This window comes from Mesorhizobium sp. P2_C4, from assembly GCF_056404575.1.
In genome coordinates, this window is sequence record NZ_JBFUDT010000009.1 from 55,807 (window position 1) to 111,615 (window position 55,809).

A 55,809-nucleotide genomic window follows, 5' to 3' on the forward strand; every position below is an offset into this window, starting at 1 on the left:
CATGCCGATGACGCGGGCGCCGGCGACATAGTCGCGCTCGCGGATCGACAGCACTTCGGCGCGCGCGACCCGCGCCGGTCCGGTCCAGGCACCGAGCGCAATGGCCACGACGACGACGCTGAGCGACGGGCCGACGACGCTGACGAAGGCCAGCGCCAGCAGGAAGCTCGGCACGGTCTGAAAAGCGTCGGCGATGCGCATCAGCACCTCGTCGACGAGACCGCCGGCAAAGCCGGCCAGCGTGCCGACAACAGCGCCGACGGCCAACGCTGCGGCTGCCGCTGCAAGGCCGACCGCCAGCGAGGTGCGGGCGCCGTGGAAAAGCTCGGCCAGCACGTCGCGGCCGAGCCGGTCGGTGCCGAGCGGCAGCGACCAGTCCTGGAACGGCGGCAGCAGCGCCGGCCCGGCAATGGCTTGCGGGTCGCCGGGAAAGAACAGCGACGCCGACAGCGCCATGGCGAACAGCGCCGCCAGGATGATCGCACCGGCGACGGCTTCCGGGGCGCGCAGAAAGCGGCGGAGCGGGCTCACGCTTCGGCCTCGCTGGCGCCGACGCGCGGATCGAGGACGGCGTAGGCGATGTCGACGAGAAGATTGATGACGATGACCAGCACAGCGCTGACGAGAATAATGCCGAGCAGCAGTGGGGTGTCGCGCGCGGCCACCGCTTCCTGCGCCAGCCGGCCAAGACCGGGCACGGCAAAGACGCTTTCGATGACGACGCTGCCGCCCAGCATCTGCGCCGACTGCAGGCCGAGCATGGTGACCAGCGGCAACAGCGCGTTGCGGGCGACGTGGGCGAGCACGATACGGCGGCGCGACAGCCCCTTGGCCCGGGCGGCCAGGACAAAATCCTGCCGCCAGACTTCGGCCATGCCGGCGCGCATCATGCGCAGGTAGAGCGCCAGATAGATGAAGCCGAGCGCCGACACCGGCAGGACGAGGTGACCGGTGATATCGGCGGCGCGGGCAAGCCCGGTCTTGCTCGACGCGATGCTCTCGATGCCACCGATCGGAAACCAGCGCAGGTCGACGGCAAAGACGACGATGAGCACCAGTCCGAGCCAGAAGCCCGGCACGGCATAGAGCGCCAGCGAACCGATCGACAGGAAGCGATCGCGAAAACTGCCAGGCCTGGCGCCGGCATAGATGCCGAGCACCGAGCCCAGACCGAAGGACAGCGCGGTGGCGCTGCCCATGAGAAGCAGCGTGTTGGGCAGGCGTTCGAGGATGATTTCGCGGATCGGCCTGGAGAAAGCGACGGACTGGCCGAGGTCGAGATGCAGCAGCGCCCAGAGATAGTTTGCCAGCCGCGTCAGCTCCGACTGATCAAGGCCCCAGCGATGGCGAAGCAGTTCGATCATGCCGGCATCGCCTCCGGTCGAGACGATGTAAGCGTCGACCGCGTCACCGGGGGCCAATTCGAGCAGCAGGAAGGTGCCGATGATGACGATCGCCAGCACAAAGACGCTGCCGACGAGACGACGGCGGAGGAGGGTGAGGGCGCGGGTCATGGCTTAAAGACGCCGGTGGCAGGCGTATGAGGTCGCGTTCTACGGCGCCCCCCTTTGTCCTGCCGGACATCTCCCCCACGAGGGGGGAGATTGGCAGTTTCAGCGCGGCGCTCCATTCTGCGCCGTTGGCGATTTGCGAAGGCGACAATGACAGCCGATCTCCCCCCTCGTGGGGGAGATGTCCGGCAGGACAGAGGGGGGCGCGAAGGAACGCTCATTGCCGAAACTGAGCACCCCGACAATTCAGCCGCAAGTCGGGATATCTCGTTTAGCCCGCCAAATACGTGTCCGCCCAGTTCGAGACCGCCCAGCGCGGGTTGTCGGCAATATTCCCCACCGTGTCCTTGGCGACGCTGATGAAACTCCATTCGGCGACGTTGATCAGCGGCAGGTCGGCGGCCACCTTCTTCTGGAACTCCTTGTAGAGCTCTGTGCGGGCCGATGTGTCGAGCGTCTCGGAGGCCTTGGCGATGAGGGCGTCGAGTTCGTCGTTCTTGTAGCCGCCCTGGTTTGAGAAGGGCACGCCGTCGGGAATGCCGCTTTGCACCAGGATGGTGGTGGAGATCGCCGGGTCGCCGCGAAACACCGGCGGGCCGACTGCGAGATCGAAAGCATGATCGGTGTAGACGGCCTTGATGTGCGCGGGCGAGTCGTTGTTGACCAGCTGCGCATCGATGCCGATGGCGGCCAGCGCCTGGCGCAAATAGTCGCCGAACTGCTTGGTCTCGTTGAAATAAGGCGCCGGCAGGAGCTTCAGCGAAAAACGGTTGCCGTCGGCGCCTTTCTTGTAGCCGGCCTCGTCGAGCAGCGCGTTGGCCTTGGCGACGTCGAAGGCATAGGTCGGCACGTCGGCGGTGTAGAACTGCGGATCGTTCTTCGGTACCGGGCCGGTGGCGGTGGCGGCATAGCCGAGGAACACGGTCTTGACGACGAAATCCTTGTCGATGGCGTGCGCAATCGCCTGGCGCACTTTCACGTCGGCGAGTTCCTTGCGGCGATGGTTGATCTCGACGACGAGCTGGTAGGTCAGGCCTTCGTAACCCTTGGTGATCACCTTGAGACCGGGCACCTTGGAGATGCGGTCGAGGTCGGCCAAGGGTACCGCGGAAAAGGCGGCGAGCTGGATTTCTCCGGCTTCGAGCGCGCTTGCCGCCGAGGTGCGGTCGGGCAGCACCTGGTAGATGATTTCGTCGAGATAGGGCTCGTCCTTGCCCCAGTAGTCGGGGTTCCTGGCCAGCCGGTAATATTCGCCGGCCTTGTATTCGGCGAATTTGAACGGGCCGGTACCCACCGGCGCATTGTTGGCCGGGTTGGTGGCGATGTCGCCGGTCTCGTAAATATGCTTCGGCACCACGCTCGACAGCGCCGGCAGGGCGTTGCGGATCAGCTGGAACGGCGTCGGCTTGGCGAATTTGAACACCGCGGTCAGCTCGTCCGGTGTGTCGACGGCGGCCAGATCCTTGAACACGGTGCGGCCGAGATTCTGCAGTGGCTTCCAGATCTGCAGCGCCGAGAAGGCGACGTCAGCGGAGGTGAAGGGTTTGCCGTCATGCCATTTGACGCCGTCGCGCAATTTGAAGGTCACCGACAGGCCGTCGGCAGCACCTTCCCAGCTGAGCGCCAGCCGCGGTTCGAGCCCGTCCTTGCCGTCGAACGAGGCCTCGGCCAGCGTTTCGACGATCTTGCTGGAGATGAAGAAGACGCCGTTGGAGGCGACAATTGCCGGGTTGAGGTTGCGGGGCTCGGAATCGGCGGCAAGCACCAGCCGTCCGCCCTTTTTCGGCGTCTGCGCCCAGCCGATATCAGGCATGGCGGTGGAGGCCAGCAGCAAGGCTGATCCGGCAAGCATCGTGCGTCTGGAAATGGTGAAATCTGACATGATCGAACTCCGTCCTCTCCGCGACCCGGCCGGGTGCGCCAATATCCCTTGGACGCTCGCGAGCATCCATGCGGCCGAGATTATGGGCCATGCCGAGGGTTTCGCCAGAGACGGAATTGGCGCATCTTCATGTGGCTTTGAAAATTCCATCCGCTGGACCAGTTTTCGGCGGGCGGCTCAATGCGCCCGATCTGGTAAGACCAGATTTGGCTAGAAGCAGCTGGCGGCGCTGACGGTTTAAGCTTTCGAGCCCTCACAACCCGTTTCTGGCTGGACCAGACCAGGCAAGATGGTGCAGATTTAGCTGACAGCCAGAAGATCAAGACCAAAATGGCCGGCGATCCGACCGACCGGCTGGCGAATTCAGGGAGAGAGAGATGAACGTCGCCCCGGGCAAGACTGCCGTCAGCAACATCCCGTTCGACCACGCCAGGGTCGACCGGCTGATGGAGGAGGCGGGCATCGATGTGCTGCTCGCGACGTCCAAGCACAACACGCAGTATCTGCTTGGCGGCTACAAGTTCATCTTCTTTGCCGCCATGGATGCGATCGGCCATAGCCGCTATCTGCCCGTTGTCGTCTACGAGAAGGGTGGGCTGGATCACGCCGCCTATATCGGTAACCGCATGGAAGGCGCGGAGCACCAGAACAACCCGTTCTGGACGCCGACGCTGCATGCCGCCTGCTGGGGCACGCTGGACGCTGCCAATCTGGCCGTCGAGCATCTGACGAAGATCGGCAAAGCAGGCGCCCGCATCGGCATCGAGCCGGGCTTTTTGCCGTCGGATGCCTACACGCTGATCCGCAAGGCGCTTCCGGACGCCAAGCTGATCGACGCCACGGCGATGCTGGAGAGCATGCGCGCCATCAAGACCGACGCGGAACTGGAGAAGCTGCGCACAGCCTCCGAACTGATCACCGATTCCATGCTGGCGACGATTGGCTGGGCGCGAGAAGGCACGACCAAGAGCGAGATCATCGAGCAACTCCGGCGCGAAGAAACCAATCGCGGCGCGCATTTCGAATACTGCCTGCTGACGCTGGGCGCCAGCCACAACCGCGCCGCCTCACCACAAGCCTGGAAAAAGGGCGAGGTGCTGTCGATCGATTCCGGCGGCAATTATCACGGCTATATTGGCGACCTCTGTCGCATGGGCATTCTGGGCGAACCGGATGCTGAACTGGGGGATCTTCTTGCCGAGGTCGAGATGGTGCAGCAGGCGGCCTTCTCCAAGGTCAGAGCAGGCACACTGGGCGGCGATATGATTTCTTATGCCGAGGGCGTCCTGAAGGCGTCGAAGGTCGCGCCCTATACCGATTTCTTCGCCCACGGCATGGGGCTGATCACGCATGAGGCGCCGTTCCTGATGACCAACCACCCCGTGACCTATGAAGGCACCTATGCGGCAAAACCGCTGGAGAAAAACATGGTGCTGTCGGTGGAGACAACCATGCTTCACCCGACGCGCGGCTTCATCAAGCTGGAGGACACGCTGGCGGTCACCGAGACCGGCTATGTGATGTTCGGGGATCGCGGGCGGGGATGGAATAGGGGTGGGATTTGACAAAAGCGAAAGTAGGCGCTGCCCCTCATCCGCCTGCCGGCACCTTCTCCCCGTAGAACGGGGAGAAGAAGGCAGCTTCGGCGATTGGCGAAAGCGGCGATGACAGCATCCTTCTCCCCGTCGCTATACGGGGAGAAATGTCCGGCAGGACAATGAGGGGCAGCGCTATCCTTCCAAGGTTCACTCCCCCTTAGGCAGCAACCTGAAATCCGGCAACTCCCGCAGCACCAGTTCAGGCCCTGCCGGCGAATAGACGACGAAAAGCTGCATCGGTCCATCGCTGGTGTTCAGCGTCGAGTGAAAGCGGCTTTCCGGCACATAGATGGTGCAGCCCGGACCGACCTTGGCTACCACCGGATTGCCCTTGTCGTCCTCGACCATCTGCTCGCCATGGCCCGAGATGACGAAGATGATCTCTTCGGCGCCTGGATGATTGTGGCGCGTGTGGCCTTTGCCGGAGGGCAGGTCGACGACCCCTCCAGAAAAGCGCTCCGCACCGTTCACTTCAGGCGCGACGGTCAGCGCCAGCCGGCCCCAGTCAAAGCCGAAAGCGCTGACATCCCTAGGGTAGACAAACACCTTGCTCTTGTCGGTCATCTCTCATCCCTTCTTTTTCTTTGCACTCGTTTTGCCGCCAAGCGTGACGGCCTTGAAATCGGCCGTCTGCCTGGCGATTGCGGCTTCCGCCGGCAGGCGCTCCATCGAACTCGCGCCATAGAAACCATGCAGGCCCTTGCAGCGGTCGAGAATGTAGCGGGCGTCGTCCGGCATCGAGATCGGCCCGCCATGGCAAAGCAGGATGACATCCTTGCGCACCGAGCGCGCGGCATTGGCGATGGCGTCGATTTCCTGCACGCAGTCGTCGAGCGACTTGGCCGACGTCGCGCCGATCGAGCCGCCGGTGGTCACGCCCATATGGGCGACGACGATGTCGGCGCCGGCCTTGGTCATGGCGCGCGCCTCTTCGGGGTTGAACACATAGGGCGTGGTCAACAGGTCGAGCTTGTGCGCCTCGGCGATCATATCGACCTCGAGCCCGAAGCCCATGCCGGTCTCCTCGAAGCTTTGCCGCATCTGGCCGTCGAACAGGCCAATGGTGGGAAAGTTCTGCACGCCGGAAAAGCCCATTGTCTTCAGCTCGGCCAGAAGCAGCGGCATGATGACGAAGGGATCGGTGCCGTTGACGCCGGCCAGCACCGGCGTCTTCTTGACCACCGGCAGCACCTCATAGGCCATCTCCTTGACGATCTCGTTGGCGTTGCCATAGGCAAGCAGGCCGGCGGCCGAGCCGCGCCCGGCCATGCGGTAGCGGCCGGAATTGTAGATGATGATGAGGTCGATGCCGCCGGCTTCCTCGGCCTTGGCCGACAGGCCGGTGCCGGCGCCGCCGCCGACGATCGGCACGCCGTCGGCCATCATCTTGCGGAACTTTTCCAGGATTTTCTTGCGTGGTATGGCGGCCATGTCTTCGTGTCTCACTTTCCGGCGATGTCGAGAAAAGCCGCCGTTGCGGCCTTGGCGAATTCGGGTTCGTTGATGTGCAGCGGCAAGCGCGTGACGCGGCGGGTGGCGTTCGGCTTGATCGTGCGCTCGATGGCGTCGAACAGGGTGGCGTCGGCTTCCGGGTCGAAGAAGGCGCCGCCTTCGATGTCGAGCGCCGAGACGCCTTTTTCGGGGATGAGAAAGCGGATGGGACCGTCGCAAAGGCTCAGTTTCGTGCCGATCCATTCGCCGATGGCTCGGCTCTCCTCGGCGGTTGTGCGCATCAGCGTCACGTTCGGATTGTGCTCGTAGAACAGGCGGCCGCGATATTTCTCCGGAATGGTCGGCGGCGCCCAGAAATTGACCATGTCGAGCGCGCCGACCGAGCCGACATAGGGAAGCCCGGTGCGCGCGATGGCGCCGAAGCGGTCTTCGGTCGCCGGCAGCACGCCGCCGAACAGGAGGTCGCAGACCTCCGTGGTGGTGATGTCGATGACGCCCGAGAGCAGGCCGCTGTCGGCCAGCTTTTCCATCGAGCGGCCGCCGGTGCCGGTGGCGTGGAAGACCATGCAGTCATAGGTCGAGCGCAGCTGATCGGCGATGGCCGTCACGCAAGGCGTGGTGACGCCGAACATGGTGAGGCCGATCGATGGCTTGCCGTCGGGCGGCGGCGCCGGTTTCGCCGCCATGCCCGATATCGCCTGGGCGGCATTGTGCAGCACGACGCGCGACAGCCGGTTCAGCCCGGCCATGTCGGTCACCGCTGGCATCATGACGATGTCGGAGACATCGACATAGGGTGCGGTGTCGCCGGAGGCGAGTGTCGAGATCATGATCTTGGGCAGGCCGAGCGGCAAAGCGCGCATGCCTGCTGTGATGATCGAGGTGCCGCCGCCACCGCCAAGGCCGATCATGCCAGCAATGTCGGTGCGCGACTGCGCGAAGCGGGCGAAGGCGATGCCCATGGCCGCGACCGCGGTGCCGCGGTCATCGATATCCAGCACGGCGCCGCGGCCAGCGGGATGATGGCCAGCGACTTCGCTGGCCGCAATGTCGACCGGCACGGTCGCGCCGCGCGTGCCGACATCGACCCGGACGACAGCAGCGCCGGCAGCAACAATCGCGTCGGCCAGGAAGGCGAGTTCTTCGCCCTTGGTGTCGGCGGTGCCCACCACATAGATGCGCTTCATCGCGTTTCCCCGGTCACTGCGGCCGACGTTTGTCGTCGGCTTCTGCCAGCCGTCGGCAAGCGAAGGCCATTGCAAATTTTTGAGACGCGCGTATCGTATTGACATGGATGTCTCACGTCAACAAGCCGCAGTGAACGACGAGGCTGACCAGGTCGCCGAGCGTGGACCTCGTGCGCGCACAAAGCGGCTGATGCTGGAGACGGCAACGAGGCTGATGCAGGCTGGCGTCACCCCCTCGGTCAGCGAGGTTGCGGAGGCCGCGCAGGTTTCCCGCGCCACCGCCTATCGGTATTTTCCGAGCCAGGCAGCTTTGGTGCAGGCGGTGGTCGACGAGGGGCTGGGACCGATCCTTACCTGGCAGTCGAACTCAACCGATCCCGAGCGCCGGGTGGCCGAATTGTTCGACACCGCCATGCCGCGCATCGAGGCTTTCGAGGCGACGTTCAAAGCGGCGCTGAAGCTGTCGCTCGACCAGTGGGCGCGCCGGCAAGCAGGCACGCTGGGCGGCGAGCCGGCCTTTACCCGCGGCCATCGCGTCGACCTGCTGAAGGACGCGATTGCACCGCTCAAGGGCCACATGCCGCCGCGCGAGTTCAAGCGCCTGGCGCAGGCGCTGTCGATGATTTTCGGTGTCGAGGTGCTCATCGTGCTGAAGGACATATGGGGGCTGGACAGCCGCAAGATGCGGTCGGTGGCACAATGGGCGGCCGGTGCGCTGGTGCGCGCCGCCGTGGCGGAATCAGTGACCGAAGGAGAAGTGATCGCGCCGGCGGCAGCCGCGAAATAGCGTCAATCTGGTTCGACCAGATTTGAAGGTCGGCGATTTCAGTAATTTTGGGGATTGGCGTTTTGCGAACGGGATGAAGGTGGAGAACTGCCAAAAATGAAGGAAATACGAACATATAGCGGACGTTTTCAGCTTATTTTGGTGACGGCGAATTTCAAGAAAGCGCTTGACGGGCATCTTAAATTGGTAATACCAGATTAGGAAAGAAAAGGCGGATCGAGAATGACAGCCGCAGTCCATTTCGGCAGGGCGAGGAGGATCATACGGATGGCGCGTGTTCCGTCCGCACGAGGTGGCGCATCGTGACGCAGACGTCGCCTCGCGCCAGTGCTGGCAAGGGGATTGCGCTGCGCCTCGATGGGCTCAGCAAGGCCTATGGATCCGTGCGCGCCATCAACGACCTGAGCTTCGCCGTCGACGAAGGCCGCTTCTTCGTACTCTTCGGGCCGAGCTCGGTTGGCAAGACGACGACGCTGCGCACTATCGCCGGCCTCGTCCAGGCCGACTCCGGCACGCTTGAGATCGGCGGCCGCGACATGACCCATGAGCCGATCGCCGGCCGCGGCATCTCGATGGTCTTCCAGTCTTTCGCGCTTTACCCCCACCTCACGGTCTATGACAATCTCGCCTATCCGCTGCGCGAGGAGAAAGCCGCGCGCGCCGAGATCGACAAGCGGGTGAAAGAGACCGCCGAGATCCTGAAGCTGACACACCGCCTGAAGGCCAAGCCGGCAACCCTGTCCGGCGGAGAGCAGCAGCGCGTCGCGCTCGGCCGCTCCCTGATCCGCCGGCCAAAGATTCTTCTCCTCGATGAGCCGCTCACCAATCTCGACGCCAAGCTTCGGCACGAGACGCGCGCCGAGCTGAAGCGGCTGCACCGCCAGTTCGGTATGACCGTGATCTATGCCACGCCCGACGAGCTCGAGGCTCTCTCGATGGGCGAGGTGATCGCCGTCATGCGCGATGGCGGCATCGTCCAGATAGGCACGCCGGACGAGCTTTACGAGCAGCCGATCCATACCTATGTCGCCAGCAAGATCGGCTCGCCGCACATGAATCTGTTCACGGCCTCGGTGCGCGCCGACACCAGGTCTTTCGACACGCCACTCGGGACTCTGGTTCCGGCGACGGCGCCAAAGACTGCCGATGCCGGCGAGGCCGCGCTGATCGGCATTCGCCCGAGCGACATTCGGCTCGCCGCCAAGGGCGAAGCCGGGGTTGCCTCGAAGGTGCATCTGGTCGAACCGCTCGGCGACATCACGATCGTCTCCGTCGTGGCCGGCGGCGAGATGTTGCGCATGGTGCTGCCGGAAGCGATCGCCGCCAGCATCAGGACCGGCGATTCGGCATCGATCGCCATCGATAACAGGAAAATCCACGTCTTCCGCGCCGCGAGTGGCCAGGCAATGACCTGACGCGAACGGCGAGAAGCAATCCGGTTAACAAAGGGAGGAAACGCGAATGACGGCGATGACCAAAGTGAAAAGGCTAGCGACAGCCGCAAGCTTCGCTGCCACGCTACTGGTGGGAGGCGTGACCTATGCCTCTGCCGAAGAAGTGACGTTGACGATGGCGGTGCCGGATTGGCCCCCGACCCGCATTATGAAGAAGTTCTTCGACGAGCAGTACAAGCCCAAGTCTGGCAATGCCGTGAAGCTCGATGTCGACTTCATTCCGTGGCCGGATTTCTACACCCGCGTCAACGCCTCGTTGACCTCGGGCGAAAAGAAGTACAACTTCATCGTGTCGGACTCGCAATGGCTGGGCGCCTTCGTCGAAGGCGGCTACTTCCGCAAGATCAACGATCTCATCGATGCCGACCCGGAACTCAAGGCGACGATGGAGTCGATGCATCCCGCCGTGCTCAACGCCTACTCGACCTATCCCAACAGCACGCCGAACTACTACGGCTTCCCGCAGTTCCCGGACGTGCTGGTCACCTACGGCCGCAAGGACGTGCTCTGCAACGACGACGAGCAGGCCGCCTTCAAGGCGAAGTACAATGAGAAGCTGCCCTGCACCGGCGAAGAAATCGACGCCATGGACTGGAACACGTTCGAGCATGTTGGCGAATTCTTCCAGCGCAAGAAGGGCGACAAGCTCGCCGGCCAGGTGCTGGATGACGATTTCTACGGCATCGCCTATCAGGCAGGCAAAGGCTACGACTTCTCGACGAGCTCGGTCCACTCGTTCGTCTGGCAGCATGGCGGCGGCATCTGGGATGAAACCAAGGCCCCGACCGGACATGCCGAAGGCGTCGTAAACTCCCCGAAGTCCATCGAGGGCATGGAGCATTTCCTCAAATTGCTGAAGTTCATGCCGCCGGTGGTCAAGACCGGCACCATGGACATCTTCGTCTCGGACCAGTTGTTCCGTGAAGGCAAGGTGGCCATGAACATCGACTGGATCGGTCTCGGCGAAGCCTCGCTAGATCCCAAGACGTCGAAGGTTGCCGACAAGCTGGTGTTCGGAATGGCGCCAGGCCTGCGCGGCCCCGACGGCAAGGTGAATCGTACGTCACAGATCGGCGGACAGCCTTTCGTTCTCACCACCTGGACGACGCCTGAGCAAATCAAGGAAGCGGTGGGCTTCGTGAAGTGGTGGCTCTCGCCTGATATCCAGCACCAGTTCGCGGCCGGCGGCGGCCAGTCCGCGATCAAGTCGGTCTACAGTGATCCGAAGTATGTGACCTATCGTCCGTGGGACCGCGCCTGGGCGAACTCGCTCGACTGGCAGAAGGACATGTGGCACGTGCCGCAGTTCTTCGAACTGCTCACCCAGCAGCAGGACCAGTACGACCTGGCCATCACTGGCAAGCAGGACGCCAAGACCACCATGGATAACATCGCCAAGTTCCAGGAGGACCTCCTGAAGAACGATGGCCTTATCCAGTAACCTTCCGACATAGCTGCGGGGAGCGGCCAAAGCCGCTCCCCGTCATTGCCACTTCAGGCGCTCCATATTTCGGACTCCCATGACCGCTGTTTCAAGCACGCTGCTGACACCGCGCCTTACCGCGGTTGTTGCCCACAACTGGAAACTCGCCATCGCTGTCGCTGTCGTCGTGTCGGCCATATCAATGGCGGGCTTGCCTGCGGCTGTCTCCTTCTGGGTGGTGGGCGCTGCGGCGGCGTTGGTCGCGGCCGCATTTACCGTCAACGCATATCGCCGCCACTACTTCGGCGCCTTGCTGGTCGCTCCGGCAATCGCCGTTCTGTTTGTGATGAATATCTTCCCCTTGCTGTGGTCGCTGGGCCTTTCGTTCTTCGCCTACCAGGCAAACCAGCAGACGATCCGCTTCGTCGGACTCGGGAACTACGTCCGTATCCTTACCAACGATCTCGCTGCTCACGCGACTTGGGGCGCGCTGATCAATACCGCCATGTTCGTCGTGTTCACCGTCTCCGCGCAGATGATCGTCGGCTTTCTGCTGGCCATCCTGTTCGCCAAGCAATTTCCGCTGCGCAAGTATTTGTTGATCCTGGTGCTGACACCGATGATGCTTTCGGTTGTCGCCTCTGGCGTGTTCTTCACCTACTACTATGACCCGACATTCGGGATTCTCAGCTACGTCATCAATTCCATCTCCGGCAACCAGTTCATCCTGATGAGCAACAAAGTCGGTGCCGTGGCGGGAATCGTTTTCGCCGACGCATGGATGTGGTCGCCCTTTGTCATGCTCCTTGTGCTGGCGGGCCTCGTCTCGGTGCCGAAATACCTTTACGAGGCCGCTGCCATCGACCGTATTTCCAGCTGGCGGCAATTCTGGATGATCACCTTCCCCTACATCCGCGGCCTTCTGATGTTGGCCCTTCTCTTTCGCACCATCGAGGCATTCAAGCTGGCGGATCTCGTCATCCTCCTCACCAAGGGCGGCAACGACACACTGACGATCTCCTATCACTTGATCCGCATCGCCAACGAGCAGAACAAGACGAGTGAGGGCGCCGCGATCTCCTATCTGATGCTGTTCATGGTGATCGTTCTCACCAACCTCTACCTGTACCTCGCAAACCGCCGTACGCAGGGAGCCTAACCCGTGACCGAATCGATATTGGGAAAGCTCGGCTTCCGCAGGGCCAGCGGAGTAGACGAGGCCGGCTGGGGGCGGACGCTCGCCGTTGCCGTCGTCGCCTTTATCTATTTTCTGCCGGTGCTGTTCATCATATTCACCGCCTTCAAACCGCAGGGCGACGCGCTCCTGGTGCCTCCGACGCTGTCGCCCACGTCGCTGTTCGGCTTGATTCCGGACCATTTTGTGTTCAAGCCCACGCTCGAAAATTTTGGGTCCGTCTTTTCCCGCTCGATGACGTCGGGCGGTGCCCCGGAAGCGACAGGATTCGACCGTTATTTCTTCAACTCGATCTTCATCGCCTCGGCGTCGGTGCTGCTGGCGCTGGTCATCGGCACCCTGGCGGCCTTCGGCTTCTCGCGCTATCCGCTGAAAGGCAATGACACTTACCTGTTCATCATCCTGACCACGCGCATGCTGCCGGCGATTGTGGTGATCATTCCGGTGATCCTGATGTTCCGCGTAGTGGGCCTGTCGGGCTCGTATCTCGGCATCATCATGCTCTACACCGCCTTCAACCTGGCCTTCACCATCTGGATGATGAAGAGCTTCTTCGATGAATTGTCGCCAGACGTCGAGGATGCCGCCCGCCTCGACGGATCGTCCGGAATGCGGGTGTTCTTCAAGATTTGCCTGCCCCAGGTCATTGCCGGGCTCGCCGCCACGTTCGTGTTCGGCCTGATCCTCACCTGGAACGAGTTCCTCTTCGCCCTGTTGCTCTCGGGGCCCGACACGAGGACGGTCCCGGTCGCCATGAACCAGGCCGTGTCGTCGGGTGGACGCGGCACCGACTGGACTTTGCTTGCCGCCATCGAAACCCTGTTCCTCGTCCCAGTCTTCCTGGTCACCTTCTTCTTGCAAAACCATCTGTTGCGCGGCGTTACCTTCGGCACGGTGAAGCGCTGAGATGTCAACCATCGAACTCCGCAAAGTCACCAAGCGCTTCGGCTCCTTCACCGCGGTCAAGGACGTTGACCTGTCGGTGGCTGCCGGTGAGGTCGTCTGCCTTCTCGGCCCGTCCGGCTGTGGCAAGACGACGACCTTGCGCGTCATCGCCGGGCTGGAAAGCGTCACTGACGGCGAGGTCGTCGTCGCCGGCAAGGTGATGAACAACCTGCCGCCCGAAAAGCGCGACATCGCCATGGTGTTCCAGTTCTACGCGCTCTACCCGTCGGCATCGATCGCCGAGAACATCGCCTTTCCCCTCTATCATGACGGCATTTCCGGGGCTGAGCGGACTGCCCGCGTCAACCGCGTCGCCGCGATCCTCCGCTTGGAGCACGTTCTCGACCGGCTGCCGAACCAGATATCCGAGGGCGAAAAGCAGCGCGCCGCCATGGCCCGCGCCATCGTCCGCGACCCCAATTGCTTCCTCTTCGACGAGCCCTTGTCGCGTCTCGATGTCGAACTGCGCCAGACCATGCGTGGCCAGATCAAGGAAGTGCTGCAGGGCCTCTCCAAAGCGACCGTGATCGTGACCCATGACCAGCTCGAAGCGCTCACCATGGCCAACCGCATCGCCATCATGAAGGACGGCCTGATCGAGCAAGTCGGCTCACCGCACGAGGTATTTGCCAAGCCCGCCAATGCTTTCGTGGCGAGCTTCATCGGCACGCCGCAGATGAATCTTCTTGGGGCCGACCTCAAGACCTTCGCCGATGGCACGGCTGACATGACCGTGGCCGGCATTAGTCTGGCGATCCGCACGGACGCGGCGGTCGCGCGCCTGCAGCCCGGCAAGGTGACGATCGGTGTCCGCCCCCGCGCCTTCACCGCGACCGATACGGGGGACCGTGGCACCATCTCCGCCCGGGCCGAGCTCATCGAGCCCATGGGCGCCGAAACCCTTATTCATGCCCGCACGGCGGCAGGCGCCGACATCCGCGTCGTGGTGACGAGAGGCCAGCGGGTCAAGGTCGGCGAGGTGCTGAATCTACGCCCCGATCCCAGGCAAACCCATGTCTTCGATGGCGCCGGAAAGGCGGTGCGGTCATGAGCGACCGTTCTTCCGGCATGAGCCGCGCCGGCGCGTTCCGCCTCGAGGTCTTCATCATTGGCCTCGGCGTCATGGCGCTGGTGCTGATCTTCCAACCCTTTTCCATCGGCCTGTACGCGGTCGGCAGCGGTCTCGTGGTGCTTGCCGGACTCATCAACAACCTGCTGCCGTTGGCCCAGCCGGGCGTCAAGGTGCGCAGTGTGGTGACCGTAGCGCTGGTCGTGGCGCTGGTCTTCTGTATTGTGCTGCTGGTTTCGATCACGGCGGCGCATCTCTACGGCGTCTTCTTCCTCAATCCACCGGACCCCAACACTCTCGCCGGCAAGGCGCAGCTCGCCACGCCGCCTTTCTACAAGCAGGCTTTCGTGTGGGAAATCGCCGCCGCGGCGGTGATTCTCGCGCTGGTCGTCACCGCTCTCAACAAGACAGCGCGATGATTAGCAGCTGACGCTATCCGGCAGGTCGCGTCCGCGACGGTCGGTGTGCGTCGCCCTCTCAACCCTCACGCCGTCATCCTCCGGCTTGACCGGAGGATCCGACGCCGAGATCAGGGACCGCGTCGACCGTGCCGCACCCCCTTAATACGTTCAAGGCGTCCGGAGTCCGACACCGAAATGCAGTCAGTTCGTGACCACCTCGAAATGATCCTCGCCCGCCTTGTTGCTCGTGCGGGCGAAGAACGCGTGTTCACCAAGCTCTATTCGGAAGCCGCACGCGAAGCGGCGGATGCCGCCGATGCGCGGCGCAAGGTTGGCGTGACGCTTGGACCGCTCGACGGAACAATTGTCTCGATCAAGGATCTGTTCGATGTCGCCGGCGAGCCAACCACGGCCGGCTCGCTGATGCTGAGGAACGCCGCGCCCGCCTTGCGCGACGCGGCGATCGTCAGCCGACTGCGGCAGGCCGGGGTGGTGATCCTCGGCAAGACCAACATGACCGAATTCGCCTTCACCGCGATCGGCGACAACCAGCATTACGACACGCCCGGCAATGCGATCGATGCCAGCCGGATTCCGGGCGGGTCGTCATCCGGCGCCGGGGCTTCGGTCGGCGAGGGGACGAGCGAGATCTCCATCGGTTCCGATACCGGCGGTTCCGTGCGCATCCCGGCCTCGCTGAACGGTGTCGTCGGCTTCAAGCCGACGGCGCGGCGGGTGCCGCTCACCGGCGCCTATCCACTGTCTGCTACGCTGGATTCGATCGGGCCACTCGCGCGCAGTGTTGCCGAATGCGCGCTTGCCGACGCGATCATGGCGGGCGAGGAACCTTCGCCGCTGCAGACAATCTCGCTCGCCGGGCTGCGCATTGGCGTCCCGCGCGGTGTGCTACTCGAAGACACCGAGCCGGAGGTCGCGGCAGGCTTCGAGCGATGCATTCGCGCGCTGGACCAAAGCGGCGCTCGTGTCGTCGACCTGCCGATCGACGATCTGATTGCCGAGATGCGGGCAGCGACCAAACGCGCCTCGATCGCGTCGATGGAAGGCGCGGAGGTCCATGCGAACTGGCTGTCCGTAGGTGCATCGGTGCCGGTGGACCCGCATGTCAGCGGGCCACTTTCCCGGGCGCTCGCCATTCCTGCATCGGTCTATATCAGGACCATCCGCCGTCGTGGCGAACTCGCTGCCGCCATGACCGGGCGCCTAGCGTCGATCGATGTGCTCGCTGTGCCGACCGTACCGATCGTCGCGCCGTTGATCGCCACAATGGCCAGCGACGAAGCGCTGCGCAGCAAGGCGGAAGGCCTGCTGTTGCGCAACACACAGGTCGCCAACCAGTTCGACCTGTGCGCCATCTCGCTGCCGATGCCTGAGATGAAATTGCCGGCCGGGTTGATGCTGGTGGCGCGCAATGGCCATGACCATCACCTGCTGCGAATCGCGGCCGAAGTCGAGCGGCTGCTTGGCCGCTGACCGGCGTATCAGCGCGATGAGCAGTGCTTGCGTTCGCTGTCCCTGGCGGTGCGTTCGATGCCGGTCACGACCAATGTCGGCAGGCTGTACTGCTTGCCGTTGAAGCTCCGTGGCCGGCTCTCGATCGTACCCGCGACAACCAGCTTGCCGGCATAGAGCTTGTCCGCGAGGTCGAGCGCCTTGTCCTGCTGCGGCAAGCCGTCGATATCGACCCACACGCCCTTGACGACCATGCCGGTGGCGAGGTCGAGCGCGCTGGTCGAAGGGCAAGGCGCCACCACGCAACGCAGGCCGTTGTCGCAGGGCACATAGCCGTTCTGCCCATCGGCATGAGCCTGCGCCGTTGCGATGCAGACACTGACGGCCATGAGGATTGATGCGACGATCTTCGACATGGCGCCAAGGTCGCTGGCGAATTCGAGAAAATTGAGGCGCGTTCAGGTGTCGATTGGAAACCGCCGCCGGTAGTGCTCGACCACTTCGGGATTGCGCAGATTGACCGGCAGTTTGTTGGCCAGCACCAGCAAGGTTTCACCGGCGGCACCCACCCCCATGCGCATCATCGATTCCTCGGTAATGCCGGCCATGTGCGGAGTGATGATGACATTGTCGAAGCCGAAATAGGGATGCCCTGGAGGCAGCGGCTGCGTCGCAAAGACATCGAGCGCCGCGCCGCCGATGCGGCCCTGTTGCAAGGCCTCAATCAGCGCATCGTCATCGATGACAGGGCCGCGCGAGACGTTGATCAGCAGCGCATGCGGTTTCATGCGGGCGATGCGCTCGCGGCTGATCAGGCCGCGCGTCTCCGGCGTCAACGGGCAGCATAAAACGATGATGTCGCTCTGCTCGACCAGCGCGTCGATCGACAGGAAGCCGACCCTTTCGGGCGCCGGCTGCAGGCTGCGCGTCGTCGCCACCACATTGAGGTCGAAGCCGTGCGCGGCGATATAGCCGACTGCCTGACCGACGGCACCAAGGCCGACAATGCCGATGGTCTTGCCGGCGAGTTCGCTGTTGGAATTGGCGTGCTCGCGGCCGGCGAGCCAGCCCTTTGCGCGCAGATCGCGGTCGACCATGCGGAAGCGGCGGGAAAGTGCCAGCGCCGCGAACATCACGTGCTCGGCGACCGAGCGCGCATTGACCGCCGGCACGTTGGCCACCAGCACGCCGGCGGCGGTTGCAGCTTCTATCGGGATCATGTCGAGCCCGGCGCCGTGGCGGATGGCCGCCCTCAGCTTCGTCGCAGTTTCGAAAAGGGCCGGCGGCAAGTGCGCGCGGACGATGACGATATCGGCGTCTTTCGCCTCGGCGGCCAGCGTGGCTGCATCGACATTGGAGGCGATGACGAGTTCGCCGGCGCCAGTCAGCATGGCAGCGGCGCGCGGATGCAACGTGTGCGTCGACAGGATTTTCGGCATGGGGTTCCTGTTTGTTTTGGCCGCAATTCCCTTTGGGAAAGCGCTACGCGCTTTTCCCGGAAAACCGTTTCACACTTTTCCTGGAATTGCTCTAGGCCTTTTCGAGCGCCGGGCTTTGCGGCACGGACTCACGGCCTTCGATCAGGCCCTTCCAATAGCTCTCAGCACCTTGCAGATGGGCACTCATCAGCGCCTGGGCGAGATTGCCGTCGCGGCGCAGCAGCGCCTCGAAAATCTGGATGTGCTCGGCATGCGAGCGCACTGAGCGCTCGGGGTCGTTGAAATAGATCGGCAAACGCAGCTCGCCCATCATGTAGTAGACGCTGCAGACATTGTGGAAAACGCTGTTCTTGGTCGCGCGCACGATCTCGAGATGAAACTCGCGGTCTTCCTTGGCCAGGCCTTCGCCGGCGGCAATGCGATCCTCCGAGGCCTTCAGGATCTCGCGCAGCCGCTCGAAATTCTCCTCGGTGGCGCGCGAACAGGCAAGTTCGGCCGCCTTGATCTCGTGAATCTTACGCAGCTCAACGGTCTCGTAGATCTGGATCGGGTCAAGCGGCAGGCCGGCGCGGGCGAAAAGCGCCATGGCTTCCACGCTGGCCTGCTTGGTGTCGATGTAGATGCCGGATTTAGCACGGCGCTCGACGATGCGCATGGCTTCGAGAATGGCCAGCGCCTCGCGGATCTGGCCGCGGCTGACGCCAAAGTGCTCCGCCAGTTCGCGCTCCGACGGCGTACGGCCTGTCTCCTTGTCCGAATGGGAGAAGAGATAGGCGGCGAGTTCGGCGAGAAGGTTCTTTTCTTTCATCGTCAACTACGTTGCGCGTGCGCCTCCAGAAACCGCTCCGAAACGGTGAATCCCAGTCCAGGTTTCTCGGGGATCGCTATCATACCGTCCTTTGCTTCGACAGTCTCTTCGATAAGATCATGGATCATCGGGTTGGCGCCCAGCGAATATTCGACGGTAAAGCTCGCCGGCGAAGCGGCGCAGACATGCAGCCCGGCAAAGAAGCAAGGCGCGCCTGCCCATAGATGCGGCGCGAAGCGCAGATTGAAGGCGCTGGCGATGGTGCCGATCTTCATCGCTTCGCTGATGCCGCCGCAAAAGGCGGGATCCGGCTGGAAGATGTCGGCGGATTTCAGCACCGCGAGATCGCGGAAAGCATAGCGCGTCGCCTCGCTTTCGCCGGTGGCGATCGGGATCGAACCGCAGGCGCGGACTTCGGCCATGCCCGATTTGTCGTCGGCTATGACTGGCTCCTCGAACCAGGCGAGATCGAGGTCGCCGGCGAGATGGATGAAGCGCTTGGCTTCGGCCACCGTGTAGGTGCCATGCGCATCGACCATCAGGTCGACATCTGGACCAAGTGCTGCTCTCGCCGCACGCACGCGGGCTGCGGAAATGTGCGGGGCGCCATCCATGGCGCCGATCCGCATCTTCAGCGCCTTGAAGCCGCCCTTGGCGATGTAGGATTTCAGTTGCTCGCCGATGGTATCGGCGGCGGCCCAGCCGCCGGACGCGTAGGCCTGCATGCGGTCAAGCTTGCGGCCGCCGAGCAGCCGCCAGACCGGAACCCCGAGCGATTTGCCCAGGATGTCCCAGAGCGCGATGTCGACGGCGCTGATGGCGGCAACGCTCATGCCGCGGCGCGCCAGTTGCGGCATGGCGTGACCGACGCGCGCCGCACTGTCGTGGCGCACGCCATTGTAGAGCATCTCCCAGATGACGCCGATGTCGGCGGGATCGCGGCCGATCAATTGCGGGCCGACTTCGTGGTTGAGCATATGAACGAGGGCGCCGTAGCTGCCGGCGCTGCCGGCGGCATTCTTGCCTTCGCCCCAGCCGACCAGCCCATCATCGGTCTCGATGCGCAGGATGGCGGCGTCGAACGTCGCCACCTGGCCGAAGTCGCTGCGGTGCTGCTTCGCGGCTTCGATCGGTATGCGGACCCACCAGGCCTGGACGTTTCTGATGCGCATGTTCATCCCCGGCCTTGCCGCCGGTCGGGGCGGAAAGGCTCATTCCCAAACGGATCGACTACTTGATCAGCGGCAGCAGCGTTTCGGCGTTGATGCGCATCTGGTCGGTGTAGAACTTTTCCGTCAGCACGCTGGAGCCGTGGTCCTGAATGAACTTGAGCTGCTCCGGCGAGATGTCGACCGGATTGCGTTCGACCATGTCGGGATAGGGCGCGGCCGGCGTGCGGTCGACCGGGGCAACGAATTCGTTGGTCAGCGCGCCGTCATAGCCAACCTCTTTCAGCGTGGCGATGATCTTCTTCCAGTCGATCTGGCCGAGGCCGGCGGCGAAGCGGTTGTTGTCGGCGACATGGAAGTCGAAGAGGCGCTTTCCGACCTGGCGGATGGCGTCATAGACGTTAAATTCTTCCATGTGGATGTGATAGGCGTCGAGGCAGACACCGCATTCCGGGCTGACCGCATCGGCCAACGCCAGCGCCTGGGCGCCGCGGTTGAACAGATAGGTCTCGAAGCGGTTGAGCGGCTCGACCGCAATCTTGACGCCGACCTTCTTGGCGTGGGTGAAGCATTCCCGGGTGGCATCGACCACCCACTTCCACTCCTCTTCCTCGGTGCCGTCCGGCACCACCTTGCCGACGGTCGCGGGAACCAGCGTGATGATTTCGCCGTCGAGTTCGCTGACCATGGTCAGCACGTCCTTGACGTACTGCACCGAGCGCTCGCGCTGGCCCTGGTTCTTGGCGGCGAGGTTGCGCTCTCCCAGCATCAGCGTCACCGCACCCCAGCAGCGGATGCCGTGCTCCTTCAGCAGCGCGCGCGTCTCCTTGGTCTTGTATTGCTCGGGTTCGCCGGAAATCTCGATCGACTCATAGCCGAATTTTTTGATCCGCTTGAGTGTCGTTTCCAACGGCTCCGCCCGCATCCAGTTGTGCGTCGAAAGATGCATGGTCTGTCCTTCCCAGATTCGCCTGTATCAGTTCGCCTGCGACGCATCCCACCGGAGCGTGCCGCCAGTTTCCTCCCCAAGGCGCTCCAGTCATTTTTCTCAAACTGGTTCGACCAATTGGGCCTGAATGGAGGTCTACAGCAATTTCCCGCGGACGGCAAGAAGCGCTATCCTGCTCTCTCACCTGCGACCTACCATGTTGATTATATTGAAATATGTAAGCGGATACTGGTTCCGCAAATGGCTGCGATCTTGCATCAAACAGCTTGACCAGAATTTGGCATTTGGTAATACCAGAATAGCAATGCGCAAGCGCGTGGTGCGAAAAGACCAAAGAGGCTGGCCCTGCTTTCAATCGGCGCTATGCTTGGTCGTGGAAAAATAGGGAGAGGATGCCGATGCCGACGACAATGAAGGGCCCTGGGCTGTTTCTGGCGCAGTTCGCGGGCGACGCCGCGCCGTTCAATTCGCTGGCCTCGATCACCAAATGGGCAGCCGGACTCGGCTACAAGGGCGTGCAGATCCCGAGCTGGGATGCTCGGCTGTTCGATCTCAAGAAAGCGGCGTCTTCCAAGGCCTATTGCGACGAGGTGAAAGGCATCTGCGCTGATGCCGGCGTCGAGATCACCGAACTGTCGACGCATCTGCAGGGACAGCTGGTGGCGGTGCATCCAGCCTATGACGCGCAGTTCGACGGCTTTGCGCCGCCCGAGGTGCACAACAACCCGAAAGCCAGGCAGAAATGGGCGGTCGAGCAGATGAAGTCCGGCGCCAAGGCGTCGAAGAATCTCGGCCTCAAGGCATCGGTGTCGTTTTGTGGAGCGTTAGCCTTTCCTTACCTTTACCCGTGGCCGCAGCGCCCGGCGGGATTGATCGAGGAGGCTTTTGCCGAGCTCGGCAAGCGCTGGAAGCCGATCCTCGATGTCTATGAGGACAATGGCGTCGACATCGGCTACGAGATCCATCCCGGCGAGGATGTGTTCGACGGGATAACCTTCGAGATGTTCCTCGATGCGGTCGGCGGCCACAAACGCTGCAACATCAACTACGACCCGTCGCACTTCCTGCTGCAGCAGCTCGACTATCTCGAGTTCATCGACATCTATCACGAGCGGATCAAGGCATTCCACGTCAAGGACGCCGAGTTCAATCCGACGGGACGGCAAGGCGTCTATTCCGGCTACCAGAGCTGGACCAACCGGGCCGGGCGTTTCCGCTCGCTCGGCGACGGGCAGGTGGATTTCAGCGGCATCTTCTCCAAGCTCACCCAGTATGGCTACGATTCCTGGGCGGTGCTGGAATGGGAATGCTGCCTGAAGCATCCGGAAGATGGTGCCGCCGAGGGTGCGCCTTTCATCGAGCACCACATCATCCGGGTGACGGAAAAAGCTTTTGACGATTTCGCCGGCGGCACGACCGACAAGAAGCTGCTGCGCGCCATGATGGGAATCTAACCGGCTTCGCCGGCAGCGGCATCCGCCAAAAAGCAGAACGCACAAGACGAGGGAGACAAGCATGGTCGGCGCATCGAAATCGGAAACGGGAGGCGGCGGCCCGATCCGCTACGGCATGGTCGGCGGCGGCCAGGGCGCCTTCATCGGCGCGGTGCACCGGATCGCGGCGCGCCTGGATAATGACTTCGTGCTGGTCGCTGGCGCTCTGTCGGCGAATCCCGAGCGCGCCAAGGCCTCGGCTGCCGAACTCGGGCTCGATCCCGCCCGCAGCTATGGCTCCTACGCCGAAATGGCCAAGGCCGAGGCCAAGCGTCCCGACGGCATCGAAGCGGTGGCCATCGTCACGCCAAACAATGTGCACGTGCCGGCGGCCAAGGCTTTCCTCGAAGCCGGCATTCACGTCATCTGCGACAAGCCGCTGGCAACGACGCTTGCCGAAGCGAAGAAGCTGGCGGCAGTGGTCGAAAAGACCGGCAAGGTGTTCGTGCTGACGCACAATTACACCGCCTATCCGATGATCCGCCAGGCGCGCGAGATGGTGGCCAAGGGCGTGCTCGGCGACATCCGCATCGTGCAGTCGGAATATCCGCAGGACTGGCTGACCGAGGATCTTGCCGCCACCGGCCAGAAGCAGGCGGCCTGGCGCTCCGACCCCAAGCAGGCGGGCGCCGGCGGCGCGCTGGGCGACATCGGCACGCACGCCTACAATCTCGCGCGCTTCGTCTCCGGTCTGGAACTCGATTCCCTGTCGGCCGATCTCGACGCCTTCGTGCCGGGGCGGCAGCTCGACGACAATGTCAACGTCATGCTGCGCTTCAAACCGGTCGGCAAGATGCACCCGGCCAAGGGCATGATCTGGGCCAGCCAGGTGGCACCCGGCCATGAAAACGGGTTGAAGCTGCGCATCTACGGCTCCAAGGGCGGGCTGGAATGGGTGCAGGCCGACCCGAACTATCTCTGGTACACGCCGTTCGGCCAGCCGAAGCAATTGCTCACCCGCAATGGCGCCGGCGCGCTGCCGGTCGCCGGCCGCGTCAGCCGCGTTCCGTCCGGCCATCCTGAAGGCTATCTCGAAGGTTTCGCCAACATCTACCAGGAGGCCGCGCGCGCGATCCGCGCGGCGCGCAAGAAGGGTGGCAAGCCGGGCAAGGATGTCGTCTTCCCGACCATCCAGGACGGCGTCGAAGGCATGGCCTTCATCGAAGCCTGCGTAAAGTCGTCGAAGAAGAATGGGGCGTGGACGAAGCTGTAAGGGGTGTCGATATTCAGGTGATGCCGGCCTGCGAATGGCAGGTTCCTGCGCTTCCGGTGCTCACGTACTTTAAGTACGCTCCGCTCCGGTTCTCGGCCCCCGCCATCCTCGGCTCGGCCTGACCTGAATCTCGATACCCCTTGTCGCGAAATTCTAGTGGGAGGGGGCGTCGATGAAAATCGGCATGTGCATGTTTTTGTGGACGACGTCCGTGTCGAAGAAACACGAGCCGTTGCTGCGTGACATCAAGGCGACCGGGTTTGACGGCGTCGAGATACCGATTTTCGCCGGCACGCCGGACGACTACAGCAAGCTCGGCGAGCTGCTCGACCGCATCGGGCTGGAGCGTACGGCCGTTTCAGCCATGGGCGATCCGGCGATGAACCTGATCTCGGCTGACGCTTCGACCCGCAAGGCCGGCATCGACTATATGAAATGGGCGATCGACTGTGCCCGGGCGCTCGGCGCCAACAAATTGAGTGGTCCGCTGCATTCGACGCTCGGCGCCTTTTCCGGCAGCGGGCCGACGGCGGCCGAGAAAAAGCGCTCGGTCGCTTCGCAACGCGCCATCGGCGACCATGCCGGAAAGAAGAACGTCACCATCGGGCTGGAGGCGCTCAACCGCTTCGAATGCTACCTCCTCAACACGATGGCTGACCTGTCGGAGCATATCGACGCCATCGACCGGCCGCACATCAAGGCGATGTACGACACCTTCCACGCCAACATCGAGGAGGCCGACCCGATCGGCGCCTATACGAAGCACCGCCGGAATGTGGTGCATATCCATATCTCGGAGAATGATCGCGGCGTGCCGGGGCGGGGCAATATCCCGTGGAAAGAGACATTTTCGGCCATCCGCAAGAGTGGCTATGACGACTGGCTGACGATCGAGGCGTTCGGGCGTTCGTTGAAGGATCTGGCGGCGGCGACCAAGGTGTGGAGGGATTTCTCGGAGAGTCCGGAGGCGGTTTATCGCGACGGGTATAAGCATATCCGGAACGGGTGGAAGAAGGCGGCTTAGGGCCACCCTCCCTTCGTCATCCACGGGCGGAGCGGGAGCGTAGCGGACGCGGAGACCCGAGGATCCATGCCGCGACATTCGAGCGCCGCGGCGGTGCAGCCAAGGGATGCAAATGGGGCCTCTTTTTGCACCGAAGCATCTAGCACAGACGTCCCGGCATGGATCCTCGGGTCTGCGCCGCGTCGCTTCGCTCCTTGCTTCGCCCGTGGATGACGAAGGCGCGGTGGCCGCCGTCACTTGATCGCCGGCACTGGTGGCTTCGGCTTGGCTACCCCTGCTCGGCCTGGATCCTGTTGTAGTCGTGGATCGTCCGGCTCAACCTCCGCCGCAGGAAGTTGGAAATGTTGTCGAAGACGAAGACGACGAGCAGGATCAACAGCACCATGTAGAAGACATTGGCCCAGTTGGAGTTGGTGCGCATGGCTTCCCACAGTTTCAGGCCGATGCCGCCGGCGCCGACGGCGCCGATGATGGTCGCGCCCCTGGTGTTGGATTCCCACTGGTAGAGCGTCTGGCTGATGAAGACGGGTATCACTTCCGGCAGCACGCCGTAGCGTTGCACCAGCAAGCCGTTGGCGCCGGTCGACTGGATGCCTTCGCGCGGCTTGTCGTCGATGTTCTCCAGTGCTTCCGAATAGGTTTTGCCGAGTGTGCCGATCTCGGTGAAGAAGATCGCGGCACTGCCGGCCAACGGGCCGGGGCCGAAGGCGCGGGTGAAGAACAGCGCCCAGATCAGCATGTCGACCGAGCGCATGAAATCGAAGAAACGCTTGAGCACCTGGCTGAGCAGTCCGCTCGGCGTGATGTTGCGGGCGGCGAAGAAAGCGAGCGGGAAGGCGATGATGCCGCCCAAAAGCGTGCCGAGGAAGGCCATGACGATGGTCTGGAACAGCTTCGTCCAGACGTCGCCATGCTGCCACTGGGCGTTGTTCCAGATGTTGTCGCCGGCCAGCGCCAGGTTCGAGGTGCCCGGCTTGAGTTCAGGTCCGGACCAGATCAGCGAGATCACTTCACCGGCCGGCTTGCCGAAGAAGGGCGAGCGGGTGTCGAAGACGAAATTGGCCCAACCGAGGAAGCGCTTGCGGACTTTTACGCGATCGACGGTCACGCGCACCTCGCCGGCAAAGCCCATCTTGGCGACGACCTCGTCGTCATGCACGGTGATCCAGTCGGGCACCGGGCCCGAAATCACCGGCTTGCCGCTGGCCAGCGCCACCGGCACTGTCAGGCCATTGGCCACCAGTGTCGCCTCGGCCTTGTTGAAGGTGACGGACTTCGCCGCGCCGTCGATCAGGACGGTGAAGGAGCCGTCCGGGTTGGTGATAACCCAGTCCGGGTTGGGATTCTCGCCAAGTGCGGAGAAACGCGGGTATTTCGGCGTGATCTCAGGCTGGTCGAGGCGGAATTCCGGCTGCAAATCGTAGCTGATCCACTGCGTCAGGAAGAGCGGCAGGCGCTCCCAGTGCGATTCCTTCAGCACTTGCGGCAGGCTGAAGAACCACAAGGCATAGACGAGATAGAGCAGGATACCGGCGAACAGGAACAGCGGGCCGAAGCGCTTGTACAGAGGCCGCTGGAACACCTGCGGGAAGCGCTGCTCGATCGACAGCATCTCGTCGGCGGTTATCGTGGCCATGGTCAGGCCCCCATCATGAAAGCCTGCTCGCCGACCAGCTTGCGGCGCAGCCAGGCGGAGAACTGGTCGACGATGAAGATGGTGGTGAACAGGAGAAGCACCAGCGCCAGCGTCTTGGCGCCGAAGCCGCGCGAGATCGAGAGCTTCAGTTCCTCGCCGATGCCGCCGCCGCCGACGGCGCCGATGATGGTCGAGATGCGGACGTTGATCTCGATCCTGAGCAGCGTGTAGGACATGAAATTGGGCAGCACCTGCGGCAGCGCGGCGAAACGCACGCGCTCGAACCAGTTGGCGCCGACCGCCCTCAGGCCTTCCTCGGCGCGCATGTCGATGTTCTCGTTGATCTCGTAGAACAGCTTGCCGAGCGCGCCGATCGAATGCAGGCCGATGGCGATGATGGCGGCGACCGGGCCGACCGAGACGATGGCCGCGAACAGTCCGGCAATGACGATCTCCGGGAAGGCGCGCAGCAATTCCATGAAGCGCTTGACGACGAGCCTGAGCGCCGGGCTCGGCGTCAGATTGCGCGCCGCGATGAAGGAGAACGGCACGGCAAAGATGAAGCCGATGAAGGTCGCGACCAATGCCGTGTTGACGGTGGTCAGCATCAGCTCGAAATATTCGGGGACGTAAAAACCGCCCCAGACATAGACACGGCCGAGCGGGAAATTGAACTCCTGGGTGCCGGTGTCATGCGGTGAGGCGACGTCGAAAAGCGCCCGCCAGACATCGTTCCAGTCCTTGGGGATGAGCCAGCTGAGGAAATCCAGTATGTGCGGCAGCCGGTCCCAGAAGTGGCCGGCATTGGCTTCGTCGGCGAACCACATGGTGCCGAGCATGGCGACCAGCAGCAGACCGATGCCGATGGCGGTGTAAAGCCGGCGCAAGGACGTCTGGCGCCGCCAGGCGTCAGCCGTGCGGCGGGTCGCGTCTGAATGGATTGTCGCTGAGATGGTCATGATCGGGACATGCAAAAAGGGCGGCGCTGGAGGCACCGCCCTTTTCCTGATGCCGTCAGCCGCCGATCGCGGCTTTACGGGCTTCGACGATGACGTTGTAGAAGTCCGGCTTCACCGGAACGTAGCCAGTGAAATCGCCGCCTTCGACGCCTTCGAAGCAAGCCTTGTCCTTCTTGGGCAACTCGGTGAAGAAGTTGGCGAGCTTGGTGGTCATCTCAGTGCCGAGCTCGGTGCGAACGACCAGCGGGCCGTTCGGGATCAGGCCGGAGCGCCAGACTTCGACGAAGTCGTTGGGGTCGACGGCGCCCTTGGCGACTTCCTTGTGGAAGGTGCCGGAGGTGTAGCCGTTCTTGAAGTCGCCGATGCCCGAGGAATCGTCCACCGCCACGTCGACCTTGCCGTCGCGGACGGCGAGGATGTTGTTCTCATGGCCGCCATTGAACTGGGTGGAGGCGAAGAAGGCTTCGTTCGAAGCGCCGGTGTCCTTCGGGATCTGGGTCAGCGGGATCAGGTAGCCCGAGGTCGAGTCCGGATCGGCGTAGCCGAGCTTCTTGCCCTTGGCCGACTTGATGTCGGTGATGCCGGACGTCTTGAGCGCCAGGCCGATCGAATAATAGCCGGTGGCGCCGTCGGTCTGCTGGGTGGTGAGGATCGGGGTGACCGCCTTCGGGTCCTTGAGAGCGATACTGGCATAGCCGGAAGCACCAAGCTCGGCGAAATCGAGCGTGCCGCCAAGCAGGCCCTGGATGACGCCATCATAGTCGGCAGCCGGGAACAGCGACACTTTTTCGAAGCCGAATTCGGTCTTCAGATGATCGGCGAGGCACTGGTAGTTGCGCAGCCGGTCGGTTTCGTTCTCGCCGCCAAGGATGCCGACGCGGAATTCCTTGATATCGGCGGCGTGAGCGGCGCTCGCTGCGATGGCGAACAATGAAACGGCGCCAAAAACCATCTTCCTGAACATTTGATGTCTCTCCTGTTGGTCCCGGCGTCGCGCCGGGTGCGTTCGAATTTTGACAGGTGCCTTTGACGCTGGCTGGCGATCCAAGCCGCTCGTTTGCTTGTCCATGATCTCTCCCGAAAACCGGTGTCCACTTTTCGGGATCATGGACTCAGTAGCCAGGGAATGCGGGCTCGAGCGGGCTGGCGGATGCGGCGATCTTTTGCTTGTAGGCGATGCTGGTGGAGGTGATGGCCTCGGAGATCTCGGCGCCGTTGGCGTCGGCGCCGTAAACCAGGCGCACGGCTTCGCGGTTGAGGTCTTCCGGCGGGCCGTCGAAAACGATCTTGCCGGCGGCCATGCCGATGATGCGGTTGCAATAGCTGCGCGCGGTGTCCAGCGTGTGCAGATTGGTGACGACGGTGATGCCTTCACGCAGATTGATGTCCTGCAGCGAATCCATCACCACCTTGGCGTTGAGCGGATCGAGCGAGGCGATCGGTTCGTCGGCCAGGATCACCTTCGGCTGCTGCATCATGGCGCGGGCAATGGCGACGCGCTGCTGCTGGCCACCGGACAAGGTGCCGGCCGGCTGCAGCGCGGTGCGGGCGATGTCGAGGCGCTCGAGGGCGGCGACCGCCTCGGCGCACTCGCCGCGGGAGAAGACACCGAACAGGTTGGTCAGGGTCGAGCGATGATTGAGCTTGCCGAGCAGCACATTGGTCAGCACGTCGAGGCGCGGCACCAGGTTGAACTGCTGAAAAATCATGGCGCAATCGCGCTGCCAGCGCCGCAGCGGCGAACCGCGCAGGCCGGAAACTTCGGCGCCGTCAAAAAAAATCGACCCCTGGCTGGGGTCGATGAGACGATTGATCATGCGAAGAAGGGTCGATTTGCCGGCGCCCGAGCGACCGATGATGCCGACCATCTGACCCTGGGGGATAGATAGGTCGACCGCGCTGACGGCGGTGTTCTTGCCAAATCGGCGGGTAACGCCGCGGATTTCAAGCGTGGCTGAGCTTGCTGACATGAGCAGGTTCCGGTCCAGTCGCAGTTTGAAGGTCTGTTAACCCTCGCTAGCGCAGCGCCATGAACCTGCGGTGTCGGATTGATGTCAGTTTTGTTACCACCCACAGGCGCGACATCAGCGATCGATCCGGATCGGTCAGCCCAGGATCAGCAGCTCCTCGAAATGCTTCATGTCGCTGAAGCTGCAGAATGCCGGCGCTCGCAACTCGATCACCGGCGCGTGCCGGGTAAAGAGCGAAAGGCAATCATCGAACAAGTCTTGCCATGCAGCCGCCCTTTCGTCGGCAAGGCGCCGGATCTGGTAGGCGAAGGTGATGTGAAACACATAGGTGTCGTGGTCGGGGTGCCGGTAGCCGAACGGCGCCGACAGCGCATCGCGCCAGGCAAGCATGACGGCCCTGTCTTCGTCCGTGGCGCCGGCAACGGTCAGGCCGGTCGGCACGACATCGACGACCTTGACCTTGAACGCGCCACGGCCTTCGAAGCCATTTAGCCGGTTCAGGTAAAGGCGGGTCATGTCGTCGATGCTGGTGTCGAGGGGCACGTCGCCAGGCCAATAGGGAAGCCGGCGGCGATGTTCGATGATGCCCTGGAACAGCGTCATATGCAGGCTGGAGACGGGCGTGAAGGCCAGCCGGTCGGCGTCCGGCGTCGCTCGCATCCGTTCCCGCACCTCGACAACCACCGCTTCGGAAGTCGAGCCGTTTTCGAGATGGCTGACCACGGTGTTGCCGGGCTCGAACAGGAAATTGCCTGCACTGTCGTAGCGCGTGCCGAGATGCACTGGAGGGTTGGGGTTGGTGCCTTCGAGGAATCCGGCGAGCGAGGGTTTGACGGTGTCGAGCATTGCGATCTCCTGGGAAGATCGCCTCCTGTCCGAGTCATGTGTCAAGGGTATGAAACGGGCGTGCCCGTCGGTGGCGATGACACATATGTGAAGGCGGCAATGTCAGCCGTACTTCTCCAGAAAGGCCTCAGCCTCCAGTTCGCGGAAATCATCCAGCGCTGCGCGCAGCCTGGCATGGTCCCAATCCCACCAGGCGAGCGCCTGGTAGCGCTCGGCGGTGCGGCGGTCGAAGCGCTCGCGGATCGGCTTGGCCGGCACGCCGCCGACGATGGTGTAGGGCGCGACGTCCTTGGATACCACGGCACCTGCGCCAACCGCCGCACCATCGCCAACGGTGACGCCGGGCAGGATGGTCGAGCCGTGACCGAGCCAGGTGTCGTGACCGATGGTGACGCGCCTGGCCCGGCGCTGCGCGAAGAATTCGCTCTCGTGCTCGGCGTCATCCCAGTAGTCCGAGGCGCGGTAGGTGAAATGGTGCAGCGTCGGTCGCCAGGTCGGATGGTTGGTGGCGTTGATGCGCACGCTGGCCGCGATGTTGGAAAACTTGCCGATGGTCGTGCACCAGACGGCGCAGTCCTGCATCATGTAGGAATAGTCGCCGAGGATGCTCTCCGAGACACGGCTGCGGTCGGCGATCTCGGTCCAGCGGCCAAGCTTCGAATTCTCGACCTGCGCCGTCTCGTGGACCAGCGGCGCTTCCGACAGTTTCCTGCTCATGCGGCGATTTTTCCGGCAGCGAAATTGGTCACGTCGATGATGCGGTCGGCCACCGCTTCGCGCACGTCGTGGTCGTGGAAGATGCCGAGCAGAGCGACGCCCGCCGCTTTCTTCTGGGCAATCAGCGCGATCACCACGTCGCGGTTCCTGGCGTCGAGCGAGGCGGTCGGCTCGTCGAGCAGCAGGATCGGATGTTCGGTGATGAAGCCGCGCGCGATGTTGACGCGCTGCTGCTCACCACCGGAAAACGTCGCCGGCGGCAGCCCCCAGAGTTTTTCCGGCAGGTTCAGCTGCGCCAGCAGCGCGCGTGCCTTGCCTCTGGCTGCCTCGCGCTCTTCGCCGCGCTCGACCAGCGGTTCGGCGACGACATCGAGTGCGGAGACGCGCGGCACGGTGCGCAGGAACTGGCTGACATAGCCGATCGTTTGCCGGCGAACGGCAAGCACGGTGCGCGGGCTGGCTATCGCCAGATCGATGAGGCCGGCATCGTGCTGGACAATGATCTGGCCTTCGTCGACGGCATAGTTGCCGTAAAGCATTTTCAGGATCGAGCTCTTGCCGGCGCCGGAGGGGCCGCCGAGCACGGCGCATTCGCCGGCCCGAATCGAGAACGAGACGCCGGCGACAACAGGCAGTTTGATGCCGTCGCGCAGATGCATGGTGAAGCTTTTTGCGACATCGGAGACAACGAGAGGGGTCGGCATCAGAAAGTCCTCCAATCGTCATTCGTTGGCGGGACAGCGCCCCCCTCTGCCTTGCCAGGCATCTCCCCCTCAAGGGGGGAGATCGGCTGTCGCTTTCGGTTTCGCCAGTCTCTTCCGTTGCAGAAAGGGTTGGGCGGCAAAGCTGCCAATCTCCCCCCTTGAGGGGGAGATGGCCGGCAGGCCAGAGGGGGGTGACTTGGCGCCATCGTCACACCTGCAGAATCGAGGACACAAGCAATTGCGTATAGGGCGCACGCGGGTCGTCGAGGACGCGGTCGGTGAGGCCGCTTTCGACGACACGGCCGTCCTTCATCACCATCATGCGCTGCGACAATAGCCGCGCCACGGCGAGGTCGTGGGTGACGACGATGGCGGCGAGGCCGAGATCTGTGACCAGACCGCGCAGCAGATCGAGCAGGCGGGCCTGCACCGAGACGTCAAGGCCGCCGGTCGGCTCGTCCATGAACACCAGCCGCGGCCCGGTGACGAGGTTGCGGGCGATCTGCAGGCGCTGGCGCATGCCGCCGGAGAAGGCGCGCGGCTCGTCGTCGATGCGGTCCTCGTCGATCTCGACGCGCGATAGCCAGTCGACAGCCGTGGCGCGGATCCTGCCGTAGTGGCGGTCGCCGACCGCCATCAGCCGCTCACCGACATTGGCGCCAGCCGACACCGTCATGCGCAGCCCATCGGCCGGGTTCTGGTGGACAAAGCCCCAGTCGGTGCGCATCAGGAAGCGGCGCTCGGCCTCGCTCATCCGATAGAGCTCGCGGAACTGGCCATCGCGCATGCGGTAGCTGGCGGTGCCGGAAGAGGGCAACAGCCGTGTCGACAGGCAGTTGAGCAGCGTCGTCTTGCCGGAACCGGATTCGCCGACGACGGCCAACACCTCGCCGGGCCACAGGTCGAAGGTGACATTCTCGCAGCCGACGCGCGAGCCGTAGAATTTGGATAGCGCTGAAACGCGCAGCAGCGGTTCGTCGGTCACTCTGCCGGCTCCATCATCTCGGGTGAGAGGTGACCGCGATGGCCCTCTTCGCGGCGTTTCTCGCAGTGGTCGGTGTCGGAGCAGACGAACATGTGGCCGCCATGGTCGTCGAGAATGACCTCGTCGAGATAGACATTCTCGGCCGCGCACAGCGCGCAAGGCTGGTCGAAGGTCTGCACCTCGAAAGGGTGGTCCTCGAAGTCGAGGCTGACGACGTCAGTGAAAGGCGGCAACGCATAAATGCGTTTTTCGCGGCCGGCGCCGAACAATTGCAGCGCCGGTGACTGGTGCATCTTCGGATTGTCGAATTTCGGCGTCGGCGACGGGTCCATCACATAGCGGCCCTCGACCTTGACCGGATAGGCGTAGGTGGTGGCGATGCGGCCGTGCCTGGCGATGTCCTCGTAGAGCTTCACATGCATGAGGCCGTATTCCTCCAGCGCATGCATTTTGCGCGTCTCGGTCTCGCGCGGCTCGAGGAAGCGCAGCGGCTCTGGGATCGGCACCTGGTAGACCAGAACTTGTCCGGCGCTGAGCGGATGTTCGGGGATGCGGTGGCGGGTCTGGATGATGGTGGCGCTGGCGGTATCGGTGGTGACAGCAACATTGGCGACCTTCTTGAAGAAGGCGCGGATCGACACGGCATTGGTGGTGTCATCGGCGCCCTGGTCGATCACCTTCAGCACATCGTCGGGGCCGATGATCGAAGCGGTGACCTGCACGCCGCCAGTGCCCCAGCCATAAGGCATCGGCATTTCGCGCGAGGCGAACGGCACCTGATAGCCGGGGATGGCGATGCCCTTGAGGATCGCCCGGCGGATCATCCGCTTGGTCTGTTCGTCGAGATAGGCGAAATTGTAGGTGGCGATGTCGGTCATGGCGATCACATCCACATCGTGCTATCAAATTGGCGTCCAGGACGCGGAAACGGGGGCGAAATCGGATGACCCAAACCGGTTGGATACATCTCGGAATCCTGCTGTTGGTGTTCGCCGGCGTCGTTCTCTTTTTCCTTCGGCGCATGATTCTGCTCGCGCCAAAAGAGGGCTCTCACGGTGAGTCCGTAGGTCTCAGCAATGGTGGCTACTCCGGGTATGGCAGCTATGGCGGTCATTCCCACGACGGTGGCGGCCATGGGGGCGGGCACTGAATTCATTGCACAGCCTCCAATCCTCTGGCGTAGCGCTTCAGCCGCTCATTAAGCGTGCCCGTGTGCAGTTCGAACATGTGGTTGTCGTCGTCGTAGAAATAGATTGACCTGCCTTCACCCTCGACGCGCGGACGCGGCGGGCGCATGTCGAGGCCGAGCTTGCCGACGCGCCCGGCGTAGCGGTCGAAATCGGCGTCATCGATCTTGAAGGCGATGTGGTTGTAGCTGCGTTCCGGTAGCGGCTGGCCTTGCATGATGGCGATCCAGATGTCGCCGATCAGGAAGAATTTTTCCCGCGACAGCGAAAACTGCTCGGCGTCGCTGGCATAGACCTCGCGCGCGTCGAAAATCCCAGTGAGGATCGCGGTCATCCGGTCGAGATCGCGCACGATGAAGGTGATGTGGGAGAGGCCCTCGATCATTCCGCGGCCTCGCGCTTTTCCTCGACCTTGCCGGGGTTTTCGCGGGCGTCGTGCTCGGCGCGCATGCGGCGCACCAGATCGAGCTCGGCCTGGAAGTCGACATAATGCGGCAGCTTCAGATGCTCGACGAAGCCGGTGGCCTGGACATTGTCGGAATGCGAGATGACGAACTCCTCGTCCTGGGCCGCGGCGACGACATCCTCGCCGAGTTCGGTCGCGCGAAGCGCGCGGTCGCAGAGCGCCATGGCCATCGCCTTGCGCTCGCTCTGGCCGAAGACCAGGCCGTAGCCGCGAGTGAATTGCGGCGGCGCCTTGGCCGAGCCCTTGAACTGGTTGACCATCTGGCACTCGGTGACGCGGACGCTGCCGAGCGGCACAGCGAAGGGCAGTTCCGGCACGTCGAGCTCCAGCTCGACCTCGCCGATACGGACCTCGCCGACGAAGGGGTGGTTGCGGGCGTAGCCACGCTGAGTGGAATAGCCGAGCGCCAGCAAGAAACCTTCATCGCCACGCGACAGCGCTTGCAGGCGGATGTCGCGCGCCATCGGGAATTCCAGCGGCTCGCGGGTGATGTCGCCGGGAACATGGTCCTGCGGCATGTCGCCATCCGGCTCGATCAGGCCTTCGCGGGCGAGGATCGCCGACACGCGCGGCATGGCTTCGGCCTCGCCGGCGCGCTGCAGCGGTTCGGCGACATCGGCGCACGCCGCAAGCTCGGGACCGAGCAGCCGGTGGGTGTAGTCGAAGGTGGGCCCGAGCAACTGGCCGCCGGGCAGGTCCTTGTAGGTCGCCGACACGCGCCGCTCGACCAGCATCGTGGCGGTGTCGATGGCCCTGGTGTAGCCGAAGCGCGGCAGCGTGGTGCGATAGGCGCGCACCAAGAAGATCGCCTCGATCATGTCGCCGCGCGCCTGGACGATGGCCAGCGCCGCCAATTCCCGATCGTAGAGCGAGCCTTCGCTCATCACCCGGTCGACGCCGAGCGCCAGTTGCTCGACGATCTGGTCGAGGCGAAGTGCCGGCACCGAACGATCGCCGCGCCGGCGATCGGCGAGCAATCTGTGGGCATTGGCGATGGCCGCTTCGCCGCCTTTTACCGCGACATACATGCTAGGCCTCCATCGTCTTGATGCGCGTCGTGCGCGGCAGACAGGCGATGCCGCCCGGTGCGGCAAGGATGAGGTCGACGCCGCGCGGAAAGCGCTGATTGTTCTGCTTCCACTGTTCGACGAAATGCCGTGGCATCTGCGCCGGTGCGATCGTTGCCGTCGTCTCGATGCCGGGACCGGCGAGCAGAAGCGGAGTGCCCGAGACGAGATCGCTCACCTGCAGGATCAGCGTCGTGGAGCGATCGGGATAGTCCTGGGTGCCTTGCGAAAAACCGTCGAGCGACATCATCTCCGCAGGTGCTGCCATCAACGCGAAATGCGCGTCGGCCGGCGTGTTGGCCAGTGGCGCGCCGCAGTGGAAACCGAGCCAGGATTTGGCCGCCACGGCGGCCTGCAAGGTGGGGTCGAGCCAGAGCGGCGTGTCGTTGTCGCACAGCGCCAGCGCGATGGCGCCGGCGGTGGCCGACAACGGCGCCGGCGGGCGGGCAAAGATCGGCAGGGCCTGCACGGTGCCCGGCCGCGCCATTGCGTCCATCACGGCGCGGAACACGGTCTGGGCATTGAACACCGGATCGGCGAAGCCGCCATCGATCGATTGGGTTGCGATGTCCATCAATCTTCTCCGCGCACCATGGTGAAGAAATCCACTTTGGTTGCCGCCGTCTCGGCGCGGCGTTTTTCGCGCGCCTGGGCCAATGCCGCCTGCAACGGGGCGATGAGTTTGGCCTGAACATCGTCGCGGTGGGCAGAATCCTGCCAGAGCGCATCGGCGATGGCTGCGAGCCTCGCCTTCTGCTTGTCGCGGCCAAGCGCGTAGCAATGGCCGACCTGCCCGGATGCGAGCCGGACCGTGGTGCGGGTGACCGTGGCTTCACCGACATTGAAGGGGGCGCCGCCGCCGCCGATGCGGCCGCGCACGGTGACCAGGCCGGTTTCGGGGCCGCGCAGAAGTTCGGCTTCCGAGGGTAGGCCGGCAGCGTTCCAGAGGCGGACGATGTCATCGCCGCTTGCCTGCGCCAGCGTTGCCATGACGGCCTTGCGCTCGGCTTGATCGCGCGCTTCCTGTCCTCGCATGGCTGCTGCTCCTGTTCGTGTATATTTGTCTAGTGATATAGACATCTATACAAATTATATCTATTATCTAGCGCGTGTCCATGACGGGTGGATGACAGGGGCAAAGGATCGGGGCGGAAATGGTCGGGCAGCAAAGGGCTGATAGCATCGAGCGACGCAGCGGCGTCTCGTTGTGGCGGCAGATCGCCGACCAGATCCTGCATTCGATTGCCTTGGGCGATTTTGCCGAGAATGCCGCGCTGCCGCCGGAAGTGGCGCTGGCCGAACGCTATGGCGTCAACCGCCATACGGTGCGCAGCGCCATCGCCGCCCTGGTGCAGGACGGCGTGCTCAGGGCCGAGCAAGGGCGTGGCACCTTCGTGCTGTCGCGCAAACGGCTGTCCTATCCGATCGGCGCGCGCACACGCTTTTCGGAAGGCCTGCAAGGACAGGCATCGGAGCGGCATATCGTGCTACTCGCCTCATCGGTCGAGCCGGCGAGCCAGCGTGTCGCCGAGGGGCTTGGGCTGGCCAAGGGCGCCGAGGTGATCCGGCTGGAGACACGCGGCGAAGCTGACGGACGGCCTGTGTCGCGCGCCGCCGGCTGGTTCGATGCCAGACGTTTCGCCGGCATCGATGCCGCGATGGCGCAGACCGGTTCGATCACCGCGTCGCTGGCCCGCTTCGGCATAGACGACTATCTCCGGCAATCGACCGTTCTGTCGGCGCGCCACGCCGATGCGGCCGATCTTGCCGATCTCGACCTGCAGCCGGGCGCCATCGTGCTGGTCACGGTGGCCGTCAACGTCACGCCCGCCGGCCAGCCGATCCAGTTTTCCGAGTCTCGCTTTCCAGCCGAGCGGGTGGAGTTGAAGCTGTCGGCGCTGTAGCTAACTTTCGTCATCCTTGGGCGAAGCAGGAGCGGAGCTCCGTCGCGGAGACCCAAGGATCCATGCCGCGATCTCGGGCGAGGATCGCAGCGGACCAGAATTCTGCACCGAAGCAGCGCCTCGAAATCACGGCATGGATCCTCGGGTCTGCGCCGCGTCGCTACGCTCCTTGCTCCGCCCGTGGATGACGAAGCGATGGGCGTTTCGGCAAATTGCCGAGGCATGCGATCTGCCGAAGTCTCAACGATCCGCCGAATTTCGTGTCGGAGCGGACGTTTTATCCGACCTCGATCACCGCCTTGATCAGGCCGGATTTCTCGTGCGCCCAGCGGGCGAGGTCGCGCGGCGTATCGCTGAGCGTGGTGCGATGGGTGACGAGCTTGGCCAGCGGCACCGCGCCGTTTCGGATCGAGGCGGCGACATGGTCGAAGTCGGCGCGCAGCGCATTGCGGCTGCCGATCAGCGTCATCTCGCGCTTGTGGAATTCAGGGTCGGAAAAGGTGATGTCGTCCTTGACCACGCTGACCAGCACCAGCGTCCCGCCATGCGCGACATGGGCGAAGGCCGACTGCACCGAGGCGGTGTTGCCGGTGGCGTCGAAAACCGCGTCGAACCCTTCGCCGCCGGTCGCCTCTCGCACCAGATCGGCCGCAGAACCCTGTGAAGCATCGAGCGTCGAAAAGCCGAGTTCGCTTGCGGCAAAGCCGAGCCTTTCGCTGCTCATGTCGAGCAGCGTCACGTCAAGACCGGCAATGCGGGCAAACAGCGCCGTGCCGAGCCCGATCGGCCCGGCACCGATGACCAGCGCGCGGGCGCCTGATACAGCCTGCGCGCGTCGCACGGCATGGGCGCCGATGGCCAGGAATTCGACGGCGGCAGCATCGGCCAACGACAGGCCGTTTGCCGGATAAAGGTTTTGCGCCGGCACCAGGATCTGCTCACCCATGGCGCCGTCGCGATGCACGCCGAGCACCTCGATCCTGACGCAGCAATTCGGCTTGCCTTGCCGGCAGGCGATGCATTTGCCGCAGGCCAGATAGGGGTTGATGATCACCGGTTCGCCGATGGTGAGCTCGACGCCTTCGCCGGTCGCGATCACGGTGCCGGAGACTTCATGGCCCATGATGCGCGGATAGGCGAGGAACGGGTGCTTGCCTTCGAAAATGTGAAAATCGGTGCCGCAGATACCGACATGGCTCACCGCCACCAGCGCCCAGCCCGAAGGCGGTGCGTCAGGTGCGGGGCGATCTTCCAGAACTAGGTCGCCGGGCGAGCGGCAAACGACGGCTTTCATGCTTCAATCCAGTCGGTTTCTTTGTTTTACGCACTTCCGGACGGAAACCGCTTCACACTTTTCCTGGAATTGCTCTGATGAAATCGCCGGCCCTTCGGCGAGGCCGGGCCGGCGATCAATTTCGGTGGTGACTACTTGCCGCCGCGGCGGCGCAGGCCGTCGAAGTAGACGATGACGATGATCAGCACACCGGTGATGATGCGCTGCCAGAAGGCGTTGACGTTCAAAAGATTGGCGCCGTTGTTGATGGTGGCAAGGATGAAGGCGCCGAGCAGCGGGCCGTGCACCGAGCCGACGGCGCCGAACAGCGAGGTGCCGCCGATCACCGAGGAGGCGATCGCCTGCAGTTCCCAGCCCTCGGCCTGGGTCGGGTTGCCGATACCGATGCGCGAGGCCAGCAGCACGCCGACAAAGGCCGCGCACAGGCCCGACAGCGTGTAGGCCATGTAGATCGTGCGCTGGACATTGACGCCGGAGAGACGCGAGGCCTCGGCGTTGGAACCGACCGAGAAGAGATAGCGGCCCCAACGGCTGTGGTGCAGGAAGATGTAGGCCGGGATGCCGACCATGATCACCATCCAGAACAGATTGGGGACACCGAGGAAAGAGTTGCGCGAGAACTCTTGGAAAGCGTCGTTGTTGATCGAGATCGAGTTGCCGTTGGTCATCAAGAGGCCGATGCCGCGCAATGAGGTGAGCGTCGCCAGCGTGATGATGAAGGGCGGCAGTCCCATCTTGACGATGCCGAAGCCGTGGAACAGGCCGATGGCGACGCCGACCAGCAAGGTGATGAGAATGGCGAGGATAACCGGCACGCCGGCATTGATCAGCATGGCGGCGATAACGGTGGCAAAGCCGACCACGGCACCAACGGACAGGTCGATGCCGCCGGTGATGATGACGAAGGTCTGACCCACCGCAAGGATGGCGATCATCGAGCCCTGGCGCAAAAGGTTCGAGATGTTGTTGCCCGAGGCAAAGCTCTGCGTCGACACCGACAGGATGACCCACAACAGGACCAGCAGCGCCAGCAGCGTCAGCCCGAACAGGGCATTGTAATTGCGTTTCGGTTTTTCGACTGCTGCTGCTTCGGTGCTCATGTCTGTCCTCCCAGCTTTTCTTGTTTCTCGGCGAGCGCCTGCGTGAGAATTTCTTCGTGGTCGGCGGTGCGGAACCCGTGCGTGGCGACCAGCTTGCCACGCCGGAAGACGTGCAGCGTGTCGGAGAGTTCATAGACCTCCGGTAAATAGGACGAGATCAGGATGATGCCGGCGCCCTTCGACAACAGCGCGCCGAACAGGCGGTAGATCTCGGCCTTGGTGCCGACATCTACGCCGACCGTCGGCTCGTCGAAGATGAACAGCTTGGCGCCGTGCGCCAGCCATTTGCCGATGACGATCTTCTGCTGGTTGCCGCCGGACAGGCTGGAGGCGAGCGCGCCGCGCGTCGGCGTCTTGATCCTGAGATCGGCGATCTGGCGATCGGCCTCGGCCTTCTCCTTCGCGCCCGAGATCAGCATGTTCTTGGAGATGCGCTTGTAGATCGGCAGATTGAGGTTGAGGCCGACCGGCAAATTGAGGCAAAGGCCCTGGTCGCGGCGGCTTTCCGGCGCCAGCGCCATGCCAAGCTTGATCGCGTCGTGCTCGGAATTGACCTGGACCGGCTTGCCTTCCCACAGGATCTGGCCTGCCGACTTGCGGTGGCGGCCGTAGAGCGTGGTGACGAATTCGCTGCGTCCGGCGCCGATCAGGCCGTAGAGGCCGACGATCTCGCCGGCACGGACCGACATGGAAACGTGTTCAAAACCCTTGCCCGACAGGTTCTTCGCTTCGACGATTATCGCGCCGGGCGTAAAATGCTCCTTGTGGTAGACCTGCTCGATCGAGCGATTGATCATCATCTTGACCAGCTCGGCGTCGTTGGTCTCGGCAATGTTGCGGGTGCCGACCAGCGTGCCGTCACGCAGCACGGAGACGCGGTCGGCGAGCTCGAACACCTCTTCCATGCGATGGCTGATGTAGATGATGGTGACGCCTTCGCCCTTCAGCCTGCGGATCAGCGTGAACAGCTGGTCGGCCTCTTTGCGGGTGAGATAGGCGGTCGGCTCGTCGAAGATCAGGAATTTGGTGCCGCGCACGGTGGCGCGGGCAGCGGCGATCAGCTGCTGCTGGCCGATGGTGAGGTCGCCGAGGGTGACATGCGCCGGCAGGTCGAAGCCGAGACCGTCGATGATCTTCTGGGCTTCCCGGACCATGGCACGCTGCTGCAGGATGCCGTAGCGCGAGTCCTCCTCGCCGAGGAACATGTTGGCGGCAACGGTGAGATGGCGGCACAACACCACTTCCTGGTGCACGGCATTGATGCCGAGGGCCATCGCTTCGTGCGGGGTCGCCAGCGCTGCCGGCTTGCCTTCCCAGATGACATCGCCGGAGGTGCGCGGCATGACGCCGGTCAAAAGCTTGATCAAGGTCGATTTGCCGGCGCCGTTCTCGCCAACGATGGCGTGGATTTCACCAGCCTTGAAAGCGAGGTGGACCGGCTTCAGCGCATGGGTGCCGGGATAACGCTTTTCCAGCCCATGCAGTTCGAGGATCGTCCTGCCCGGTTCCAGCGTTGGGTGCGGGTGCAGTTCCTGCGCTTTCGACGTCATGACAATCCTCCCAGATCGGCCTTGCGATTGGCACTTGGCGATGCGGCTCCGCCGCATCGCCAAGGTAATTCAAACCGGCGGATATCCAAGCGGCATTGGATGTTTCCGGGGCTTTGATGCCCCGGAAACAGTGCGCCTATGTCGATGCTCAGTCGAGCTTCGGGTTGAGCAGCGCGTCGATCTTCGGCTCTTTCATATTGGCCTTGGTGACCAGATTGGCGCCGGTGTCGACATTGGCTTCGACCTTCTCGCCCTTGGAGGCGGCGAGTGCGGTCTTGATGCCGTCATAGCCCATCCGGTAGGGGTCCTGGACGACGAGGCCGGAGATGACGCCGTCATTCAGGAACTTGATCAGCTTCTCGTCGCTGTCGAAGCCGATCAGCCCGACCTTGCCGGCAAGGTTGTTCTCGGCGATCGCCTGGCCGACGCCCTGCGCCATGATCAGGTTGGACGCGAAGATGCCCTTGAGATCCGGATTGGCGGTGATCAGGTCGGTGGCGATGTTGAGGCCGGTGGTGGCCTGGCCGTCGGCATATTTGTCGGCGACCAATTCAAGGCCGGGATATTTGGCCTTGAGCTGTTCCTTGAAGCCCTGCGCGCGCTGCTCGAGCGAGCCGGCGCCGGGCAGTGCGGTGATCAGCGCAACCTTGCCCTCGACCTTGCCGCCATTGGCGGCGCCGATGGCAGCGGCAAGACCGTCAGCGGCGACGCGGCCGCCCTGGACGTTGTCGGTGGTCAGGAACGAGGTGAAGGCCTTGGAGTCGGCGCCGGAGTCGATGCCGATGACCTTGACCTTGGTGGCGGCCTCGTCGATCGGCTTGCCGAGCGCCTTGGCCTCGGTCGGGGCGATGACGACGGCAGCCGGATTGCCGGCAACGGCGTTCTCGAGGATCGAGATCTGGCCGTTGACGTCGGTCTCGGCCTGGGCACCGAGTTCCGGCACGTTGACGCCGAGGTCCTTGCCTGCCTTGCGGGCGCCGGCCAGAACGATCTGCCAGTAGAAGGACGTGGTGTCCTTGACGATGATCGGAATGGTCACGTCAGCGGCCGAAGCCGGCGCCGAATGCATCACGCCGGCAAGCATCGAGGCGGCTGCAAGTGCCATGACGGCGCGGCGGTTGAGAATGCTGGTTACGAATTTCATGCGGATTCCTCCCTAGGACGCCCGGTGAAGGTTACGGAAGCTCCATTCGGATAGGCGCGGCCCAAACAGAACTTTATCAATAAAAAACATTTACCAGGTTTTGATAGTGCATAGGTTCGGTCGATGCAAGCGGTGTTTGGTGCCGTTTGCGTGAGGTCCTGAGAAAGCAGACCTCCCGGGCCGATACCCAATGTCACGTTCCGACGCTTCCGATCTCCTCCGAACGAGATGGAACAATAATTCCATATCTGTGTCAATATGGAATGTTTATTCTTTTTCACAATCGCGCGATTACGCACATCGGTCGGGAGGCGCATCAGCCGAGTTTCTGCACGATCGTGTAGGGCGCGTATCTGGCGAATTCGGTTTCCGGCACCTCGATGCCGAGCAGTTCGAGGTTGCGCGTCAGATTGGCCGGTTTGGCGGTGCCCGTCAGCACGCTGGCCACCACGGGCTCGTGCAACGGAAACTGGAACGCAGCCGCCGCCAAGGGATAACCGCCTTCGGCAGCGATCTTTTCCATCGCATCGACCCGGTCGAGAATGTCCTTTGTGGCCGGCGCATAGTCGAAATGCGCGCCCGGCACCGGGCCGGTCGCCAGGATGCCGGAGTTGAAGACGCCGCCGATGATCAGCGAAGTCTGCTGTTTGCGGCAAAGCGGCAGCAGTTCGGCTTCGGCCGAGCGGTCGAGCAGCGAATAGCGGCTGGCCAAAAGGATGCAGTCGAGCGGCGCCTGGTGCAGCACATCGAGACAGATTTGCACCTCGTTGACGCCGAGACCGTAGGCGGAAATGACGCCGGACGATTTTAGCTCCTCAAGCGCCTTCAGCCCACCCTCCATAAACTGGCGGAAGTGCAGCTTGGTCTTCTCGGCGCCATGCGTGTAGGTGCCGATGTCGTGGACAAACAGGATGTCTATCCTGTTGAGGCCGAGCCGCGCATAGGAGAACTCGACCGAGCGCATGATGCCATCATAGGAATAGTCGTAGTCGAGCGCGAAAGGCAGCGGATCGACATAGGAGTGATCGGGGACCTGGTCTTCCGGCACCGGACGGAACAGCCGTCCGACCTTGGTGGACAGCACGTAGGATGAGCGCGGCTTGTCGCGCAGGAAATCGCCGACGCGCCGTTCCGACAGGCCGAAGCCGTAGAAGGGCGCGGTATCGAAATAGCGCAGTCCGGCGTCCCAGGCGGCCTGCAGCGTTTCCATCGCTGCCTCGCGCGGACAGGCCCGGTAGAGGCCGCCGAGTGCTGCGCCGCCGAAGCTGACCTCGGTGACCTCGAGCGCCGTTGTACCGATGCGGCGTTTCTTCATGCAAAACCTCCCCCTGCCGGCCACTGGCCGGTTCGTAAACAAATGTCCTGGTCAGAATTGGTCGGTCTAGAGAGTCGCTCCGAGGTGCCAGGGCACGAACTCATTGTCGCCGTAGCCGAACGCCTCGCTCTTGGTCTTGCGGCCCGAAGCCGTCTCGACGATCAGTTCGAAGATCTCGCGGCCCATGCCGGCGATGGTCTTTTCGCCCGAGGCGATGACACCGCAGTTGACGTCCATGTCCTCTTCCATGGTGTGATACATGGTCGAGTTGCTGGCGACCTTGATCGACGGCGTCGGCCGGCAACCGAAGCAGGAGCCGCGGCCGGTGGTGAAGACGATGACGTTGGCGCCGCCGGCAACCTGGCCGGTGGCCGACACCGGGTCGTAGCCGGGCGTATCCATGAACACCAGCCCGTGGCCGGTGACCTTCTCGGCATAGCCGAAGACACCGTTGAGCGGCGTCTGGCCGCCCTTGGCCACCGCGCCCAGCGACTTCTCCAGGATTGTCGTCAGGCCGCCACGCTTGTTGCCGGGCGAGGGATTGTTGTCGATCGAGGCGCCGTGCTTGGCGACGTGATCTTCCCACCACTTCACAAAGCCATCGAGTTTGGCGGCAATCTCCGGGGTCGCGGCGCGATAGGCGAGCAGGTGCTCGGCGCCATAGATTTCCGTCGTCTCGGAGAGGATGCCGATGCCGCCGACGCCGGCGAGGATATCGACAGCGGCGCCCAGCGCCGGATTGGCGGTGATGCCGGACATGCCGTCGGAGCCGCCGCATTGCAGGCCTACAACGATCTCGCTGACCGGGATCGGTTCACGCTCAAGCTTGCCGACTTCCTCGGCGATTTCGGCCAGAACCAGCATCGCCTTCTCTACCGATTTGCGCGAGCCGCCGGCGTCCTGGATGTTGAAATGACGTTTTCCCGCGGCGACACCCTTCTGGCCGTAGAGGGTAAGCTGGTTGACCTCGCAGCCGAGCCCGACCATCAGCACGCCGCCGAAATTCGGATGACGGGCATAGCCGGCCAGCGTGCGGTGCAGCACCATCATGCCGTCGCCGGTGCCGCTCATGCCGCAGCCCTGGCCATGGACGATCGGCACGAAGCCGTCGATCCCTGGATATTTGGGCAGCAGCTCGCGGTTCGCCTGGTCGGCGATGGCGTGGCAAACGGTGGCCGAGCAATTGACGCTGGCGACGATGCCGATGAAGTTGCGGGTGCCGGCCCGGCCGTCGGCGCGCCGGTAACCCATGAACGTCCTGATACGGTCGGCTTCGGTCTCGTGCACGGCCTCGCTCGGCGGCACGACAGGCAAACGCCCGGCTTCAAAGACCAGATTGTGCGAATGAACATGCTCGCCCGGCGCGATATCCTGCGTGGCGCGACCGATCGCCTGCGCATATTTCACCACGGCTTGACCGGCCGGTATCGGCTTGATCGCCACCTTGTGGCCAGGCTCGATCAGCGCGGTGGCGACGGCGCCGCCGGGCAGCACCGTGCCGATCTCGATGCGGCCATTGGCGACCGCGACATTGTCGGCGGGAGACAGAAGAATGCTGTTTGAGGCGTTCACGGGCAGTTTCCTGGGTGTTCCTGGGATGCGCGGGCGGATTGACACGCGCCTGTTAACAGATATTGTCTTTTATCGTGAAAAAACATTTTTACGTCAATTGTTTTTTCGCTGGGTGTCGCGCGGCCTTTGGGCGCACGACGCTGCAACCAAAGCTGGAATCGCGCATGATGCTTTTTCGAAAGCGATTCCGATTTTCGGTGCCATGCGCTAGGGAATGTCTGTCATATCGCGCTTCAAGCTGGCCGCAAGCGCCGGCGCGCAACGGGGCAGGGGATGTCGAAGAGCAACAACGTCTACAAAGACGCCTACAACCGCTGCCTGCGGCTACTCGATGAAACGAAGAGCCTGCCGTCGGAGCCGGAGCTGGGCACGCTGCTTGGGGTCAGCCGCACGACTGTGCGCACCATCCTGGCGCGCATGGAAGAGACCGGGCTGATTGCCTGGAACAAGCGCGCCAAGACGGTTTTGCGCGAGCCGCGGCCGGACGACTTTTTCCCCGAGGAAGAGACCGACACGCTGGCGCAGATCATAGAGCGCTCCTTTATGCGGCGGCTGCTGGCCGGCGGCGCCGAGGCCGGCATGCAGATCAACGAGCTCGAACTGGCGCGCGAGATCGGCGTCGGCACTACCAGCGTGCGCGAGTTCCTGATCCGCTTTTCGCGCTTCGGCCTGATCGAAAAGCGGCGCAACAGTCACTGGGTGCTGAAGGGCTTTACCCGTGCCTTCGCCCTGGAGCTGACCGAAATCCGCGAGATGTTCGAACTGCGCTCGGCCGCCGCCTTTGCCGCTCTGCCGGAAGACAGCCCGGTCTGGGCCGACCTCGACCGGCTCGAAGACGAGCATCGCCTGCTGGCGCGCGAGATCGCCACCCGCTTCAACGAATTCTCGGAGCTCGACGAGCGCTTTCACCGGCTGATCCACCGCGCCTCGCTCAACCGCTTCATCGTCGATTTCTACGATGTGATCGCGATGATCTTCCACTACCACTATCAGTGGAACAAGGCGCAGGAGCGCGAGCGCAACGAAGTGGCTGTCTCCGAGCACCTGGCCTATATCGCGGCGCTGAAATCGCGCGATCTCGGCAAGGTCGACGCTGCCTGCCGCAAACACCTGAAATCGGCGCGCCACACGCTTTTGACCTCGATCCCCGAAGCCGGTGGCCGCAGTGTTGGTGTTGGTGTTGGTGATCGCGCCGCGTTGCCGCAGCCGTGATTTGGCGATTTTCCGGCCGTTGATCGCGTGCTAGGTATCTGCGCTGTTGCGTGGAGAGGCAGTTCTTGAACATCCGGCGGAGACGATGGAGCATGCTGGCCGCGTTCGCCGCGGCCTATCTGCTGCTGCTCCAGTCGACGCTTGGCGCCTTCGCCTTCGGCGCCGGTCCGGATGTTTCGCAACTCGATGCCTTCGGCAATGTCATCTGCACTCATGAGGGTGCGGCCCAGATTCCCGGCGGCGATCCGCACCAGCAGCACATGCCGGCATGCTGCATGCTCGGCTGCAGCAAGGTGTCGGCTGCCTATGCGCCGCCGCCCGCTGCCGGCACAGTGTCCGCCAGCCTTTCGTTCGAAGCCGTCGCCTTTGTGCTGCCTGCATTCCGGCATCTCGACTTTGCCCGCGACCGCTCGCCATCGAACCCGCGTGCACCGCCGGCAACGGCCTGAGCCGTTCGCCTCGCGGAACCTTTCGCAGGCGCATTCATCCAACATCGGAAACTGTTTCGCGACCGGCAACGGTGCGATCTCTCAATTCATCCATGGAGCCATCATGTCTCACGCTTTCCGCTCGCGGTTGCTACGCAGCCTTGAAAAGCGCCTCGGCATTGCCGTTTTTGTTCTCGCCCTGTTGTTCGCCGGCGCCCAATCCGTTTTCGCGCACGAGTTTAAGGTCGGCGATATCGAGATCGGGCACCCCTGGTCGCGCGCCACGCCGGCCGGCGCCAAAGTGGCCGGCGGCTATTTCACCATCACCAACACCGGCAGTTCGCCGGATCGTCTGCTGTCGATCTCGTCGGACATTTCGGCCAAGGCCGAGCTGCATGAGATGGGCGTGAAGGACGGTGTCATGACCATGCGGCCGGTCGTCGATGGTCTCGAAATTCCGGCAGGCGGCAAGGTCATTCTGGGGCCGGGCAGCTATCACGTGATGTTCATGGATTTGAAGCAGCCGCCCAGGGAAGGCGAGATGTTTGCCGCGACGCTGACCTTCGAGAAGGCCGGGGCGGTGACGGTCAAATTCGCCGTGCAAGCCATCGGCAGCCCGGCGCCGCAAGAAGACAACGATTGACCCAATCATTTTGCCAACCAAGTTTTCAAGTGAGACCATCATGAACAGGTATCTTTTGTCCGCCGGCGCGCTTCTCTTCCTGGGCACCGGCGCAGCCTTCGCTCACATCACGCTCGAAACCCAGGAGGCGCCGGTCGGCTCGACCTACAAGGCAATCCTGCGCGTGCCGCATGGCTGCGACGGCAAGGCAACGACCGCCGTCCGCGTGCAAATCCCCGAAGGGGTGATCGGGGTGAAGCCGATGCCCAAGCCCGGCTGGACGCTGCAGACCAAGAGGGGCAAGTACGAGAAGTCTTATCAGCTCTACGGCCAGGCGGTGACCGATGGCGTCAAGGAAGTCTACTGGAGCGCCGGCAGCCTGCCGGACGAATTCTACGACGAGTTTGTCTTCCGCGGCACGCTGGCGGCGGACCTGCCGGCCGGCGGGAAGCTGTATTTTCCGGTGTTGCAGGAATGCGATGGCGTTGCCGATCGTTGGATAGAGATTCCGGCGGTGGGCCAAGATGAGGATGCGCTGGAGTTTCCGGCGCCCGGCATCGATCTTTTGCCGAAGAAATGATCTCCCTGGCGGTGCGCTCTGTTCGAGGAGCGCGCCGCTGTTTCTGTGAAGGCAATATGCGGACAGCATCTTTCCTGCGAACGGTCTCCACGGCTGGCAAAACGGCGCGGCTTGCCTTTGGCCTGCTGGCCGCGCTCGTGCTGCTGGCCGCCATTGCTTTGCCGGATCGTGCCTTCGCGCATGCGGCGCTGATCAAGACCGATCCGGCCGATGGCGCGGTGCTGGCACAGAACCCGACGCAGTTCTCGCTGAGCTTCAGCGAACCGGTGTCGCCACTGGTGCTGACCTTGATCCGGCCTGACGGCACGCCGGTTCCGTTGACGTCCTTCCGTCTCAGCGACCAGACCGTCGCGATAGACAATCCTGAGGCGTTGAAGTCCGGCACGCATGTGCTGAGCTGGCGGGTGATTTCCGCCGACGGCCATCCGGTCGGCGGTTCGCTGCTGTTTTCCGTTGGCGCACCCAGCCAAGCTCCGGTGGTCGCCGAACCCGTCGACTGGGGGCTGAGGTCGGCAATCTGGATCGGCAAGGTTCTTCTCTACATCGGTCTGTTTCTCGGCGTCGGCGGCGCCTTTGCGCTGGCCTGGCTGGCACAGAACGGGCGATCCGGCCGGCGCCTAGTCATCGCTGCAATCCTGTGCGGACTGATTGCGGCACCGCTGTCGCTTGGCTTGCAGGGGGTGGATGCGCTCGGTGCGCCCCTTGTCCGGCTGGCAAAGCCGATCATCTGGCAGACCGCGCTCGCCACCAGTTTCGGCTGGACGGTGCTGATCGCGCTGATGGCGCTGGGGCTCGGCTTGCTGTCGCTGGTCGTGCCGCGCGCCGATGCAAAGCTGTTCGCTCTTGCCGGGCTGGCCTGTGTCGGTGCCGCCCTTGCCGCCAGCGGCCACGCCAGTGCCGCCGAACCGCAATGGCTGACCAGGCCGATGGTGTTCCTGCACGGTGCCGGCATCGCTTTTTGGGCGGGAGCGCTGCTGCCGCTCGGGCTTGCCCTCAGACAGCAGCCGGCCGAGGCCGGGCCATTCCTGCGCCGGTTTTCGCTGGCGATTCCCTATGTCGTGGCGGTGCTTGCGGCGGCCGGCATCGTGCTGGCCGTCATCCAGGTGCAGACGCCGGCGGCCTTGGTCGATACCGCTTACGGGGAATTGCTGCTGGTCAAGCTGGCGCTGCTGCTTTTTCTGTTCACGCTCGCCGCCGTCAACCGCTGGCGGCTCACGGCGCCGGCCGAAGCGGGCGAGACGGAAGTCCAGCGAAGGCTGGTCCGTTCGATCTGCATCGAGGTGCTGATCGTGCTGGCCATATTCGGCGTTGCCGCCGGCTGGCGCTTCACGCCGCCACCGCGCGCGCTGGCGATTGCCGCCGCTCAGCCCGCGTCGATCCACATCCACACGCTGAAGGCGATGGCCGACCTCGATATCACCCCGGGGCACACCGGACCGGTCACCGCCTCAATGGTCATCATGACCGGCGATTTCGGCCCGCTCGACGCCAAGGAGGTGACGCTGGTGCTGTCCAAGCCCGACTCGGGCATCGAGCCGATCAAGCGTCCGGCGACCAAACCTGGCGACGGCACCTGGCGCGTCGACGATCTCGTGATCCCGGTTCCAGGCCGCTGGACGGCGCGGATCGACATCCTGGTCTCGGACTTCGACATCGTAAAGATCGAGGCGCCGATCGACATCCGCGCCGAGTGATATTCAGGTGATGCCGGCCTGCCAACGGCTGATACATGCGCTTCCGGTGCTCACGTACTTCAGTACGCTCCGCTCCGGTTCTCGGAAACCACCATTCTCGGCTCGGCCTGACCTGAATCTCACACGCCGCGGCCTCAACACAATTTGGCGAGGCGGTTGACGCAGGCACGAAGGCCCGTCAAACATCGCCGCAATCGCGGCCTCAGCAAAAAGATCCGAAAGCAGGGAAGAAACGATGGAAAAAGCCGAAATCGGCCTGATCGGCCTTGGCACGATGGGCTCCAACCTGGCGCTCAACATTGCCGAGCACGGGCACCGCATCGCTGTCTTCAACCGCACCAGGGCGCGCACCGACGCCTTTGTCGAGAATGCCGGCGCGCTGAAGAACATGGTTGTGCCTTGCTACAGCCTGGAAGAACTTGCCGCCGCAATCCGGCCACCACGGCCGATCATCATCATGGTGCTGGCCGGCAAGCCGGTGGACGAACAGATCGCGTCGCTCCGCGGCGTGCTGTCGGCCAATGACATCGTCATCGATGCCGGCAACGCCAATTTCCGCGACACGATGCGGCGCTTCTCCGAGCTCAACGGCTCAGGCCTAACCTTCATCGGCATGGGCGTGTCCGGCGGCGAGGAGGGCGCGCGCCACGGGCCGTCGATCATGGTCGGTGGCACCGAAGACTCCTGGAAGCGCGTTGAAAGCGTGCTGACTGCGATCTCGGCAAAATTCAAGGACGAGCCCTGTGCGGCCTGGCTCGGCACCGACGGCGCCGGGCATTTCGTCAAGACCATCCACAACGGCATTGAATATGCCGACATGCAGATGATCGCCGAGATTTACGGCATCCTGCGCGATGGCCTGGGCATGGAGCCGAAGGAAATCGGCACCGTTTTCGCCGATTGGAACAAGGGCCGGCTCAACTCCTATCTGATCGAGATCACCGCCAAGGTGCTGGCCGCCGACGATCCGAAGACCGGCAAGCCGGTGGTCGACATAATCGTCGACCGCGCCGGCCAGAAGGGCACCGGCAAATGGTCGGTCATCGAAGCGCAGCAACTCGGCATTCCGGCCACCGCGATTGAAGCGGCGGTTGCCGCACGCGTGCTGTCGTCGATCAAGGACGAACGGCTGGCTGCCGAAAAAGCCTATGGCAACAGCGGCGTGGCGAAGATCACCGGAGACAAGGCAGCGCTGCTCAAGGATCTTGAGCTGGCGCTGTTTGCCGGCAAGATCGCCGCCTATGCGCAAGGCTTCGCGGTGATGAGCGGCGCGTCGAAGGAATTCAACTGGAACCTGCCGATGCCGACCATCGCCAAGATCTGGCGCGCCGGTTGCATCATCCGCTCGCAAATGCTGGATACCATGGCGGACGCCTTCAGCACGGGCGGCGCTGCCACCAATCTCTTGATGGCGCCGGCCTTTATCGCGTTGATGCAGGAGGCGCATCCGTCGCTGCGGCGCATTGTGGCAAGGGCGTCGGAGGCTGGCGCACCGGTGCCGGCGCTGTCGTCGGCGCTTGCCTATTTCGACAGCTATCGCCAGGGCCGCGGCACCTCGAACCTGATCCAGGCACAGCGCGACTTCTTCGGTGCGCATGGTTTTGAGCGTATCGATGGTCCCGGCGCGTTCCATGGCCCGTGGGGCAGTGGCGCTGCCGGCTGACCCGACCATGATCCCGAAAAGTGGACCCCGGTTTTCGGGAGAGATCATGGTCAAACAAGAAGTCTAGTCGACGGTACGGCTGGAGGCCAGAACCTCGCTCGGCACGCTCAGGCTTTGCAAGGCGCCGGGTTCTGCGCCGCCGATCCAGCCCAGCACCGAGCGGGCGAGTTCGGCGCCGGCCAGGCGAAAATTCTCGTTGACGACCAGAAGTTCCGGCCGGAACAGATGCAACAGATCCGACGATTGCTTCGACACCACGTCGACGTCGCGGCCGAGCTTGAGGCCGGCATCCTCGATGCCGGCGACAATGGCCAGCGTCGCCGCGGCGGCGCTGCTGACGAAACCATCCGGCCTGATATCGCGACGCATCACCTGCGCGGTCCTCGTTCGGATCTGTTCGATCGAATGGTCGATTGAAACGGTGTTGAAGGCGATTTCGCTGGCGCCGACCTCGCTCAGCGCGTCGGTAAAGCCGTTCAGCGTGTGGCCGTGGTAGGTCAGTCCGACCGGCGGTGCCAGCAAGGCCAGCCTGCGGCGGCCAATACCGGCGAGATGGCGCACCGCCTCGGCCGCGAAAGCGTAATTGTCGAAGTCGTGATAGGGGTGGTTCAATCCCATATCGGTGCGGCCATGCGTGGCGAAGGGAACGCCGCGCTCCAGCAGGTAGCGAGCCCTCGGATCGTTCGGCTGCGTGCGCGAAATGATGATCCCGTCGGCAGAACCGGTTTCCACTAGGTAGCGTATGGGATCCAGCGGATCCTGCGAGCGCGAATAGGGTGTGACGATCAGGTGATAGGGCGTGTCGGCGATGACTTCCGAGACGCCATAGATGATGTCGGAGACAAAGCTCATGATCTCCCGCTCGGTGTTGAGCACGAGACTGATGACGTTGGTCTTGCCGGTCCGCAGGCGCACACCGGCACGGTTCGGGCGATAGCCGATCTGCCTGGCGACGAGTTGGACACGCCGCCTGGTCTCGGCGCCGATCTCGGGTGCGTCCTTGAGCGCGCGCGACACGGTGGTGACGCCCAGCCCGGTCATGAAGGCGAGCGTCTTCAGCGTCGGCCGCGCTTGCGCCGACGCTTCGTCGTCCTTGCCTGTCTGATCCCTGTCCATCGTCCCGCCCCGTCCGGCGCATAGCAGCCGCCGTGGATGCCAGCAATCACCGGCATCGCGGCAGTCACAACTCTCCGCCCGATGGCAGTCTCAATATACTGAAACGTTACAGGTTGCCACTGCCGTTGCTTCAGAGCGGTGTCAGGAACCTGGAAGGCGCAGCGCGCGCTTGTGGAAAAACCGCTGAAAAGCAGAGGAGGCGGACGTCTCTACGGGCCTTTTTCCGGCTTTCATGCGTTGCAACATGGCATTTTTTGCAGTGCAGTTGCGGATATTGCGATGCAGCAGGGTTCTGTGAGGTCGGGCGAATTTGTTCGCGGCTCGAAAAAATATCGAACTGCCTTTGCCCGAGGGGTTGCGCGCCCGGCGCAATTGCCGTATCGAAAATCTGTAACGTTTCAGATTCTGGGAGGAACCGAAATGCGATATCAACTTTTGACTGCGGCGCTGGCAGCGACGGTCGCGCTGCAGTTTGCCGGTCCGGCGGCCGCGACCGATCTGGAAGTGATTCACTGGTGGACGTCGAAGGGCGAGTCGGCTGCGGTCTCGCAGTTCGCAAAGGCCTTTGACAATGACGGCAAGGGCGACCACTGGGTGGACAGCGCCATCGCGCTCGGCGAAACCGCCCGCTCGACCGTCATGCAGCGCGTGCTCGGCAACGATCCGCCCGGTGCCGCCCAGTTCAATCCCGGTCGGCAGTACGAGGAACTGATTTCGGGCGGCAAGCTGCTCGACCTCACCGATGTCGCGACCGCTGGCAAATGGGCTGACATCATTCGCCCGAAGGCAATCGGCAGCGCCTGCCTCGTTGACGGCCACTGGTGGTGCGTTCCGGTCAACATTCATTCCAACTACTGGGCCTGGTACTCCAAGCCGGTCTTCGAGAAAGCGGGCGTGCCGGAGCCGAAGAGCATGGCCGATTTCATCGCGGCCGCACCGAAGATCAAGGCGGCAGGCTTCATTCCCTTCGCCATCGGCGGCGATGGAAACGGCTGGCAGATTCAGTTGCTCTTCCAGGACATGGTTACCGAGGCGCTCGGTGTCGCCAAGCGTGACGAGATGTACACCAAGAAGAGCGCCGAGATTGCCGGCGGCGCCGAGATGAAAGGCGTCTTCACGCAGTTGAGGGCCCTGAAGCAGTTCACCGACGACGGCTACGCCAACCGCAACTGGAACGACACCACCAATCTGGTGATCACCGGCAAGGCCGGACTTCAGGTGATGGGTGACTGGGCGCGCGGCGAGTTCGCGGCCGCCGGCATGACCGGGGTCAAGGATTTCGGCTGCATGATCGGCCTGAACGAGGCCAAGCCGGTGGTCAGCACCGACGGCGACATCATCCTGTTCTTCAAGCAGGGCAATGCGGATGTCGAAGCCGCGCAGAAGCGTCTTGCGGCACTCCTTATCAGCCCCGAGGTTCAGGTCGCCTTCAACAACGCCAAGGGCTCCATGCCCGTGCGGGCCGATGTCGACATGTCGACGGCCGACCCGTGCATGCAGAAGTCCCTGAAAGCGGTGGAAGACCCGGCCAACATCGTCACGGCGACGAACCGGTTCATCACCGAGAACACCAACCAGCAGATCAATGAACTCGTCGCGCAATTCTTCGCGGACGACTCCATGACGGCTGACGACGCCACTGCGAAGTTCGCTACTGTCATCGGCAGCTCCGACTAGGAACCGATCACTACCCAGAGGCGCCGCCCTTGCGGCGGCGCCTCGCCCCGACCGACAGGAAGAGCCTTTTCCCGGCGACGGGCTGACAATCGCAGGACGGGAAGCTGCGGCAGTCCAGAGCCCGGTGTTCGGATAATGCTGACTTTTACGTCGGTGGAAGCGGAGAAAAACCGACGATGCAGAAGAGCTGGAGGCACAGATTTCACCTGCCCGCAGTCATCGGGACGATACCGATGATCCTGGTTGCCGTCGGCGTGTTCGTGATCGGCATCGGCTTTTCGGTGCTGTGGTCCTTCACCAGTTCGAAGCTCTTCCCCACCTATGATTTCGTCGGTCTGGCGCAGTACAGGCGCCTTTGGGCCGACAGCCGCTGGCTGGTCTCGGTCAACAACATCTGGTTCTTCGGCCTGATGTCCATCACCTGCAACATGGTGTTCGGCTACCTGCTTGCCGTTTTCATGGACCAGCGCATCCGCCAGGAAGATTTGTTCCGCTCGATCTTCCTTTATCCGTTCGCCATGTCTCTGATCGTCACCGGGCTGGTGTGGCAATGGGTGCTGGACCCCAATCTCGGCCTGCAGGCGGCGCTCCGCAATCTGGGCTGGGCGAGCTTCAGTTTCGCGCCGCTGGTCAATGCCGAGACCGCAATATACGCGCTGGTCGTGGCCGGCATCTGGCAGGGCTCGGGCGTGACGATGGCGATCCTGCTTGCCGGCTTGCGCGGCGTTGACGAAGATATCTGGAAAGCGGCGAGGGTCGACGGCATCCCGACGTGGCGCACGCACCTTTCCATCGTGGCGCCGATGATGAAGGGCGCCTTCGCCACTGCCTTCGTTCTCCAATGCGTGAGCGTGGTGCGCGTCTACGATTTGGTGATCGCCATGACCGGCGGCGGTCCCGGCATCGCCACGTCCATGCCGGCAGTCTACGTCATCCAGCTCATCACCGTGCGCCAGAACGTCGGCCAGGGCATGGCTGCGGCAACGATGATGCTGCTGCCGGTCCTGATCGTGCTGGCCTTCGGCGGAATTCTACTATGGCGGCGAAATCGGGAAGCGATCACATGACCGCCGGCCAGATCACTGCAATTCAACCTGCGCGGGAAGCGCCGGATCAGGCTGGCGTCGGGCCTGTCGGGCCGAAACCGCGACGGATATCGGCCGGCCGCATCGGCCTCTATGCCTTCCTGGTCGTTGCGGCTCTCTTCTTCCTGATCCCGGTCTACATCATGATCGTCACCTCGCTGAAGGGGATGCCGGAGATCAGGTTGGGACACCTTTTCAACCTTCCTGGCGAGCCGACCTTTCAGCCCTGGGCCGACGCCTGGCTGCATGCCTGCACCGGTCGCGACTGCAACGGCCTCAGCCCAGGCTTCTACAACTCGGTGAAGATCACCCTGCCCAGCGTGGTCATCTCGATCATCTGCGCGTCGATCAATGGCTACGCGTTGACCTTCTGGCCATACAAGGGCGCCAACTTTCTCTTCGGGTTGCTCGTGTTTGGCGCCTTCGTGCCCTACCAGGTGGTGATCTATCCGTTGATCATCGGACTGAGCTCGGTCGGGCTGTTCGCTTCGCTTCCCGGCATCATCATCGTGCACACGATCTTCGGAATGCCCATCCTGACGTTGCTGTTCCGCAATTTCTACGCGGCAATACCGGTCGAGCTGTTCAAGGCAGCGCGCGTCGACGGTGCGGGTTTCTGGCGCATCTTTTTCTACATCATGCTGCCGATGTCGGTGCCGATCACTGTCGTCGCCGTCATCCTGCAAGTCACCGGCATTTGGAACGACTTCCTGTTCGGCGTCGTGTTCGCCGGGCGGTCCAACTGGCCAATGACGGTGCAGCTCAACAACATCGTCAACACCACCACCGGCGTGCGGGAGTACAATGTCAACATGGCGGCGACCATCCTGACGGCGGCGGTGCCTCT

55 protein-coding genes (2 of these 55 cut by a window edge) are annotated in these 55,809 nt (G+C 63.3%); 23 read left to right on the top strand and 32 right to left on the bottom strand.

Annotated elements, in window-relative coordinates; genetic code table 11:
* The 3 genes from AC1DX6_RS26510 to AC1DX6_RS26520 form a co-directional block, all read right to left on the bottom strand.
* A protein-coding gene (locus AC1DX6_RS26510) for an ABC transporter permease (RefSeq protein ID WP_477318837.1) crosses the window boundary here: on the bottom strand, positions 1–531 show its 5' portion. It extends 300 nt beyond the left edge of the window; 531 of the gene's 831 nt are visible here — the first part of the coding sequence; its start codon is at positions 529–531; its stop codon lies beyond the left edge, outside the window.
* On the bottom strand, positions 528–1,514 hold the full coding sequence (locus AC1DX6_RS26515) for an ABC transporter permease (RefSeq protein WP_477318839.1): 987 nt from the start codon (positions 1,512–1,514) through the stop codon (positions 528–530). Before AC1DX6_RS26515 ends, AC1DX6_RS26510 begins: the two co-directional genes overlap by 4 nt.
* 268 nt (positions 1,515–1,782) lie before the next feature.
* Positions 1,783–3,393: an ABC transporter substrate-binding protein gene (locus AC1DX6_RS26520; protein WP_477318841.1), complete on the bottom strand. Its 1,611-nt coding sequence runs from the start codon at positions 3,391–3,393 to the stop codon at positions 1,783–1,785.
* Positions 3,394–3,770: 377 nt separating this feature from the next.
* On the opposite strand from AC1DX6_RS26520, the gene AC1DX6_RS26525 reads away from it, so the two are divergent.
* Positions 3,771–4,958, top strand: a complete 1,188-nt coding sequence (locus AC1DX6_RS26525; RefSeq protein WP_477318843.1) for a M24 family metallopeptidase — start codon at positions 3,771–3,773, stop codon at positions 4,956–4,958.
* Between the two features lie 180 nt (positions 4,959–5,138).
* On the opposite strand, the gene AC1DX6_RS26530 is transcribed toward AC1DX6_RS26525, so the two are convergent.
* Genes AC1DX6_RS26530 through AC1DX6_RS26540 form a run of 3 tightly spaced genes read right to left on the bottom strand, consistent with a single transcriptional unit; the run spans position 5,139 to position 7,630 of the window.
* A complete protein-coding gene (locus AC1DX6_RS26530; RefSeq protein ID WP_477318845.1) occupies positions 5,139–5,555 on the bottom strand; it encodes a cupin domain-containing protein in 417 nt (138 codons plus the stop codon).
* 3 nt (positions 5,556–5,558) lie between these two features.
* Positions 5,559–6,422, bottom strand: a complete 864-nt coding sequence (locus tag AC1DX6_RS26535) for a phosphoenolpyruvate hydrolase family protein (protein WP_477318847.1) — start codon at positions 6,420–6,422, stop codon at positions 5,559–5,561.
* Positions 6,423–6,433: 11 nt separating this feature from the next.
* Positions 6,434–7,630 (bottom strand): Tm-1-like ATP-binding domain-containing protein, encoded by a 1,197-nt coding sequence (locus AC1DX6_RS26540; protein WP_477318849.1) that lies wholly within the window; start codon positions 7,628–7,630, stop codon positions 6,434–6,436.
* 103 nt (positions 7,631–7,733) lie between these two features.
* On the opposite strand from AC1DX6_RS26540, the gene AC1DX6_RS26545 reads away from it, so the two are divergent.
* The 8 genes from AC1DX6_RS26545 (at position 7,734) to AC1DX6_RS26580 (ending at position 16,395) form a co-directional block, all read left to right on the top strand.
* Complete coding sequence (locus tag AC1DX6_RS26545) at positions 7,734–8,417, top strand: TetR/AcrR family transcriptional regulator (protein WP_477318850.1); 684 nt, start codon at positions 7,734–7,736, stop codon at positions 8,415–8,417.
* A gap of 302 nt (positions 8,418–8,719) precedes the next feature.
* On the top strand, positions 8,720–9,832 hold the full coding sequence (locus AC1DX6_RS26550) for an ABC transporter ATP-binding protein (RefSeq protein WP_477318851.1): 1,113 nt from the start codon (positions 8,720–8,722) through the stop codon (positions 9,830–9,832).
* 46 nt (positions 9,833–9,878) lie between these two features.
* Positions 9,879–11,312: an ABC transporter substrate-binding protein gene (locus tag AC1DX6_RS26555; RefSeq protein WP_477318852.1), complete on the top strand. Its 1,434-nt coding sequence runs from the start codon at positions 9,879–9,881 to the stop codon at positions 11,310–11,312.
* A 79-nt stretch (positions 11,313–11,391) separates the two neighbouring features.
* A complete protein-coding gene (locus AC1DX6_RS26560) occupies positions 11,392–12,453 on the top strand; it encodes a carbohydrate ABC transporter permease (protein WP_111548867.1) in 1,062 nt (353 codons plus the stop codon).
* A gap of 3 nt (positions 12,454–12,456) precedes the next feature.
* Entirely contained in the window at positions 12,457–13,395 is a 939-nt protein-coding gene (locus tag AC1DX6_RS26565; RefSeq protein WP_023728572.1) for a carbohydrate ABC transporter permease, read from the top strand.
* A gap of 1 nt (position 13,396) precedes the next feature.
* Positions 13,397–14,485 (top strand): ABC transporter ATP-binding protein, encoded by a 1,089-nt coding sequence (locus tag AC1DX6_RS26570; RefSeq protein WP_477318853.1) that lies wholly within the window; start codon positions 13,397–13,399, stop codon positions 14,483–14,485.
* Positions 14,482–14,922, top strand: coding sequence for a hypothetical protein (locus AC1DX6_RS26575; RefSeq protein WP_477318854.1), 441 nt, complete (start codon positions 14,482–14,484; stop codon positions 14,920–14,922). The genes AC1DX6_RS26570 and AC1DX6_RS26575 overlap by 4 nt, the downstream gene beginning before the upstream one ends.
* Before the next feature lie 177 nt (positions 14,923–15,099).
* Positions 15,100–16,395 carry an amidase gene (locus AC1DX6_RS26580; RefSeq protein ID WP_477318855.1) on the top strand — a complete coding sequence of 432 codons (1,296 nt, stop codon included), beginning with the start codon at positions 15,100–15,102 and terminating at the stop codon, positions 16,393–16,395.
* Positions 16,396–16,403: 8 nt separating this feature from the next.
* On the opposite strand, the gene AC1DX6_RS26585 is transcribed toward AC1DX6_RS26580, so the two are convergent.
* From AC1DX6_RS26585 to AC1DX6_RS26605, 5 genes are all read right to left on the bottom strand, one after another.
* Complete coding sequence (locus tag AC1DX6_RS26585) at positions 16,404–16,790, bottom strand: hypothetical protein (protein ID WP_477318856.1); 387 nt, start codon at positions 16,788–16,790, stop codon at positions 16,404–16,406.
* 42 nt (positions 16,791–16,832) lie between these two features.
* A complete protein-coding gene (locus AC1DX6_RS26590) occupies positions 16,833–17,813 on the bottom strand; it encodes a hydroxyacid dehydrogenase (protein ID WP_477318857.1) in 981 nt (326 codons plus the stop codon).
* Positions 17,814–17,904: 91 nt separating this feature from the next.
* Complete coding sequence (locus AC1DX6_RS26595) at positions 17,905–18,621, bottom strand: FadR/GntR family transcriptional regulator (RefSeq protein WP_477318858.1); 717 nt, start codon at positions 18,619–18,621, stop codon at positions 17,905–17,907.
* Positions 18,622–18,623: 2 nt separating this feature from the next.
* A complete protein-coding gene (locus AC1DX6_RS26600; RefSeq protein WP_477318859.1) occupies positions 18,624–19,793 on the bottom strand; it encodes a mandelate racemase/muconate lactonizing enzyme family protein in 1,170 nt (389 codons plus the stop codon).
* 58 nt (positions 19,794–19,851) lie between these two features.
* The gene (locus AC1DX6_RS26605) at positions 19,852–20,739 is read right to left on the bottom strand and encodes a sugar phosphate isomerase/epimerase family protein (RefSeq protein ID WP_477318861.1); all 888 of its coding nucleotides are present in this window, start codon (positions 20,737–20,739) and stop codon (positions 19,852–19,854) included.
* Between the two features lie 398 nt (positions 20,740–21,137).
* Here AC1DX6_RS26605 and AC1DX6_RS26610 point away from each other — a divergent pair, with 398 nt between their 5' ends.
* From AC1DX6_RS26610 to AC1DX6_RS26620, 3 genes are all read left to right on the top strand, one after another.
* Positions 21,138–22,193 carry a sugar phosphate isomerase/epimerase family protein gene (locus AC1DX6_RS26610; RefSeq protein ID WP_477318863.1) on the top strand — a complete coding sequence of 352 codons (1,056 nt, stop codon included), beginning with the start codon at positions 21,138–21,140 and terminating at the stop codon, positions 22,191–22,193.
* 61 nt (positions 22,194–22,254) lie between these two features.
* Complete coding sequence (locus tag AC1DX6_RS26615; protein WP_477318865.1) at positions 22,255–23,445, top strand: Gfo/Idh/MocA family protein; 1,191 nt, start codon at positions 22,255–22,257, stop codon at positions 23,443–23,445.
* 172 nt (positions 23,446–23,617) lie between these two features.
* Positions 23,618–24,469: a sugar phosphate isomerase/epimerase family protein gene (locus tag AC1DX6_RS26620; protein ID WP_477318867.1), complete on the top strand. Its 852-nt coding sequence runs from the start codon at positions 23,618–23,620 to the stop codon at positions 24,467–24,469.
* A gap of 268 nt (positions 24,470–24,737) precedes the next feature.
* On the opposite strand, the gene phnE (AC1DX6_RS26625) is transcribed toward AC1DX6_RS26620, so the two are convergent.
* From phnE (AC1DX6_RS26625) to phnG, 14 genes are all read right to left on the bottom strand, one after another.
* Positions 24,738–26,105: a phosphonate ABC transporter, permease protein PhnE gene (gene phnE, locus AC1DX6_RS26625; RefSeq protein ID WP_477318869.1), complete on the bottom strand. Its 1,368-nt coding sequence runs from the start codon at positions 26,103–26,105 to the stop codon at positions 24,738–24,740.
* A 2-nt stretch (positions 26,106–26,107) separates the two neighbouring features.
* Positions 26,108–27,064, bottom strand: coding sequence for a phosphonate ABC transporter, permease protein PhnE (gene phnE / locus AC1DX6_RS26630; protein WP_477318871.1), 957 nt, complete (start codon positions 27,062–27,064; stop codon positions 26,108–26,110).
* A 55-nt stretch (positions 27,065–27,119) separates the two neighbouring features.
* Positions 27,120–28,028 carry a phosphonate ABC transporter substrate-binding protein gene (gene phnD / locus AC1DX6_RS26635; protein WP_477318873.1) on the bottom strand — a complete coding sequence of 303 codons (909 nt, stop codon included), beginning with the start codon at positions 28,026–28,028 and terminating at the stop codon, positions 27,120–27,122.
* 148 nt (positions 28,029–28,176) lie between these two features.
* A complete protein-coding gene (gene phnC / locus AC1DX6_RS26640; protein ID WP_477318875.1) occupies positions 28,177–29,034 on the bottom strand; it encodes a phosphonate ABC transporter ATP-binding protein in 858 nt (285 codons plus the stop codon).
* 135 nt (positions 29,035–29,169) lie between these two features.
* Positions 29,170–29,880: a DUF1868 domain-containing protein gene (locus AC1DX6_RS26645; protein ID WP_477318877.1), complete on the bottom strand. Its 711-nt coding sequence runs from the start codon at positions 29,878–29,880 to the stop codon at positions 29,170–29,172.
* 102 nt (positions 29,881–29,982) lie between these two features.
* Positions 29,983–30,597: a DapH/DapD/GlmU-related protein gene (locus tag AC1DX6_RS26650; protein WP_477318879.1), complete on the bottom strand. Its 615-nt coding sequence runs from the start codon at positions 30,595–30,597 to the stop codon at positions 29,983–29,985.
* The gene (phnL, locus tag AC1DX6_RS26655; RefSeq protein WP_477318881.1) at positions 30,594–31,301 is read right to left on the bottom strand and encodes a phosphonate C-P lyase system protein PhnL; all 708 of its coding nucleotides are present in this window, start codon (positions 31,299–31,301) and stop codon (positions 30,594–30,596) included. Before phnL ends, AC1DX6_RS26650 begins: the two co-directional genes overlap by 4 nt.
* 208 nt (positions 31,302–31,509) lie before the next feature.
* Positions 31,510–32,286 (bottom strand): phosphonate C-P lyase system protein PhnK, encoded by a 777-nt coding sequence (gene phnK / locus AC1DX6_RS26660; protein WP_140536281.1) that lies wholly within the window; start codon positions 32,284–32,286, stop codon positions 31,510–31,512.
* Entirely contained in the window at positions 32,283–33,164 is an 882-nt protein-coding gene (locus AC1DX6_RS26665; RefSeq protein ID WP_477318883.1) for an alpha-D-ribose 1-methylphosphonate 5-phosphate C-P-lyase PhnJ, read from the bottom strand. Before AC1DX6_RS26665 ends, phnK begins: the two co-directional genes overlap by 4 nt.
* Before the next feature lie 5 nt (positions 33,165–33,169).
* A complete protein-coding gene (locus AC1DX6_RS26670; protein WP_477318885.1) occupies positions 33,170–33,442 on the bottom strand; it encodes a hypothetical protein in 273 nt (90 codons plus the stop codon).
* Positions 33,439–33,858, bottom strand: coding sequence for a FosX/FosE/FosI family fosfomycin resistance hydrolase (gene fosX, locus AC1DX6_RS26675; RefSeq protein WP_477318887.1), 420 nt, complete (start codon positions 33,856–33,858; stop codon positions 33,439–33,441). The genes AC1DX6_RS26670 and fosX overlap by 4 nt, the downstream gene beginning before the upstream one ends.
* On the bottom strand, positions 33,855–34,967 hold the full coding sequence (locus AC1DX6_RS26680; protein ID WP_477318889.1) for a carbon-phosphorus lyase complex subunit: 1,113 nt from the start codon (positions 34,965–34,967) through the stop codon (positions 33,855–33,857). Before AC1DX6_RS26680 ends, fosX begins: the two co-directional genes overlap by 4 nt.
* 1 nt (position 34,968) lies before the next feature.
* Entirely contained in the window at positions 34,969–35,580 is a 612-nt protein-coding gene (phnH, locus tag AC1DX6_RS26685) for a phosphonate C-P lyase system protein PhnH (RefSeq protein WP_477318891.1), read from the bottom strand.
* Positions 35,580–36,041: a phosphonate C-P lyase system protein PhnG gene (phnG, locus tag AC1DX6_RS26690; protein WP_477318893.1), complete on the bottom strand. Its 462-nt coding sequence runs from the start codon at positions 36,039–36,041 to the stop codon at positions 35,580–35,582. The genes phnH and phnG overlap by 1 nt, the downstream gene beginning before the upstream one ends.
* A gap of 119 nt (positions 36,042–36,160) precedes the next feature.
* Between phnG and phnF the strand changes: the two genes are divergently transcribed.
* Positions 36,161–36,910 (top strand): phosphonate metabolism transcriptional regulator PhnF, encoded by a 750-nt coding sequence (gene phnF / locus AC1DX6_RS26695; RefSeq protein ID WP_477318895.1) that lies wholly within the window; start codon positions 36,161–36,163, stop codon positions 36,908–36,910.
* A 277-nt stretch (positions 36,911–37,187) separates the two neighbouring features.
* Here the strand turns inward: phnF and AC1DX6_RS26700 are convergent, their stop codons facing one another.
* The 6 genes from AC1DX6_RS26700 to AC1DX6_RS26725 form a co-directional block, all read right to left on the bottom strand.
* Positions 37,188–38,204 carry a zinc-binding alcohol dehydrogenase family protein gene (locus AC1DX6_RS26700; protein ID WP_477318897.1) on the bottom strand — a complete coding sequence of 339 codons (1,017 nt, stop codon included), beginning with the start codon at positions 38,202–38,204 and terminating at the stop codon, positions 37,188–37,190.
* A 131-nt stretch (positions 38,205–38,335) separates the two neighbouring features.
* Positions 38,336–39,304: an ABC transporter permease gene (locus AC1DX6_RS26705; protein WP_477318899.1), complete on the bottom strand. Its 969-nt coding sequence runs from the start codon at positions 39,302–39,304 to the stop codon at positions 38,336–38,338.
* Entirely contained in the window at positions 39,301–40,854 is a 1,554-nt protein-coding gene (locus AC1DX6_RS26710) for a sugar ABC transporter ATP-binding protein (protein WP_477318901.1), read from the bottom strand. The genes AC1DX6_RS26705 and AC1DX6_RS26710 overlap by 4 nt, the downstream gene beginning before the upstream one ends.
* A gap of 148 nt (positions 40,855–41,002) precedes the next feature.
* The gene (locus AC1DX6_RS26715; protein ID WP_477318903.1) at positions 41,003–41,998 is read right to left on the bottom strand and encodes a substrate-binding domain-containing protein; all 996 of its coding nucleotides are present in this window, start codon (positions 41,996–41,998) and stop codon (positions 41,003–41,005) included.
* 316 nt (positions 41,999–42,314) lie between these two features.
* On the bottom strand, positions 42,315–43,313 hold the full coding sequence (locus AC1DX6_RS26720) for an aldo/keto reductase (RefSeq protein ID WP_477318905.1): 999 nt from the start codon (positions 43,311–43,313) through the stop codon (positions 42,315–42,317).
* 66 nt (positions 43,314–43,379) lie between these two features.
* On the bottom strand, positions 43,380–44,885 hold the full coding sequence (locus tag AC1DX6_RS26725) for a UxaA family hydrolase (protein WP_477318907.1): 1,506 nt from the start codon (positions 44,883–44,885) through the stop codon (positions 43,380–43,382).
* Here AC1DX6_RS26725 and AC1DX6_RS26730 point away from each other — a divergent pair.
* The 7 genes from AC1DX6_RS26730 (at position 44,866) to gndA (ending at position 51,084) form a co-directional block, all read left to right on the top strand.
* Positions 44,866–45,096, top strand: coding sequence for a hypothetical protein (locus AC1DX6_RS26730; protein WP_477318909.1), 231 nt, complete (start codon positions 44,866–44,868; stop codon positions 45,094–45,096). The two genes, AC1DX6_RS26725 and AC1DX6_RS26730, sit on opposite strands and share 20 nt — an antisense overlap.
* A 62-nt stretch (positions 45,097–45,158) precedes the next feature.
* Positions 45,159–46,097 (top strand): GntR family transcriptional regulator, encoded by a 939-nt coding sequence (locus AC1DX6_RS26735; protein WP_477318911.1) that lies wholly within the window; start codon positions 45,159–45,161, stop codon positions 46,095–46,097.
* 92 nt (positions 46,098–46,189) lie between these two features.
* Positions 46,190–46,546, top strand: a complete 357-nt coding sequence (locus AC1DX6_RS26740) for a DUF2946 family protein (protein ID WP_477318913.1) — start codon at positions 46,190–46,192, stop codon at positions 46,544–46,546.
* A gap of 103 nt (positions 46,547–46,649) precedes the next feature.
* On the top strand, positions 46,650–47,168 hold the full coding sequence (locus tag AC1DX6_RS26745; protein WP_477318915.1) for a copper chaperone PCu(A)C: 519 nt from the start codon (positions 46,650–46,652) through the stop codon (positions 47,166–47,168).
* 40 nt (positions 47,169–47,208) lie between these two features.
* Entirely contained in the window at positions 47,209–47,727 is a 519-nt protein-coding gene (locus AC1DX6_RS26750; RefSeq protein WP_477318917.1) for a YcnI family copper-binding membrane protein, read from the top strand.
* Between the two features lie 56 nt (positions 47,728–47,783).
* Entirely contained in the window at positions 47,784–49,421 is a 1,638-nt protein-coding gene (locus AC1DX6_RS26755; protein WP_477318919.1) for a copper resistance CopC/CopD family protein, read from the top strand.
* A gap of 235 nt (positions 49,422–49,656) precedes the next feature.
* Positions 49,657–51,084, top strand: a complete 1,428-nt coding sequence (gene gndA, locus AC1DX6_RS26760; protein WP_477318921.1) for an NADP-dependent phosphogluconate dehydrogenase — start codon at positions 49,657–49,659, stop codon at positions 51,082–51,084.
* A 63-nt stretch (positions 51,085–51,147) separates the two neighbouring features.
* Here the strand turns inward: gndA and AC1DX6_RS26765 are convergent, their stop codons facing one another.
* Positions 51,148–52,200 carry a LacI family transcriptional regulator gene (locus AC1DX6_RS26765; protein ID WP_477318923.1) on the bottom strand — a complete coding sequence of 351 codons (1,053 nt, stop codon included), beginning with the start codon at positions 52,198–52,200 and terminating at the stop codon, positions 51,148–51,150.
* 420 nt (positions 52,201–52,620) lie between these two features.
* Between AC1DX6_RS26765 and AC1DX6_RS26770 the strand changes: the two genes are divergently transcribed.
* The 3 genes from AC1DX6_RS26770 to AC1DX6_RS26780 all read left to right on the top strand — a co-directional run.
* Positions 52,621–53,877 (top strand): ABC transporter substrate-binding protein, encoded by a 1,257-nt coding sequence (locus tag AC1DX6_RS26770; protein ID WP_477318925.1) that lies wholly within the window; start codon positions 52,621–52,623, stop codon positions 53,875–53,877.
* A 176-nt stretch (positions 53,878–54,053) separates the two neighbouring features.
* On the top strand, positions 54,054–54,944 hold the full coding sequence (locus AC1DX6_RS26775) for a carbohydrate ABC transporter permease (RefSeq protein ID WP_477318927.1): 891 nt from the start codon (positions 54,054–54,056) through the stop codon (positions 54,942–54,944).
* Positions 54,941–55,809 carry the 5' portion of a carbohydrate ABC transporter permease gene (locus AC1DX6_RS26780; protein ID WP_477318929.1) on the top strand. Its footprint extends 67 nt past the window's final position, so 869 of the gene's 936 nt are visible here — the first part of the coding sequence; its start codon is at positions 54,941–54,943; its stop codon lies off the right edge, out of view. Before AC1DX6_RS26775 ends, AC1DX6_RS26780 begins: the two co-directional genes overlap by 4 nt.

Bases quoted from the DNA above. Each gene is read 5' to 3' on its own strand.
- AC1DX6_RS26515 (WP_477318839.1), bottom strand. From the start codon at position 1,514: ATGACCCGCGCCCTCACCCTCCTCCGCCGTCGTCTCGTCGGCAGCGTC.
- AC1DX6_RS26520 (WP_477318841.1), bottom strand. From the start codon at position 3,393: ATGTCAGATTTCACCATTTCCAGACGCACGATGCTTGCCGGATCAGCC.
- AC1DX6_RS26525 (WP_477318843.1), top strand. From the start codon at position 3,771: ATGAACGTCGCCCCGGGCAAGACTGCCGTCAGCAACATCCCGTTCGAC.
- AC1DX6_RS26530 (WP_477318845.1), bottom strand. From the start codon at position 5,555: ATGACCGACAAGAGCAAGGTGTTTGTCTACCCTAGGGATGTCAGCGCT.
- AC1DX6_RS26535 (WP_477318847.1), bottom strand. From the start codon at position 6,422: ATGGCCGCCATACCACGCAAGAAAATCCTGGAAAAGTTCCGCAAGATG.
- AC1DX6_RS26540 (WP_477318849.1), bottom strand. From the start codon at position 7,630: ATGAAGCGCATCTATGTGGTGGGCACCGCCGACACCAAGGGCGAAGAA.
- AC1DX6_RS26545 (WP_477318850.1), top strand. From the start codon at position 7,734: ATGGATGTCTCACGTCAACAAGCCGCAGTGAACGACGAGGCTGACCAG.
- AC1DX6_RS26555 (WP_477318852.1), top strand. From the start codon at position 9,879: ATGACGGCGATGACCAAAGTGAAAAGGCTAGCGACAGCCGCAAGCTTC.
- AC1DX6_RS26560 (WP_111548867.1), top strand. From the start codon at position 11,392: ATGACCGCTGTTTCAAGCACGCTGCTGACACCGCGCCTTACCGCGGTT.
- AC1DX6_RS26570 (WP_477318853.1), top strand. From the start codon at position 13,397: ATGTCAACCATCGAACTCCGCAAAGTCACCAAGCGCTTCGGCTCCTTC.
- AC1DX6_RS26575 (WP_477318854.1), top strand. From the start codon at position 14,482: ATGAGCGACCGTTCTTCCGGCATGAGCCGCGCCGGCGCGTTCCGCCTC.
- AC1DX6_RS26580 (WP_477318855.1), top strand. From the start codon at position 15,100: ATGCAGTCAGTTCGTGACCACCTCGAAATGATCCTCGCCCGCCTTGTT.
- AC1DX6_RS26585 (WP_477318856.1), bottom strand. From the start codon at position 16,790: ATGTCGAAGATCGTCGCATCAATCCTCATGGCCGTCAGTGTCTGCATC.
- AC1DX6_RS26590 (WP_477318857.1), bottom strand. From the start codon at position 17,813: ATGCCGAAAATCCTGTCGACGCACACGTTGCATCCGCGCGCCGCTGCC.
- AC1DX6_RS26595 (WP_477318858.1), bottom strand. From the start codon at position 18,621: ATGAAAGAAAAGAACCTTCTCGCCGAACTCGCCGCCTATCTCTTCTCC.
- AC1DX6_RS26600 (WP_477318859.1), bottom strand. From the start codon at position 19,793: ATGCGCATCAGAAACGTCCAGGCCTGGTGGGTCCGCATACCGATCGAA.
- AC1DX6_RS26605 (WP_477318861.1), bottom strand. From the start codon at position 20,739: ATGCATCTTTCGACGCACAACTGGATGCGGGCGGAGCCGTTGGAAACG.
- AC1DX6_RS26610 (WP_477318863.1), top strand. From the start codon at position 21,138: ATGCCGACGACAATGAAGGGCCCTGGGCTGTTTCTGGCGCAGTTCGCG.
- AC1DX6_RS26615 (WP_477318865.1), top strand. From the start codon at position 22,255: ATGGTCGGCGCATCGAAATCGGAAACGGGAGGCGGCGGCCCGATCCGC.
- AC1DX6_RS26620 (WP_477318867.1), top strand. From the start codon at position 23,618: ATGAAAATCGGCATGTGCATGTTTTTGTGGACGACGTCCGTGTCGAAG.
- phnE (WP_477318869.1), bottom strand. From the start codon at position 26,105: ATGGCCACGATAACCGCCGACGAGATGCTGTCGATCGAGCAGCGCTTC.
- phnE (WP_477318871.1), bottom strand. From the start codon at position 27,064: ATGACCATCTCAGCGACAATCCATTCAGACGCGACCCGCCGCACGGCT.
- phnD (WP_477318873.1), bottom strand. From the start codon at position 28,028: ATGTTCAGGAAGATGGTTTTTGGCGCCGTTTCATTGTTCGCCATCGCA.
- phnC (WP_477318875.1), bottom strand. From the start codon at position 29,034: ATGTCAGCAAGCTCAGCCACGCTTGAAATCCGCGGCGTTACCCGCCGA.
- AC1DX6_RS26645 (WP_477318877.1), bottom strand. From the start codon at position 29,880: ATGCTCGACACCGTCAAACCCTCGCTCGCCGGATTCCTCGAAGGCACC.
- AC1DX6_RS26650 (WP_477318879.1), bottom strand. From the start codon at position 30,597: ATGAGCAGGAAACTGTCGGAAGCGCCGCTGGTCCACGAGACGGCGCAG.
- phnL (WP_477318881.1), bottom strand. From the start codon at position 31,301: ATGCCGACCCCTCTCGTTGTCTCCGATGTCGCAAAAAGCTTCACCATG.
- AC1DX6_RS26665 (WP_477318883.1), bottom strand. From the start codon at position 33,164: ATGACCGACATCGCCACCTACAATTTCGCCTATCTCGACGAACAGACC.
- AC1DX6_RS26670 (WP_477318885.1), bottom strand. From the start codon at position 33,442: ATGAATTCAGTGCCCGCCCCCATGGCCGCCACCGTCGTGGGAATGACC.
- fosX (WP_477318887.1), bottom strand. From the start codon at position 33,858: ATGATCGAGGGCCTCTCCCACATCACCTTCATCGTGCGCGATCTCGAC.
- AC1DX6_RS26680 (WP_477318889.1), bottom strand. From the start codon at position 34,967: ATGTATGTCGCGGTAAAAGGCGGCGAAGCGGCCATCGCCAATGCCCAC.
- phnH (WP_477318891.1), bottom strand. From the start codon at position 35,580: ATGGACATCGCAACCCAATCGATCGATGGCGGCTTCGCCGATCCGGTG.
- phnG (WP_477318893.1), bottom strand. From the start codon at position 36,041: ATGCGAGGACAGGAAGCGCGCGATCAAGCCGAGCGCAAGGCCGTCATG.
- phnF (WP_477318895.1), top strand. From the start codon at position 36,161: ATGGTCGGGCAGCAAAGGGCTGATAGCATCGAGCGACGCAGCGGCGTC.
- AC1DX6_RS26700 (WP_477318897.1), bottom strand. From the start codon at position 38,204: ATGAAAGCCGTCGTTTGCCGCTCGCCCGGCGACCTAGTTCTGGAAGAT.
- AC1DX6_RS26705 (WP_477318899.1), bottom strand. From the start codon at position 39,304: ATGAGCACCGAAGCAGCAGCAGTCGAAAAACCGAAACGCAATTACAAT.
- AC1DX6_RS26710 (WP_477318901.1), bottom strand. From the start codon at position 40,854: ATGACGTCGAAAGCGCAGGAACTGCACCCGCACCCAACGCTGGAACCG.
- AC1DX6_RS26715 (WP_477318903.1), bottom strand. From the start codon at position 41,998: ATGAAATTCGTAACCAGCATTCTCAACCGCCGCGCCGTCATGGCACTT.
- AC1DX6_RS26720 (WP_477318905.1), bottom strand. From the start codon at position 43,313: ATGAAGAAACGCCGCATCGGTACAACGGCGCTCGAGGTCACCGAGGTC.
- AC1DX6_RS26730 (WP_477318909.1), top strand. From the start codon at position 44,866: ATGCTGTTTGAGGCGTTCACGGGCAGTTTCCTGGGTGTTCCTGGGATG.
- AC1DX6_RS26735 (WP_477318911.1), top strand. From the start codon at position 45,159: ATGTCGAAGAGCAACAACGTCTACAAAGACGCCTACAACCGCTGCCTG.
- AC1DX6_RS26740 (WP_477318913.1), top strand. From the start codon at position 46,190: ATGCTGGCCGCGTTCGCCGCGGCCTATCTGCTGCTGCTCCAGTCGACG.
- AC1DX6_RS26745 (WP_477318915.1), top strand. From the start codon at position 46,650: ATGTCTCACGCTTTCCGCTCGCGGTTGCTACGCAGCCTTGAAAAGCGC.
- AC1DX6_RS26750 (WP_477318917.1), top strand. From the start codon at position 47,209: ATGAACAGGTATCTTTTGTCCGCCGGCGCGCTTCTCTTCCTGGGCACC.
- AC1DX6_RS26755 (WP_477318919.1), top strand. From the start codon at position 47,784: ATGCGGACAGCATCTTTCCTGCGAACGGTCTCCACGGCTGGCAAAACG.
- gndA (WP_477318921.1), top strand. From the start codon at position 49,657: ATGGAAAAAGCCGAAATCGGCCTGATCGGCCTTGGCACGATGGGCTCC.
- AC1DX6_RS26765 (WP_477318923.1), bottom strand. From the start codon at position 52,200: ATGGACAGGGATCAGACAGGCAAGGACGACGAAGCGTCGGCGCAAGCG.
- AC1DX6_RS26770 (WP_477318925.1), top strand. From the start codon at position 52,621: ATGCGATATCAACTTTTGACTGCGGCGCTGGCAGCGACGGTCGCGCTG.
- AC1DX6_RS26775 (WP_477318927.1), top strand. From the start codon at position 54,054: ATGCAGAAGAGCTGGAGGCACAGATTTCACCTGCCCGCAGTCATCGGG.